We start from the raw sequence: 56835 nt of genomic DNA, 5'->3' as shown, positions 1-56835 counted from the left end.
CTCGTCGAGGCGCTGGGTCAGCGTGGCCACCTTCACGGTCTTGCCGCGCTTGACCGTGCCGGACGTGGGGGACACGGCACCGTCGACCAGCCCGAGCAGGGTGGACTTGCCGGCACCGTTCACCCCGAGGATGCCGGTGCGCTCGCCGGGCGCGATGCGCCACTCGACGTCGGAGAGCACGGGCTTCTCGCCGTACGAGACGGACACGTCGAGGATGTCGACCACGTCCTTGCCGAGCCGCGACACGGCGAGCGACTGGAGCTCGGTCTTGTCGCGGATCTCCGGCACGTCGGAGATGAGGGCGTTGGCGGCGTCGATCCGGAACTTCGGCTTCGAGGTGCGGGCCGGTGCGCCGCGGCGCAGCCACGCGAGCTCCTTGCGGGCCAGGTTCTGCCGCTTCTGCTCGATGGACGCGGCCTGCCGGTCGCGTTCCACGCGCTGCAGGATGTACGCGGCGTAGCCGCCCTCGAAGGGCTCGACGATCCGGTCGTGCACCTCCCACGTCGCGGTGCAGACCTCGTCCAGGATCCACCGGTCGTGGGTGACCATGAGCAGCCCGCCCTGCCCCGCGGGCCAGCGGTTCTTGAGGTGCCCCGCGAGCCACTGGATGGCCTCGACGTCGAGGTGGTTGGTGGGCTCGTCGAGGATCAGCACGTCGTGTTCGCCGGTGAGCAGCTGCGCGAGCTGCACGCGCCGCCGCTGCCCGCCCGAGAGCTCGCCGAGGCGCCCGTGCCAGGGGAGATCGGTGAGCAGCCCCGCGATGATGTCGCGGATCCGGGCGTCGCCCGCCCACTCGTGCTCCTCCGCGTCGCCCACCACGGAGTGGGCCACGGTGTCCTCGTCGTCGAAGAGGTCGGTCTGGGTGAGCACGCCCACCCGGACACCGCCGCGCCGGGTGACCCGGCCCGAATCGGGCTCGCGGGTGCCGGCGAGCATGCCGAGCAGGCTCGACTTGCCGTCGCCGTTGCGGCCGACGATGCCGATGCGATCCCCGTCGTTGACGCCGAGGGAGACGGAGTCGAAGACGGTTTTCGTCGGGTACTCGAGGTGCAGCGCGTCCGCGCCGAGAAGATTCGCCATCGGGACCCCAGGTTACGCGGGTACCTGGCATACTGATTTAGTTGGATATGCGAGTAAATCGGAGGAGTGGGCAGTGAGCGACATCGCGGTCGAGAACGTCGAGGCGGAGATCGTCACCACCGTGTCCGGGGGCACCGGCCACATCGAGCTGAACCGGCCGAAGGCGCTCAACGCGCTCACCACGGGCATGGTGCACGCGATCGACGCCGCGCTGCGGTCCTGGGAGTCCGACGATGCGGTGACCCGCGTCCTCATCACCTCGGCGTCGCCGAAGGCGTTCTGCGCGGGCGGCGACATCCGGGCCATCCGCGACCAGGTGGTGGCGGGCGAGGACTTCACCCCGTTCTTCCACGACGAGTACGCGATGAACCAGCGCCTCGCCGAGTTCCCCAAGCCCGTGATCGCCCTCATCGACGGCGTGAACATGGGTGGCGGCGTGGGCGTCTCGATCCACGGCTCGCACCGCGTGGTCTCCGAGAAGGCCATGATCGCCATGCCCGAGGTGGCCATCGGTTTCCTCCCCGACGTGGGCGCCACGTACATCCTGGGCCGCCTGCCGCAGGGCGTCGGCGCGCTGATGGGCATGACCGCCGCGCGGATCGGCGCGGGCGACGCGCTGGCCGTCGGCCTGGCCACGCACTTCGTCCCGGCCGACTCCATGGGCGAGCTTGAGTCCGCCCTGCTCGCGGGCGAGGAGCTCGACGGTGCGCTGTCCCGCCTCGGAGGCGACGCCCCGGCCGGCGTCCTGCCGCTCGATGAGGTGGCCGACGTGTTCGGCCGCAGCTCGGTGACGGAGATCCTCTCCGCGCTGGCCACGACGGAGGGCGCGTGGGCGGACACCGCCCGCGAACAGCTCGCCACCGCCTGCCCCACCTCGGTGGTCGTGACCTTCGACCTGGTGCAGGAGGCGGCGGACCGCACGCTGGAGCAGTGCCTCGCCGCCGAGGCCCTCGTGGGAGCCCGGCTCATCCGCCGTCCCGATTTCGTGGAGGGCATCCGCGCGGTGCTCGTCGACAAGACCCGCGATCCGGAGTTCTCGCCCGCCACCGTCGGCGAGGTCGTGGAGGCCGAGGTCGAGGCGCTCCTCGGCGACGCCCCGTAACGACACGGCCACGCTCCTCGATAAGCGGATCGCACACAGGCGTCGTTCTGCGACAGTGGACACCGAGGGAGGGTGACCGCTGACCCGCGGGCTTCGAGACGACGGAGCACGGGCGCCGCTGCGAATCGGACGACCGGTGTCGTAGGAGGAGCCGCATGCAGGTATTGGGCCCGTGGACGGACCCGGAAACACTCGGGGTGCTCGGCGGGGGGAAGAGCCACGGGCTCGCCCTCCTGGAGAGGAGCGGCCTGCGGGTGCCGGAGTGGTCCGTCGTGGGCACCGACGCCTTCGACACCCTCGCACGGGACTCCGGATTCGCCGGCCTGATCGAGGACTTCCACAGCGCGGCAGAGGAATCCGAGGCCCATGAGCACGCCGCGCGGATCCGCGCGGCGATCGCGTCGGCGGAGCTCCCGGCGCCGTTGCGCGAGCTGATCGCGGACGCCTACCGCGCCGTCGGCGAGGGCGCGATCGCCGTGCGCTCCTCCACGACGGTGGAGGACGGCGCCGAGGCCTCCTACGCCGGCCAGTTCGACACCTTCCTCAACGTCAACGGCCTCGACGACGTGACCGACCGGGTCCGCCGCTGCTGGGTGTCCGCGTTCACCGAGCGCTCCGTCGGCTACGCGTTCGCCGCCGGCCGGCGGCCTTCCGGTGGCGTCGCCGTGGTGCTGCAGCGGCTGGTGGACGCCGAGGTCAGCGGGGTCGTGTTCACCGCCAACCCGATCACCGGCGCGACCGATGAGACCGTGGTCAGCGCCGTGTACGGACTGGGCGAGGGGCTCGTATCGGGCGCCGTCGACGCCGACACGGTCACCGTGGACGCGGGCGGGGCCGCGGAGGTGGTGGTCGGCGAGAAGGCCACCAGCTTCCGGCCCAGCGGGTCCGCGGGGGCGGTGCAGCTCCCCGTCGCCGACGGTGCGCGGGGTGAGTGCGCGCTCCCGCCCGATCGCGTCCGGGAGCTCTGTTCGCTGGCGCGCGACCTGGCCGCCGCCCTGGGCGAGCCGCAGGACGTCGAGTGGGCGCACGACGGTACCGACTTCTGGTTCCTGCAGTCGCGCCCGATCACCGCCATCGCGCCCGCACTCCCGGCGGCGGCCGAACCGGATCCCGCGCTGCTGCTGCGCGGGGCGGGAGAGCCGCTGGCCGCCGGCGACGCCCGGATCTGGGACAACTCCAACATCATCGAGAGCTTCAGCGGACTCACCTCGCCGCTCACGTTCACCACCGCCGCCGACATCTACAGCCGCGTGTACCGCGGCTACGCCGCATCGCTGCGGGTGCCCGCGGCGCAGCTGCGGCAGATCGACGAGTGGACCCCGTACATGCTGGGCTGCTTCCACTCCCGCGTCTACTACAACCTGCTGCACTGGTACCGCATGGTCGGCATCGCGCCCGGGTACCCGCTCAACCGCAAGGTGCTGGAGGCGGCGCTCGGCGTCAGCGAGCCGCTCGACTCCGGCACGGCCGGCGCGCTCCGCCCGTTCACGTTCGACGGTCCGCTGCAACGCCTGCGTTCGCGGCTGGTCACCACCGCGACGTACGCGCGGCGACTGTGGACGATCGACGCGGTCGTCGCCGATTTCCTCCGCGAGTTCTACCGCGTGTACGACGATTTCGAGGCGGTGGACCTCGACGCGATGTCCGGCGCCGAGGCCTACGAGGCCTACCTCCGCGTGGAGGGCGACCTGGTGCGGCGATGGGGGCCGCTCATGGTGCTCGACGCGGTGCTGCTCACCCTGACCGGCTCGATGTACGCGCTCACCAAGGTCCTCCTGCCGAGGGCGCCGGAGTGGTTCCTCTACGCCGTGATCGGCCCCGGCGCCGATGTGGAGTCGGCGGAGCCGGCCCGCGCCATGACCGCGCTGGCGGAGCGCGCCGCGGCCGACCCCGCGCTGCGGAGCCTGATCGACACCGCGGATCCCGCCACGATCGACGCCGCGGTCCGGTCCGGCGCGCACGAGGACTTCCGCGCCGGACTCGACGACTACCTCGCCCGGTACGGCTACCGCAGCCTGGACGAGCTCAAGCTGGAGGTCCCCGACCTGCACGAGGATCCCTCCTCGGTGTACCTCATGCTGCGCAGCGGCCTCGCCCGCGCGGCGGACGCCCCGGGGGTACCGGGGGAGACCGCCCCCGTGCAGACCGCGGACGAGTACCTGGACGCGCACCTGCACGGCGTGCGCCGCCGGGTCTACGAGCGGCTGCGGGGCAAGGTCTCGCGGTGCGCCGCCCACCGGGAACGCCTGCGGTTCTGCCGGACCCGCGCCTTCGGCATGGTCAAGCGGCTGATCCGGGTGATGGGCCGCGACCTCGCGGCCCGCGGCGAGATCGACGACTTCCGCGACGTCTTCGAGCTCACCATCGACGAACTGCGGGACGCGTACCGGGCCCCGGAGGCCGGCGCCGGTCTGCGTGACCGGGTGGCCGCCCGCCGCGCCGCCCGGGAGCGCGACGCGGGGCTGGTCGCGCCCGAGCGCTTCGAGACCCGGGGCCCGGATCTCGGCGACGCCGAGCTCGCAGCCCAGGGCTGGGTGCCCGTCTCCGACGTCGCCGCCGCGGCCGACGGCGTGGTGCTGCGGGGCTCGCCGTCGGCCGGCGGGATCGTGGAGGGACGCGCCGTGGTGATGACGGAGCCCGGCGACGTGGCGGGCGGGGTGCTCGTCGCGTACCGCACGGACCCGGGCTGGGTCGCCGCGCTGCCGTCGGCGTCGGCACTGGTGATCGAACGCGGGAGCCCGCTCACCCACGTCGCGATCGTGGCCCGGGAGCTGGGTGTTCCCACCGTGGTCCAGCTGCGCGGCGCGGCGGGCGCCATCCGGACCGGAATGCGCGTGCGGGTGGACGGGACCGCCGGGACCGTCACCGTGCTCTCGGGAGGAGACGACGATGCGTAGGTACGAGGGGCTGTCCGGGGTCGACGCGGTGCGGGGCTGGCTCCACGATCCCGCCGAGGACCGCGGCGTCCACCTGGCGTCGGAGGGCTCGGGCGCAACGTTCCGCAGCTACGCCTCGATCGCCGGTTCGGTCCGCGACGTCGCCGCGGTGCTGCGGGTGGACGGAGTCGGGACCGGAGACGGCGTCTGCGTGCTCATGCCCACCGATTTCGACTGCGTCGCAGCCGTCTACGGCGTCTGGATGCGCGGCGGCACGGTCACCCCCGTGACGCCCCCGACGTTCGCCGACCTCGACGAGTACACCCGTCACGTCGCGGAGATCATCGAGCAGGCAAAGCCGGTGGTCGTCGTCACCATCGCCGGTCTCGTGGACCTGGTGCGCGCGGCGATCGGCCGCAGCGACCGGCCCGGGGTCCGGGTGATCGCGCTCGACGCAGCTCTGGCCGACGGGGCTGTCGGGGCCGGCGGCGCACCGGCCGACGAGCCCTTCGGCGCCCCCGGGCCGTACGCGCTGCTGCAGTTCACCTCCGGTTCGAGCGGCTCCCCGCGCGGTGTGCGGATCAGCTGGGACAATGTGGCCGCCAACACCGCGATGATCGCGCGCACCCTGGGCTGGAGGCCCGGCGAGGCCATGGCCTCCTGGCTGCCGCTGTATCACGACATGGGCCTGATCGGCGGCTTCCTCACCACGGTCACCGTGCAGGAGGACCTGCACCTGATGCGGCCGGACCAGTTCATCCGCGACCCCGCGCGGTGGCTGCGCGCGATGACCGTCGCGGCGCACAGCATGGCACCGTCGTTCGCCCTCGGCTACGCCGCGCACCGCGTCCGCCCCGAGGCGATCGCCGACGTCGATCTCTCGGGGTGGCGCTCGCTGGCCGTGGGGGCCGAACCGGTGGACGTGCCCGATGTGCAGGCGTTCTGCCGCCTCGTCGGCCCCCGCGGATTCGATCCCCGGGGCATCGTCGCGGCGTACGGCCTCGCGGAGAACACGCTGATGGTCACGGCATCCGGGCCGGAGCTTCCCCTCACCGTGATCCAGCCCGAGCCGTCGTCGCTGCGTTTCGGCGAGCGGATCGAGATCCGCGATCGCGCCGGATTCGAAACCGCGCACGAGTATTCGGGCGAGCGCTGGATCGTGGGACTCGGGCGGCCCGACCCCGCATCGCCGGTCCGGATCGTCGACGCCGACGGCGCGCCCCTCCCCGACGGATCACTGGGCGAGGTCGTGGTGGGCGGCGCGTCCGCGTCCGACGGATACACCGGCGACGGCGCGGGATCCACGCGCATCGCCGACGGCGAGGTGTTCACCTGCGATGCGGGATTCCTGGTGGACGGCGAGCTGTTCGTGCTGGGCCGCATGGCCACCAGCATCAAGGTGCGGGGACGCTCGGTGTTCATGGAGGACATCGAGGGCGCCGTCGCCGCCGAGTGCGGCCTGATCAAGGGCAGGCTGGCTGCGGTCGCCCTGCCCGCGGCCGGGTCACAGGGCGTGGCCCTGTTCGCGGAGGAGGCCCCCGGGCCGTGGATCTCCCGGGCCCGCACGCTGATCCGGGGCATGCTCGGACCCGCGCAGACCGTGACCGTGGTGACGGGCCCGCGCGGCACCATCGAGAAGACCTCCAGCGGCAAACCGCGCCGTCGCCGGCTGTGGGAGCGCTACGACGCCGGCCTGCTGGACGACGTGGAGACGCACGAGAGCGACGGAACTTCGGCGGCACCGCACGCGCCGACGCTGAGCGCTGAGCGGGTGTCGGAGCTGCTGGACGCCGCACTCGATTCGGTCACGATCCCCGCCGATTGCCTCGTGCTGTTCGAGGGCTCGCTCGCTGAGGGATTCGGGAACGAGGGCTCCGATGTCGACTTCCTGGTGATCGCGTCCGGCGGAGGCGAGCTGCCGACGCTGCCCTCGGTGCTGTTCGGCGACGGCCGGCGCCTCGAGGTCAGGACCCGGACCGCCGGACAGATCCGGGCGCAATTGGAGGAGGTCTCCGCCGCGGCCGCCGCCGACCGGATCCAGGACCTCTCCGAGGACGTGCTCAACCGGTGCCAGCGGTTCCTGCGGTCCACGGTCGTCCGCGACGGCGCCGCCGTCGACCTCGCGGAGCTGCGCGCGATCCTCCCCGCCCCGCGCTTCGCCCGGATCCTGGAGCGCTGGTGGACGTTCCGGGTGGAACAGGTGATGCGGCACGTCCAGGCCCTGCGCCTGCTGGGAGAGGACGAGGAGGCGCGGGGGTGGGCCCGCGACGCCCTGGTGCAGGCGGCCAAGGCCTGGTGCGCCCGGTCCGGGGAGACCTATCTCGAGACGAAATGGCTGCCACGGCAGCTGGAGCGGGCCGGGCGCGGCGGCCACGACGCGCCCGCCGCCCGCCTCCGCGAGGCCGCCGCCCGGCTGGACGGCGATCACGGCGACTGGTGGGACGAGGTCGAGCCCCTGATCGCCGAACTGGCGCACGGCGAGTGGTCGGATCCCGGCGAGGTACGGCTGGCCCGGGTGGACGGCGTCACCACGTGGGACGTCGCCGGCCGGGTGCACGTGGTGCGGGGCGGCCGCGACGTGTTCGCGCTCTCCGAGGACGCCGCGCGGGTGTGGCGCACCGTCGTGTTCCGCAGGCCCCTCGCGCAGATCGCGGCGGCGGAATCGGGGATCGGCGATCGCGATCATCGCGCCGCGCTCGCCGAGTTCCTGCGCCTCGGGTTGTTCGGGATCACGTGGGGGCGAACCGGCCCCGTCCGGCCCGCGTTCGCGATGTGCGAGCCCGCCGCGGCCGCGACGCCGTCGCCGTACACCGGCGATCCGGTGCTCTCGTTGGCGGGGATGAACCTCCCGGACGGGGCGACGGCGGCGCTCGCGCCGCTCCCCGCCGACCGGTTCGCCGCCGCGGCACTGGATCTCACGTGGGCGAATGTCGTGGCGGAGAACGCCCGGGAGGATCTGGTGGGCGCCGTCAAGAGCGGGCAGGCCGAGGTGGCCGCGGTGGCGGCGCACCGCCTGACCGCGATGTGCACGCGGATGGTGCTCGCGGCGTACGCCGTCACCCCGCTGCCCCCGGACGTGGCGCCGCTGCGCACTCTGCGGCGCATGGTCCCGGCGCGGGCGGTACACCGGGGGCGGGTGCTGGACGCCGTCGGTGCCGCCGCCTCCGTCGATTTCGCGGCCGCCGTCGCGGACGGCGACCCGTTGGACGGGCTGCGGGTGCTCGACGATCTGCTGGGCACCGTGCGCGAGGTGATCGGCGGGCTGCGCTTCCCCGCGTCGTTCGACTCCCGCGAGCAGTGGCGGCGCACGCTGGAGGTCAGCTACGACTGGGTCCGCATCGGCAACAATCTGGGGGTGAAGCCGCCCCTCGCGGAGGCCGAGGACCTGCTCGCGACCGGCGGCGCGCAACCGCATGCCGGCGCCGACCGGGGGGAGGCCCCATGACCGGCCCGCAGCGCGACGCCGACACGGTGCTCTCCGTGATCGCGATGATGGCGCCGCCGAGCGACCCCGGAGCCGCCGCACCGCAACCCGTTCCGGCCGAGTCGCTGCGCGACGGCGACCGGCTCCGAGAGGACCTGGGGTACGACTCGGTGCGGCTGATCGAGCTCACGGTGGCGCTCGAGGAGGCCTTCGGGCTGCCGCCGTTCCCGTCCGAGCGCCTCGCCGGGGTGCTCCGGGTGGGCGACGTGCTGCGGCTCATCGACGGGGCGAGGGCCGGATCATGACGGGCGGGGTGCTGCTCACCGGTGCCTCCGGTCTCGTCGGGGTCGAGGTGGCCGCCCGCCTCGAGGCGTCGGGCGTCCCCGTCACCGCGGTGCTGCACGCGGCGCGTGGTCTCGTCGGGAACGACGGTGCGCCGCGCACCGTCACCCGGCAGGTGGTGGGCGACGTGCAGTTGCCCGGGTTCGGCCTCGACGCCGCGGTCGCGGGGGAGACCTCGCTCATCGTGCATTGCGCCGCCACCACCGCGTTCGACGCCACCGACGAGGAGTACCGGCGGCTCAACGTGGCCGGCGCGGAGCACGCCGTGGAGCTGGCGCTCGCCTGGGACGTACCGCTCGTGCACGTGAGCACGGCGTACGTGTGCGGCCTCCGCGGTGGACGCGTGCTGGAGGACGAACTGGATGTGGGGCAGGAGTTCGGTAACCGCTACGAGCGCAGCAAGTTCCACGCCGAGCAGATCATCGGGGCGGCGCGCGACCGCGGGCTGCGTGCCGCGGTGGTGCGGCCGGGGATCGTGTCCGGCGCCTCCGCGGACGGCACGATCCGCGATCACAAGAACCTCTACACCGTGGTCAAGCTCATGGTCGAGGGCAAGCTGCGGACGCTGCCGGGCCGCTACGACGCGACGCTGTCGCTGGCCCCCGTCGACCACGTGGCGGACGTGATCGCCGCGGTGGCCGGGCGATTCCACGACGGCCGCGGAGCGGACGTGGAGGGCCGCACGTTCCACGCCCTCGGGGCCGACGTGCTCACGCTGCGCGAGCTGTCCGACGTGCTCGCCGAGTACCCGTCGTTCGCGGTCGCGCGGTTCGTCCCGGAGTCCAGCTTCGACGACGGTGCACTCGACCGCCTCGAACGCGAGTACTACCGGCGCGTGGGGTCGCTGTACACCAGCTACTTCGCCCGCAAGCTCGACTTCTGCACGGAGAACTCGGATGCGCTGCTCGGCCGCGCGGCGCCCCCGTCGGGCCCGGAGTACCTGCGCACACTCCTCGATCACAGCCTGGAGGTCGGCTACCTCGGTGCGCCGCTGACGAGCATCGGTGACGTCCTGGCAGCGGTGCGGGGGAGCCGATGATGCTGACCCGTTTGAACCGCTCCGCCGCCGATGTGGACACCTACGTGATCGAGTCGGTGGGACAGCTCCGTGCGCGCGGGATCGACCCCGTCGACTTCGCGGAGCGGCACACCATGCTCCTGCTCAAACCCGATGCGATCCTCGCGCGCGCCGTCGAACCCACGCTGGAGTGGCTCGCGCGCAACGGTTACCGGGTGGCGCACGCCGAGCGGATCACCGCGGACCGGCACCTCGCGCGCGCGATGTGGCGCAGCTCCTGGATCACGGCGTCCGCGGAGCGGCGGCGCCTCGCGGACCTGCTGGTCGGCGTGTGCGACGCCCTCGTGCTGGTGGTCGCGGCGGATCACGAGCAGGCGGAGCCGGTTCCGGTCCGCCTCACCCGGGAGAAGGGTGCCACCGATCCGCGCGGCCGGTCGCCGGGCGACCTCCGGCACGCGCTGGGAATCCACAGCCACCTGTTGAATCTGGTGCACACGCCGGACGATCCCTTCGACGTCCTGCGGGAGCTGGCCATCCTGTTCGACGAGACCGTGCGGGCGCGGGTCGTCGCGGCGGTCCAGGCCGCCGACCCCCGCGCGGACGGTGCGGCCCTGGCCCGGGAGCTGGCCGGGGCGCTGTACGCCGACGCCCCCGCGCGGAGCTTCGAGCGGGACGAGGCGCACCGCCGGGTCGCGGCGGACCTCGCGGCCGCGGGCGCGGCGCTCCCGGACCCGCCCGGAGGAGCGGACCGGCGCGATCAGGACGCCGCCGCCGCGGAGCTCCTGCGCCGGGTGTGGGCGGAGGGCGTCGACGCCGACCCCTGGTCCGTCGTCGTGCTCGGCTCCCACGTCCTGCCCCTCAGCGCCCCGAACCCCCTGCACGACACCACGAACAGCGATGCGGCGATCCCGCGGTCGCGGACCGGAGGCAGTCATGACGATCAGTAGCGCCCACGGCGCGGCGGGGGAGGACCGGCTCTCCTGCAGCCCGGACATCGAGCACGACCGCACCGTGCCCCGCCAGCTGGTGCATCGCTGCGCGGTCTCCGAGGTGTTCCTCACGTCGTTCGCCTCCGAGCCGCGCGTCGTGGACGGCGTTCCCGTGTACACCCTGGGAGCCCAGCTGCCCCGCGCGCACGCCTACTACGGCGATCACCGCGGGCCGCAGGCCGGACACCACGATCCGCTCGCGGTCATGGAGGTCGCGCGGCAGGCGGGGATCGCCGTGAGTCACGAGTTCTTCGGCGTGCCCATGGATCACGCGTTCCTGGTCCGGGTGTTCGACGGTGTCGCGGTCCCCGGCCCGCGGTGGGAGGCGGGCTCCGAGCCCGCCGATCTCACCGTCGACCTCCGCGTGACCCGCGAGCACGTCGCGGACGGCCGCCGCACGGGACTCGACGTGGTCATGGACATCGCGAGCGAGGGCGAACCGATGATGACGATCCTCGGGTCGCTCAGTTGGATGCCCCCGCGGGCGTGGACGGGGATGCGCCGGACCGTGCGCGAACGGATGGGCCTGGGACAGCGGCCCACCGGCGTCCACCCGGCGACCCCGGGCGGGGCCGCGGAGGTGGGGCGGGAGGCGCGCCGCAACGTGGTGATCGGCGCGGTGAGCCGCAGCGGTGCGCGGGCCGAGGCCCCGCTCGTGGTGGACACCACGCATCCGTCGCTGTTCGATCACCCGCTCGACCACGTGCCCGGCAGCCTGCTCCTGGAGGCCGCGCGGCAGTTCGCGGTCGCCACCGCGGGTTCGCCGACCCGGCGGGCCGCCACGCTGCGCAGCCGGTTCGACGCGTTCGTCGAGCTGGACGTGGCGACCACGTGCCACGCGCGGATGGCCGGCTCCCCGGTGGGTTCCGGGGTGGCAGGAGCCGAGGACGCACCGGATTCGGTGGTGGTGCGGGTCGAGCAGGCGGGCCGGACCTGCGCCGAGATCGAGGTGGAGTTCGTTCCCGTTCCGGCGGAGGGCGCGGTCCGGGAGTGAACACGACGGTGGATGCTGCCGCGGTGTCGCCGGCGCGGATCGCGCGCTTCACGGCGGTGATGTACAAGCCGCACTACGTGCTCTACGGCGTGCTGTGGGTGCTCGCCCTGGAGGGGACCGCTGCCGTCGTCACAGGCGGGGAGTGGGCCCCCGGCGCCGCGACCGCCGTCCGCGCGGCGGTGGTGGTGATCGTCCTCCTGTACCTGCGCATGGTCGACGAGCAGAAGGATCTCGACTACGACCGCGTGCACAACCCCGATAGGCCCCTCGTCACCGGGGCCGTCACGGCGGCGGACCTGCGGGCGGCGATGGCGATCATCGCCGTCGTGGCGGTGGGCGCCTCGGCGGCGCTCTCCGCGGGGTCGGCCCTCGCGATCGCGGCCGTGCTGCTGTACGGGCTGCTGCTGTGGCTGCTGGAGGCGCGATGGCCCCCGATGGGTGGGTCGGTCGTGCTCAACCTCGTGATCACCTACCCGGTGCAGCTCCTGGTGACCGCCTACGTCCTGGTGTCGGCGATGGACACCGGCGAGGTGCCGCGAGCGGCGGGCGCGGCGTGGACCGCCGCGATCTTCGCGGGCGCGTTCCTGCAGTTCGAGTTCGCGCGCAAGACGTCTCGCGGCCCGCATCCCGGCGAGGCGTACTACTCGTCCGAACTGGGGGTGCGTGCCAGCGCGATCGCCGGGCTCGGGTTCGCCGCGCTCGCGGCCGTGGCGGCGGTCCTCCTGATCCGGCCGTGGAACCTGCACGGTGCTGCGGCCGTGCTCGGCTGGAGCCCGGTCGTCCTGCTCGCCCTGCCGGTGTCCGGGGCCGTGCGATTCGCACGCTCCGGCGAGGACGAGTACCCGATCGCGCCCGCCCTGCTGTTCGTCCTCGCGCTGTACACCGCCCTGCTCGGCGTCGCGCTGACGGCGGGTCCGTAGATGCCGCAGCGTGGTTCAGGCGTACGCGCGCGGCCCCAGAACGACGGGCAGCGCCGACGGTGCCGGCACGAAGTCCGTCGTCGACGGGGACGGCGGGCCGCCGACGGGGCGCGGTTCCCGGCTGGAGTACAGCGAGGCGGTGGCGAGCAGGATGATCGTCACCGCGAAGTTGCTTCCCGGGCAGTGGCGTTCGCCCACGCCGAACGGCAGCACCGCCCGCTTGTCGATCTCGTGCGCGCGTTCGGCCGTCCAGCGGTCGGGGTCGAATCGATCCGGATCGGTGTAGTACCGCGGGTCGTGGTGCACCAGATACGGGCTGTACACGATCATGGAATCCGTTGGCAGGGTGAGGGTCGCACCGTCCGGTCCCGCGGCGTCGCCCCGCCCGAACTCGACCGACCCGTCGGCGTTCTGCGAGCTGATCCACGGCCCCCACATCCGCAGCGTCTCCTGCACCGTGCGCCGCAGGTACTCCAGCCGGGGCAGGTGCTCGGGGCCCGCCGGTCCGGCGCCGACCACCTCCGACACCTCGGCGCGCACCCGCGCGGCCACGGCCTCGTCGCTCATGATCTCGTGCCACACCCAGGCGAGGATCGACGCGGTGGACCCGACGCCGGCCGCCACCATCAGAATCAGCTCGTCGGTGACCTCGTCGTCCGACAGCGTGGCACCCGTCTCCGGGTCCACGTGCCGCACCAGGGCGGAGAGCACGTCGTTGCGCTCCTCGTCCGCCGTGCGGTACGCGGCCACCACCGCGCCGATCTCGCGGCGCAGCGCCGCCGCCTTGTCGGAGAACCGGCGGTTCGCGCGCAGCCGCAGCCGCTGCACCGACGCCGGCAGGGCGCCGCGCACGATCACCTGCGAGAGCAGCCACGGCATGTCCTGCCGGATCCGCTCCGAGGCGGCGGCACCGAAGTCCGCCGTGAACAGCGTGGACGTCACGGTGCGCAGGATCAGCCCGTGCGCCTCGATCATGAGGTCGACACGACGGTCGAAGGGCAGCGACTGCGCCCACTCGTCGGCGATCCGGGCCGTGGTGCCCGCGTACTCCGCGATCCGCCCGCTGCGCAGTGCGGGGGCGATCATCCTGCGGCGCAGATCGTGCGCCTCGCCGCACAGCACGTTGGAGGCGCCGCGCACGGCTTCGTGCATCGACTCCTGGACGTCGCGGCGGTGGAACTCGCCCGCGGTCCGGAACCCGACCTCCCGGATCAGTTCGGGCGTGGTGAGTACGTAGGCCCGCTTCGGGCCGAGGTCGATCCGCACCACCGGCCCGTCGCGGCCGAGATCCCGGATGAAGTCCAGCCCCTTCCGCAGCGCGACGGCGCTGTGTCCGAGGACCGGAAGTGCGCCCGGGGCACCGGGAACCGCGGACGGATCCGTGGGGAGGGCGGTGCGCCGCCGGGCGCGGGCGGTGATCTGGTCCAGGTAGAGCACCTCGATCTCGTCCGTCCGGGCAGACTGGCGGACGTCCGCCGAGCGGGCCGCCGCTCGGGCGGCGGCGAGCCGGTCCGGCCGGTCCCGGAGCGCCGCGAGTTCCGCGGCGATCGCCTCGGCGGAGTCGTCCCGGGTGCGGAACCCCGCCCCCTCCGGCACGTTCTCGGCGAGGTTCGGATCGGAGTACAGCAGCGGGGTGCCCGCGGCCGCCGCCTCCAGCGCGACGAGGCCCTGCGTCTCGTATCCGGACGAATTGAACAGGACCACATCGTGATCCCGCATCGCCGCGATCACCTCGGGGCGGCCCACCCGGCCGTGTATCCGTATCCGTCCGTCCCGCTCCGCGAGGTCCCGGGCCGCGTCGAGCAGCGGACCGTCGCCGAGGACGTCCAGGGTGACGCCGGGGGTGGCGAGCACGGCCTCGATCGCCTCCAGCGGGCGCTTCTCGGGCGAGATCCGTCCGCACCACACGGCCCGGAGCGGCCCGCCCGCCGGTTCGACGGGGCGCCGCTCCTCCGCGGGGAGCAGAGCGTCGTCGACGCCGCCGGAGATCACGTGCAGCGGCGTCTCCAAGCCGTGTTCGCGCAGCCGCGCCGCGAAGTGCGCGGTGGGCGCTATCACCGCGTCGGCCGCCCTGGCCTGCGCGATCATCACGCGCCACGCGTTGTGCGCGGCGGCGGACTCGTCGACCTCGGGGATGCCCTCCCGATGCGGGACGAACGCCGAGTGCAGCAGCCGCAGCGCCAGCGCGGATGCCGCGGGATTCGGCGAATTGGCCTCCAGGAAGCGGTCGTCGCGGCTGTGCATCGTCTGGACCAGCGGAATACCGTGCCGAGCGGCGTGTTTCGCGCCGATGGCTCCCACCCCGTAGGTGGTGTGCACGTGGACCACGTCGCAGCCGTGCCCGGCGAGGGCCTCGTCCACGATCCGGGTGTTGGCCCGCGAGGGAAGGACCGCGGGAAAACCGTTCACCTGCAACCCGAGTACCGGCCGGAGCTCGACGGTGCCCGGATCCTCGCCGGGGCCGGGCGGCGTGAACAGGGTGACCCGGTGGCCGCGCCGCTCGAGTTCGCGCCGCTGGTCGTTCACCGAGTTCTGGATCCCGCCGAGAGTGCCCGGGTGGAAATCGGAGAACATCGCGACGTGCAGGCCCGCTCCATCCATGACCCGACGATAGCCACATTCGACGAAAGGTGCGAGAAGTGAAGATAGCGATCCCGTTGACGGGGACCCGCGGCGACGTCCAGCCCGCCGTCGCGCTCGGCCTGGAGCTGCGGCGCCGCGGCCACGACGTGCTCGTGGGCGCGCCACCGAACCTCGTCGAGTTCACCCGGCTGGCGGGGCTCGACGCGGTGCCGTGCGGACCCGATGTGGCGCAACTGTATTCGTCGGAGGAGGGACAGCGTGCGCTCGCCGCGGGGAGCAGCCTGAAGCTGATGCGCATGGTGGGGCAGCAGATGGACGAGTACGGCGAGCGGTTCAACCGCGAGGTCATCGAGGTGTGCGGCGGCGCCGATGTGGTGGTGTCCACGCTGCTCACGGAGGACCGGGCCGCGTCGGTCACGGAGGCCACGGACACCCCGTTGGTCACCATGCACGGGTTCCCCGGAAGGGCCTGCCGCAGCTATCCGTTCCCCGGGGCGCTGCCCCCGGACAGGACCTACCCCGCCGCGGTGAACGCGCTGACGTGGGGCGTCTCCGAGAACGTCCGCCGGGTGGTGTTCCTGAAGTACCTCGCCGCGCTGCGGAAGGACCTCGGGCTGGGATTCTCGGCCGCGACCCCGTCGGAGATGCTGGCGAAACGGGGTGTTCCCGAAGTGCAGATCTACGACCCGGCGTTCGTCCCGGGGCTGGCCGAGGAGTGGGACGAGCGGCGCCCGCTCGTCGGCTTCCTGGAGCTCGGGCGCGATGCGCGGGAGAGGATCGGTGAGGGCGCCGACCGGCACGCGGAACTCCTGAGCTGGATCGACGCCGGCGATCCCCCTCTGTACTGCGGCTTCGGGAGCATGCCGATCCGGGACGTGGCGTCCACCATCGCGATGGTCGAGCGCGTGGCCGCCGCCATGGACCGTCGCGTCGTGGTCAGCGCGGGCTGGAGCGATCTCGCGGCGCGCGAGTCGACGGCGGGGGACCGGGTGCACTACACCGGCGCGGTGGCGCACGACGTGGTGTTCGACCGGTGCGCCGCGGCCGTGCACCACGGCGGGATCGGGACCACGTACGAGAGCCTCCGCGCGGGGCTTCCCACGCTGGTGTGCTCGGTGTCCTTCGATCAGCCGATGTGGGGCGGCCAGCTGACCCGGATGGGGGTCGGGGCGCACGTGCCCTTCGTGCAGCTCGACGAGGCGCGACTCACCGCAGGTCTGGAGACGGTTCTGCGGCCCGACACCGTCCGTCGCGCACAGGATCTCGGCGCCCGACTGCGGTCCCGCGGCGACGCCGTGGCGCGCACCGCGCAGATCGTGGAGGACGCCGCCCGCTGAGCGGCGGGACCGGGCGGGCGCCGAGGCCAGTCGCCCCCGACTGGCTATGGACCGGCGCGACGGCGGGCGGCAGGCTCGCCTCCATGATCGTTTCGTGGGCCGCGATGGCGGGGATGTGCGCGACGGCGCTGGCGATGGTGCTGACGCCGGGGCCGAACATGATGTACCTGGTGTCCCGGAGCATCGGCCAGGGGCGCGCCGCCGGGCTGATCTCGCTGGGCGGCACCGCCGTCGGCTTCCTCGTGTACATGACCTCGGCGAATCTCGGCCTCGCCGTGGTGTTCGTGGCGGTGCCGTGGCTGTTCGTGGGGTTCAAGGCCGCGGGCGCCGCGTACCTCGGCTATCTGGCGTGGCGGGCGCTGCGGCCCGGCGGGCGAGGGATCTTCGAGATCGGTGAGCTGCCCCGGGATTCGCGCGCGAAGCTCTTCCGGATGGGCCTGGTGACCAACCTGCTCAACCCCAAGGCGGCCATCATGTACGTGGCGCTGATCCCGCAGTTCGTCGATGCGGCGCGCGGGCACACCACGGCGCAGGGCTTCCTGCTGGGCGGCGTCCAGATCTCGGTGTCCATCGCGGTGAACGCGGGCATCGTGGTCGCCGCCGGCGCGGTGGCGGGTCTGGTCGCCCGCCGCCCGTCGTGGGCGGTGTGGCAGCGGCGGATCACCGGCACGCTGCTCGGCGCCGTCGCCGTCCTGCTCGCCCGGGAGGTACCGCAGCGCGCCCGTGTCTGAAACCGGCGCGATCCCGCATCACGCGGAAGTATTCGCATCCCGACCGGGATCGACGCCGGTTTCGGTAGGCGGTCAGCCCACCTGGTAGGTGCCGGTGGCGCTGGCCACTAGCGCGTCCGCGGTCTCGGAGTACATGTCGCAGCGCACGTGGCTGGTCTTCCGGCCGGTGGACAGGCGGTGCGCGCGCACGCGCAGCCCGTCCTCCACGAGCGGGGCGATGAAGTTGATCGAGAGCGACGCGGTCACGCCCCGGAGCTGGTCCGGCACCGGGCGCCCGGCCCACGCGGCCACCATCACGCCGATGTCCGCGGCGGCGCCGATGAGGCCGCCGTGCACCATCGTCCCGACCGTGGTGAGGTCGGGCCGGTAGGGAACGAGGAGGGTGGCCGCGCCGTCGGAGATCTCCTCCAGGCGCACGCCGAGGAGCGCGACGAACGGCGACGCGGGGAGGAACTGCTTCATGATCTCCGAGCCGTCGGCGACGTCGGGGTTCAGCTGGTCGGGCGAGACGGTCATCGCATTCTCCTAGTCGTACTATGATAACGAAGTATGACTAGGATAGTGTCATGGAATCGCTCCTGACGGAACCCTCGGACAAGCGTCGCCGGCGCACGCGCGCCGCGCTGCTGAACGCGGCGCGCACACTGTTCGCCCGGCCGCAGGGATACCGCGGCACCTCCGTGGACGAGCTCGCCTCCGCCGCCGATGTAGCGCTGACCAGCATCTATTCGAACTTCCCGGGCGGTAAGGCGGACGTCTACGCCGTCCTCGCATGCGTCGTCGGCCACGAACACGTCGACGCGATGGCCGCCGCGGTGCGGGACGCTCCGCCCGGGGCCGCGGCCGCCGAGGCGGCGTTCGAGGAGTACCTCGATTTCCACGGGCGCGAGCCCCTGGCTTTCCGACTGCTGGGGCTCACCGACGTGCACGGCGAGGACTCGGACGTGGTGCGCGCCGCCCGCGCGGAGGTGCGCGGCTGCCTCGCGCGGGCTCTCGGCGTGGTGATCGACGCCGTCGGGGAGCCCGCGGACGCGGCCCGCGCCGAGGTGATCCAGTGCTGGGCGGGGATCAACGGCCTGCTCGCCCTGGCCGCACGCGGCCTGATCGAACAGGCGGAGGCGGACCGCCTCATCGGCGAGGTCCGCGCCCGCGGCGCCGCCCGGCTCTGACGGCGCGATGCCGCTCAGTCCGCGGCGGCGACGAGGGGGGCGAGGGTGAGGGAGGGCATCTCCTTCTCGATGTACTGCAGCCGCCACTTGTCCGAGAACAGGGCCAGCAGCGCACCGTCGTTACGCTCGAAGACCTCCACCCCGCGCTGCCGGTTCAGCTCGTCCGCGCTGGCGGAATCGGTGCGGCGGGCGACCGAGTACCCGAGGTGCTCCACCTGCACGTCGACGTTGAACTCGGTCTTCATCCGCGCGACGACGACCTCGAACTGCATGGGGCCGACGGCGGCCATGACGGGCGCGGCGTCGCCGCGGACGTCGTTGCGCAGCAACTGCACCACGCCCTCGGTGCCCAGCTGTTCGATGCCCTTGCGGAACTGCTTGTACTTGCCGGCCGAGTTCGCGCGCACCACGGCGAAGTGCTCGGGTGCGAACGAGGGGATCGGCGGGAACTGGATCCTGGCACCGTCGAAGAGCGTGTCACCGGGCGCCAGCGCGTTCGCGTTCACCAGGCCCACCACGTCCCCGGGGTAGGCGGTCTCCACCGTCTCCCGGTCGCGGCCCACCACCGTCATCGCGTACTTGGTCGCGAACGGCTTGCCGGTCTGCGCGTGCGTGACAACCATGCCGCGCTCGAACTCGCCGGACACGATCCGCATGAACGCCAGGCGATCCCGGTGCGCGGAGTCCATGCCGGCCTGCACCTTGAACACCACGGCGCTGAACGGGGCGGTCACCTCGCGGACCGATTCGTCCACGCCCTCCCGGGAGCGCGGCGGCGGCGCGAGCTCGACCAGAGCCTCCAGTAGCTGCCGCACACCGAAATTCAGGATGGCCGAGGTGAAGATGACCGGCGAGGTCTGGCCCGCCAGGTACATCTCCTGATCGTGGCCCTGCCCCATCTCCAGCATGAGCTCGGTCTCCTCGACCGCCTCGGCCCACACCTCGCCCTCCCGGTCCAGCGCGGCGTCGGTCGAAAGGTGTTCCTCCGGAGCGATCTTCGCGCCGCCGGCGGTCCGGGTGAAGTGCACGTACTCGTCGTGGCGCACATCCCGCAGGCCGCGGAAGTCGCCGGCGATGCCCACCGGCCAGTACAGCGGGGTGGGGGTGAGGCCGATCCGCTCGGAGATCTCGTCCAGCAGTTCCAGCGGCGTGCGGCCCGGGCGGTCCCACTTGTTGATCACGGTGATCACCGGGATCCCGCGGTGCCGGCACACCTGGAACAGCTTGAGCGTCTGCGGCTCCAGGCCCTTCGCCGCGTCGATGAGCATCACGGCCGCGTCGACGGCGGTGAGCACGCGATAGGTGTCCTCGGAGAAATCCGCGTGACCGGGGGTGTCCACCAGGTTGATCACGGTGGGCTCCGCGTCCGCGGCGTCCCCGGCGGGGAGGTAGGAGAACTGGAGCGCGGTCGAGCTCACCGAGATGCCGCGCGCCTTCTCCATCTCCATCCAGTCGGAGACGGTCGACTTGCGGCCGGCCTTGCCGTGGATCGCGCCGGCCTCGTTGATCACCCGGGCGTGCAGGGCCAGCGCCTCCGTCATCGTCGACTTGCCCGCGTCGGGGTGGCTGATGATGGCGAACGTGCGGCGGCGGGCGACCTCGTCGGCGATGGAACTCACGATCGGCCAGTCTACCCGTTCGCGCAGGTAGACCGCGCCGCGGTCACGCGGGGCGCGGCAGCGCGTAGACCAGGTGGTCGGGCGGGTCGGCGGGGTTGTCCGCCGGGATGTCGACGTGGCCGAGGCGGGAGAACCCGGCGCGCTCCAGTGCCCGCCAGGAACGCCGGTTCCCGGCGGCCACGGCCACGATCACGCTATCGGCCCCGAGGTCGGCGAAGATCACCTCGCACATCGCAGCGATCATCGCGCTGCCGAGCCCGCGTCCCGTCGCGAAGTGCGAGCCGACGAGGTAGTCGATGCCCCAGTCCCCGGGGCCCGCGACGACCAGCGGCGCGAGGCCCGCGGCCTCCTCGGGGTAGTCGACCCACCGCTGCCGCTGGACGAGCCCGAACGGGGCGCCGTCACCGTCGAGCGCGAGCCAGTCCTCGGACGGCTCGGCCCCGTCGACGGCCCGGCCGAAGTCCAGCTCGATCGCCTCCGGCGAGACCTCGTGGTTCCACCAGCGGCGGTTGTGCGGTTCGGACAGCCAGATCGCGAGGAGCCCGAAGTCCTCGCGGGCGACGCGGCGGAAGGTGATCACCAGGCGTGCACCGTGTTCTGCGCGGACTCCAGATCGCCCGAGATCAGCAGCTCGACGGCGTCCGCGGCGTTGGCGATCAGGAGCGGGACCTCCTTGCGCTCGGCGGCGGAGAAGGCCTTGAGCACGTAGTCCGCGGGATCCTGGCGGCCCGGGGGCCGTCCGATGCCCGCGCGCACACGCAGGTACTCCTTGGTGCCCAGGTGCTGGGTCAGCGAGCGCAGGCCGTTGTGGCCGCCCTCGCCGCCGCCGCGCTTGAGCCGCACCAGACCGAAGTCGATGTCCAGCTCGTCGTGGATCGCGATCACGTCGGTGGGCTCCACCGAGTAGAACCGCGCGAGCGCCGCGGTCGGCTGCCCGGAGACGTTCATGAAGGACTGCGGCTTCGCGAGGTACACCTGACGGCCCGCGAGGCGCGCGCCCGCGACCTCCGCGCCCGACTTCTTGTGCCGGGAGAAGGAGGTGCGGGCGCGCGATGCGAGCTCGTCGGCCACGTCGAAGCCGATGTTGTGGCGGGTGCCGGCGTACTTCTCGCCCGGGTTACCCAGCCCTACGACGATCAGCGGCCGGTCGTTCACCGCTGTTACTCGGCGGACTCGGCGGCGGCCTCGGCCTCGCCCTCGTCACCCTCGTCGGCCTTCGGGGCCTCGATGATGTTGACGATCAGGGTCTCCGGATCGGACACCACGGTGACGCCCGCGGGGAGCTCGATGTCGGCGGCGGTGATCTGCGTGCCGGCCTCGAGGTTGTGGACGTTCACGGTGAGCTGCTCGGGGATGCTCAGCGCGTCGGCCTCGATGTCGATCGAGGTGGCGTCCTGGGTGACCAGGGTGCCGCCGGCGGCGATGCCCTCGATCTCGACGTGGACCTCGACGACGACCTTCTCGCCCTTCTTGATCACGAGGAGGTCGGCGTGCTCGATGTAGTTGCGGAGCGGGTGCACCACGACCTGCTTGGTCAGGGCGAGCTGCTGCTTGCCGTCGATGTCCAGGTCGAGCACGGCGTTGGTGCCGTCCTTGCGCAGGATCGCGGCGAAGTCGAGCGCCTTGACGGTGAGGTGCTGGGGCTCGGTGCCGTGGCCGTACAGGACGGCGGGGACGAGGCCGTCGCGACGGGTGCGGCGGGCGGCACCCTTGCCGAACTCGGTGCGGACGGCGGCGGCGATCTTGTTGGTCTCGGACATGGTGCTCCTACGTGCGGTAACGGGCCTCGGCGCATCGAGGCGGCCGCACGGGGCGCGCGGGAAGTCCCGCGGGCAGGGCGTTCGCGTCGATAACGGCGGCCCGGAGCCGCCCTCGCCGAGAAGGTCGCCGATCAGTCTACCGAACGCCCACCTCAGGCGCGAAATCGAAGCTTCTCCAACGCGTCACGTCCAGTTCGCGCGGGCGCCACGCACCGCACGGAACATCGACCCGTGAACAACTCCCCGCTGTGGTCTCCGCAGGACGTCGCCGAACGGTTCGTCGACGCCCTCGGCAGCGGCGACTACGAGATCGCCGAGCAGTTGCTCGCGAAGGACGTGGTGTACACCCGCACGTCGTGGCGCACGCTGCGGGGCCGCCGTGCCGTGGCGCGGCATTTCCGCAGGTACGAGCGGTCACGCGTGGAGCTGCAGTCGGTGCTCCTGTCCGCGGTGGGCGCCGACGGGATCGCGCTCACCGAGCGGGTCACCGCACTCGTCTACGGCCCGCTGCGGGTGCAGTTCTGGGTGTGCGCGCGGTTCGAGGTGCGGGGCGGCCGGATCGTGGCCTGGCGGGACTACTTCGACTTCGTCGACGTGGCCAAGGCGGTCGCGCGGGCGATGGCGGGCGCCGTCTACGCCCCCGCCCGCCCGCACCTCCCGCGGACCGCGGTCTGAGGGAAGCATCGGCGCCGTCGCGGGGTTGCACGGGGCATGAGTGTTCTGGGAGATCTCGGTATCTGGCGGGCGTCCACCCTGGTCGACGGTGCTTTCGCGCGCCGCGCGGAGGAGCTGGGCTACGGCGCGATCTGGCTGGGCGGGTCACCCGGCGGCGATCTCGCGGTCGTGGACCCGCTGCTGGAGGCCACGTCGAACCTGACCGTCGCGACGGGGATCCTCAACATCTGGCAGGACGACGCGCGCTCGGCCGCCGCGGCCTTCCACCGGATCGAGGCCCTGCACCCGGGCAGGTTCCTGCTGGGGATCGGCGCGGGCCATCGCGAGGCGAGCGCCGACTACCGCACGCCCTATCAGGCCCTCGTCGAATACCTCGACGTGCTGCAGGCCGAGGGCGTGCCCGCCGCGCGGACTGTGCTCGCCGCGCTCGGCCCCAAGGTGCTGCGCCTGGCCGCGGACCGCACCGCGGGCGCGCATCCGTACCTCACCACCCCCGAGCACACCCGGCGGGCGCGGGAGATCCTGGGCGACGGGGTGCTGCTCGCGCCGGAGCAGAAGGTGGTGCTCGACGACGATCCCGCGCGCGGCCGGGAGACCGGCCGGCGGACCGTCGACTTCTACCTCGGCCTGCAGAACTACGTCGCCAACCTGCGGCGACTCGGGTTCGACGATGACGACGTCGCGAAGCCCGGCAGCGACCGCCTGATCGACGTGCTCGCCGTGCACGGCGACGGCGACGCCCTCGCCGCGGGGGTGCGGGCCCACCTCGACGCGGGTGCGGATCAGGTCACCGTTCAGGCCCTCGGCGAGGACCCCTGGCCCGCCCTGGAGGCGATCGCGCAGCGCCTCGGGTGACCGTGGGGCACGATGGTGCCCGTGGACGTGAGAGCCGTAGCTGCAGCAGAGATCGCCGACTTCGCCGTGGAGCCCTTCACCGCGGAGGGCACGACGCACGACGTGTACCGCAAGGGTGAGGGGCCGGCCGTCGTCGTCATGGCGGAGATCCCCGGCATCACCCCCAAGGTGCTCGCCTTCGCCCGCCGCCTGGTGGACGCGGGTTTCACCGCCGTCGTGCCGCACCTGTTCGGGGTGCCCGGCCTGGACGCGGGGAACCCGAAGAAGGTCGGCGTGCGCGGCATGGCGCTGGCCGGGGCCTCGCTGGCGCCGCTGTGCGTGAGCAAGGAGTTCACCACTCTCGCGGTGGGGAAGTCCTCGCCCGTGGTCACCTGGCTTCGCGCGCTGGCCCGGCAGGAGCACGAGCGCTGCGGCGGCAAGGGCGTGGGAGCCGTGGGCATGTGCTTCACCGGGGGTTTCGCGCTCGGCATGGCGGTGGACAACGTGCTGCTGGCGCCGGTGCTCAGCCAGCCGTCGATGCCGCTGGGCGTCACGGCGAGCCGCCGCCGGAACATCGACATCTCGCCGCAGGACCTCGAGACGGTCAAGGTGCGCTGCGCCAAACAGGGCCTGAAGGTCATGGGCCTGCGCTTCAAGGGCGACAAGATGGTGCCCGACGAGCGGTTCGCGTTCCTCCGCGAGCAACTCGGCGACGCCTTCATCGCGGTCGAGCTCGACGACGACGACGCGAACCCCGACGCCCTCATCGCGCCGCACTCGGTGCTCACCGAGCACCTCATCGACGAGCCCGGCCAGCCCACCCGGGACGCGCTGGATCGGGTGGTCGCGCTCATGCGCGACACCCTGCTCTAGCGGCCCCGGGCCTGCGGGCCACGGCGGGCTGCAGAGCGGCTACGCCCCGCCGACGGGTGCGCCCTCGTCCTCGTCGTCACCGTCGGGCGACGCGGGCGGACCTCCCTCGGAGACCGATCCGCCGGCGTGCTCCCGCACCACCGACAGCTGCAGGCCGTCGTCGTCGGCGTCCACCCGCACGGTGTCGCCCTCCCGCACGTCGCCCCGGAGCAGCATCGACGAGAGCCGGTTGTCGAGCTCCTTCTGCACCGTCCGGCGTAGCGGTCGCGCACCGAACTGCGGCTGGAACCCCTCCTCGGCCAGCCAGTCCTCGGCCTTCTCCGTGACGTCCAGCTCCACGTCCTGCGCGCGCAGCAGCCGCCGCGTGTTGTCCAGGATCAGGTCCACGATGCTGCGGATCTGCGCCCGGTCGAGCCGGTGGAAGATCACCGTGTCGTCGATGCGGTTGAGGAACTCCGGCCGGAAGTGGCCGTTGAGCCGCTCCTTGACCTGCGCGATCACGTCGTCGGTGAGGTCGCCCTCGGGCGCGTTGAGGATGATGTCCGAGCCGATGTTGCTGGTGAGGATCACGATCGTGTTCTTGAAGTCGACGGTCCGCCCCTGGGCGTCGGTCACGTGCCCGTCGTCGAGCAGCTGCAGCAGGATGTTGAAGACGTCCGGGTGCGCCTTCTCGATCTCGTCGAACAGGACCACCGAATAGGGCTGGCGCCGCACCTTGTCGGTGAGCTGCCCGGCCTCCTCGTAGCCCACGTAGCCGGGAGGCGCGCCGACCAGCCGGGACACCGTGTGCTTCTCCTGGAACTCGCTCATGTCGAACCGGATCATCCGGTCCTCGTCGCCGAACACGGAGGCGGCCAACGCCTTCGCCAGCTCTGTCTTGCCGACGCCGGTGGGGCCGAGGAACAGGAACGAGCCGATCGGCCGGCCCGGATCCTTGAGGCCCGCGCGGGCGCGCCGCACCGCCTCGGAGACCGCGAGCACCGCCTCGTCCTGGCCCACCACCCGCTGGTGCAGGTCGTCCTCCAGGCGCAGCAGCTTCTCCTTCTCCTCGGAGGTCAGATCGGCGACGGGGATACCGGTGCGGCGCGAGATCACCTCGGCCACGTCGGTCACGGTGACGCTCGGCTCGCCGCCCTCGGGGCCGGCCGCGGCCAGCCGGTGCTCGGCGTCGGCGATCTGCTTCTTGAGGTCGTCCGCGGCCTTGTAGTCCTCCTTCGCGACGGCGCTCTCCTTCTCCCGGTTCAGCCGTGCCACCTCGTCCTCGATGGACCGGGTGTCACCGTCGGAGGTCTTGGTGCGCAGCCGGACCCGGGCCCCGGCCTGGTCCACGACGTCGATCGCCTTGTCCGGCATGAACCGGTCGGTGATGTACCGGTCCGAGAGCTCCGCCGCAGCGACGAGTGCCGCGTCCTCGTAGTGCACCTGGTGGTGCTCCTCGTACACGTCGATCAGGCCGCGGAGGATCTCGATGGTGTCGTCCACGCTCGGCTCGCTCACCATCACCGGCTGGAACCGCCGCTCCAGCGCCGCGTCCTTCTCGATGTACTTGCGGTACTCGTCGATGGTGGTGGCGCCGATCGCGTGCAGTTCGCCGCGGGCCAGCGCGGGCTTGAGCATGTTGCCGGCGTCCATGGAGCCCTCGCCGCCGCCACCCGCGCCGATGATGGTGTGCAGCTCGTCGATGAACACCACCAGCTCGCCGGAGTTCTCCCGGACCTCGTCGAGCACCTTGGTGAGGCGCTCCTCGAACTCGCCGCGGTACTTGCTGCCCGCCACCATGGAGCTCACATCCAGGGCGATCACCCTGCGCCCCGCAAGGGTTTTCGGGACGTCGTCGTTGACGATGCGCTGAGCGAGGCCCTCGACGATGGCCGTCTTGCCCACGCCGGGGTCGCCGATCAGGACGGGGTTGTTCTTGCGGCGCCGGGAGAGGATCTCGATGGTCTGCTCGATCTCCTCGGCGCGGCCCACCACCGGGTCCACCTTGCCCGCGCGGGCCTCCGCGGTGAGATCGCGGCCGTACTCGTCGAGGGTGGGCGTGGCGCTGTCCTGCTGTGCCCCCTGCGGCACGCCGGCCCTCCCGGGCTTGGCAGGCCCGCCGGGTGCGGCCCCGCCCGGGGACGAGATCCCGCCGCCCGAAAGGGCCTGCGCGGCCACGGTGTCGGGGTTTCCCGCGATCCCGAGCAGGAGGTGCTCGGCCCCCACGTAGGACTGCCCGCTCTGGGCCGCCTGCTGTTGGGCCAGCCGCAGCGCCCGCCGCGACGCCGGGCTGAGCGACGGTGCGCCGTCGGCCCCGTCCGGGGTCGCGCCCGCCTGCGCGGCGGACTTCATCGTGGCGGCCAGCTTGTCGGGGTCGAGGCCCACCTTCGAGATCACCTCGCGGGTGGGCTCGTTCAGCGCTGCGGCGTACAGCAGGTGCTCGGGCGTGATCTCGCTGTTGCCCCAGTCGGCCGCCGCGATCTGGGCCTCGCTGAGCAGTTCCTTGGCCTGGTCGTTGAGCAGCCGGTTGAGGTCGACGCGCTGCACGGAGGGCCGCCGCGCCATCGAATCGCCGAAGAACCGCTGAAAGATGTCGTCGAAGACGCCGTCGATGTCGCTCATGTCTGTCCTCTGTTCTGCTGGTCGATGAGGCCGGCGCCGGGGGCGGCCGGGAGGGGGTGAGGTGGGTCAGCGCCGGGCGGCGAGCGGAACGGCCGCCTCGGGCGTGTACGCGAGGAACGTGAACGTCTCCTGCAGGTACAGCTCGACGGTGTCGGCGTCGTGGCCGAGATAGCCGATCTCCACGTCGGTGCCGAGCCGGAGATCGAAATCGCCTCCGCGGGTGGTGAGCACGAACGCGCCGTCGATCGCCGGGGCCCAGATGATCTCGCCGTCCACGAGCCGGTTGAGGTGCTCGCGGATCGGGTAGCCGTGATCGGAGGTCTCGCTCACCTCGGTGTACACGTCGGCGGACAGCAGCACGGAGTAGGGCCCGTCGACGCCGGCCAGCCGCAGGTCGCTGAGGGCCTGGGAGACCGCGTCCGGGATGTCCGTGGGGTCGTCCGGCAGGGTGATGCTTCCGCCCGACGCCGTCGCGCGGATCCCGGGGATGGACGCGGCGGGGTAGCCCTCGAACACCGCGCGGTCCTCGGCGAACGCGAGCTTCTGCGCGGCGTCCTTGACGGGATCCCAGTCGGCGTCCTGCGCACCGCGCTCCACGGAGTCGATGGCCTTGCGGCTCAGGCTGAACGGGACGCGGAGGCGCACCAGCGGGCGACTGTCGCGCAGGTGCGCCTGGACGCCCTCGTCGGGGCCCGCGACACCCACCAGGTGCCCGGTGCCCACGGCGGATGCGGTGGGACCGGCGGGCTCGCTGACATCGACGACGCGGCGGCCGGCGATGTTCCGCTGGAAGGTGCGGCTCGCCTCGGTCTCGATCTCGTCCCACGCCTCCGAGGTGACGGGCGCGAGGTCGCGGTAGAGGTTGTTCATCACTGCTGTCCTTTCAGGCTGCCGATGTGGAGGGATCCGTGTGCCGGGGCCGGGGCCGGACCGGTCGGGGCGGGCTCCTCCTCGCCGGCCGCGGCGGGGAGGTCCGGCGGTGCGTCGAGCCAGTCCGCCGACGGGGTGAAGAACAGGCACCCGGTGTGCGCGGTGGAGAAGTCCAGGATGCGGTCCGTGTTCCCGGGCGGATCGCCGAGGAACATGTTGCGCAGCATGTGTTCGGTGACCTCGGGGTCCCGCGAGTAGCCGATGAAGTAGGTGCCGAACTCGGCGCTGCCGAGCGATCCGAACGGCATGTTCTGCCGCACGATCTGCAGCTGGTCGCCGTTCTCGTCCTCGATCACGGTGAGCGCGATGTGAGCGTCCTTCGGCTTCACCTCGTCGGCCATCTCGATGTCCTCGAGCTTGCTGCGGCCGATCACCCGCTCCTGCTCCTCGACCGACTGCGCGCGCCACGCGGCCATGTCGTGCAGGTACTTCTGCACGTGTACGTAGCTGCCGCCCGCGAAGTCCGGGTCCTCGTCGCCCACGGCGGTCGCGGCCACCGCAGCGGCGCCCGCGGGATTCTCCGTGCCGTCCACGAAACCCAGCAGGTCCCGGTCGTCGAAGAACCGGAAGCCGTGCACCTCGTCGACCACGGTCACGGCGTCGCCGAAGGATTCGAGCACTCGCCACGCCAGCTCGAAACACATGTCGAGCGTGCTGGCCTTGACGTGCAGCAGGACGTCGCCGGGCGTCGACGGTGCGCGATGCCGCGGACCGTCGAGCTCGACGAACGGGTGCAGGGATGCGGGCCGCGGCCCGGAGAACAGGCGGTCCCAGGCGTCCGAGCCGAACGAGGTGACGAGCGTGAGATGTTTGTCCGGATATCGGAATCCCACGGACCGGGTGAGCCCGGAGAGGTTGTCGAGCGCATCGTGGACGTCGGCCTCCCGGCCCTCCTCGATGGTGGCCACGACGAACATCGCGGCCTGCGTCAACGGGGTCAGAACGGCTTGATTCGGGACCACGATTTTCACACTAACTCCGCCCGTCGGTTCGCGCCGGAGAAGCACCGCGGCGTCTCGGCGTGCGCGGAATCCGGCCCGTGCGATGATGGTCCGCGCACGGACCGTCGCGTCGCCGCGGAGATGCGCGCGCGGCGAATCGACCGGAGGGAGCCGAGATGACGTGGATCGCAGTGGTGGTGTTGGGCGTCGTGGCGCTCGCCGGGCTGGTGTTCGCCTGCCAGGTGTCCGCGCCCCGCCGGCCGGCGTCGGACGCCACCTACACCGCGAACGCATTGACCGCCGCGGGCGCCGTCACGGTGTCCGCCGTGTGCGCGGTCGTCGCGACGCTCCTGATCGCAACGTCCTGATCCGGCCCTGATCTCGCTCCGGATCCCGCCGTCGTACCGACCGGACCTCAGCGACGGCGGACACGCCCTCCGGGTCGCCCTGGCACTGCTCGTGCCGGGTGTGCTCCTGATCATCGCGGGCCTTCCTGAGTTGATCGTGTACGCCGAGTTCGGCGCGTTCGCGGGGATGTACGGGCGGGGCGAGACCGGCCGCCCGCGGATCGTCCACCAGCTGCAGGCGGGTGGGCTGCTCACCGCCGGCGAGGCCCTGGGCATCGCGCTCGCACGCTTCGAGGGCTCGCACTGGTTGCTGGTGGCGGTGGGCGTGGCATTCGCCGCCATCGGGTCCGTGCTGGCCGACGCGGTGCGGCTGCGGCCGCCCGGACCGTTCTTCTTCCTGTTCGCGTTCGGCGCCACCGCGACGCTGCCCGCCGGCCTCGCCCCGGCCGGCCAGGCGCTCGGGATCTGCGTGGCGACGGTGCTGTTCGCGGTCGCCGTGGGGACCGTGGGCCGGCCGCATCCGCTTCGGGGCCGCCCGTGGTGGGACGGCATCGCGCTGGTGTTCCGCCGCCCCGCGCCGGGGGTGGGGATCCACGCCCTGCGCTACGCCCTCGCCGTCGGTCTGGCGGGCTGCGCCGGCGTGCTCGTGGGTGTGGACCACGCCAACTGGGCGATGGCCGCGGCGGCGGTGCCGCTCGCCGTGATCGACGCCGGGCGGCCGTCCGATGCGGAGACGGGCCTGGTGCTCACCCGGGCCGCGCACCGCACCGTCGGGACGTTCGTGGGGTTGCTGGTCACCGCCGGCCTGCTGGCGCTCGGGCTGGGGCCCGCGGCGCTCGCGCTCATCGCGATCGCGCTGCTGTTCCCGACGGAGCTCTACATGGCCCGGCACTACGCGGTCGCGATCGGCTTCTTCACCCCGCTGATCATGCTTCTGACCGAGCTGGCCGATCCGACGGACCCGATGCGGATGCTGCTCTACCGCGGCGTCGACACGCTGATCGGCGTGGTCGTGGGTGTCGCGGTGGCGCTGCTGGTGCGCAGCCCGGCCGAGCGTCCCCGCTGAGGCCGGGCCGCGCACCGTCGGGGATCAGGCCTGCGCGCCGGGGCTGGCCGAGCCGTCGGCGGTGTACGAGCTCGCGCCGACGCCGGCCAGCGCGCCGCCGTCCACGATGAGGTACTCGTCGCGGATGGGGACCCGGCGAAGAAGTCCTCGAGGATCTCGCGGGTGCCGGCGGCGTACCGGGCCTGCGCGGAGAGCGTGGTGCCCGAGACGTGCGGCGTCATCGCGTGGTTCGGCATGGTGCGCCACGGGTGGTCCACGGCCGGCGGCTGCGGGAACCAGACGTCGCCGGCGTAGCCCGCCAGCTGCCCCGACTCGAGGGCCGCCACCACGTCGTCGCGGACCACGATCTCGGCGCGCGCAGTGTTCACGATGTAGCTGCCGCGGCGCATCGTCGAGAGCAGCTTCGCATCGAACATGTGGTAGGTCTTCGGATGCAGCGGGGCGTGGATGTCCACCACGTCCACCGAGCTCACCAGCGATTCGACCGAGTCGTGGTAGGTCAGGTTCAGCTCCTGCTCCAGGTCGAGCGGCAGGCGGCGGGTGTCGAAGTAGTGCAGCCGCACGTCGAACGGCGCGAGGCGGCGCATCACGGCCTGCCCGATGCGGCCCGCGGCGATGATGCCGACGTCCATGCCCTCGAGGTCGTACGCGCGCTCCACGCAATCGGCGATGTTCCAGCCGCCCTCGATGACCCACTTGTACGACGGCACGAAGTTCCGCACCAGCGTGAGGATCTGCATCACCGCGTGCTCGGCGACGCTGATCGAGTTGCTGTAGGTGACCTCGGCGACGGTGATTCCCGCCTTGATCGCGGCGTCCAGATCGACGTGGTCCGAACCGATCCCGGCGGTGAGCGCCAGCTTCAGGTCGGGCGCCTTCGCGATCCGCTCCGCGGACAGGTACGCCGGCCAGAACGGCTGGGAGATCACCACTTCCGCCTCGGTGAGGTGCCGCTCGAACTCCTCGCCGTCCTTATCGGAGGTGACGATCAGCTCGTGCCCCGCGGCCTCCAGGTACTTCCGCAGGCCCAGCTCGCCGGAAACGCAGCCGAGCAGTTCGCCGGGCGTGAAGTCGATGTCCGCGGGGGAGGGGATCGTCTGGCCGCCGGGGTAGGCCTCGATCAGCGGGATGGAGTCCCGGGCGTACTCGGGCGGGTATCCGGTGACGGGGTCCGGGTACAGCACACACAGGATCTTTGCCATGATGACTCCTCGAATCGGCGAGTGGGAGAACTGATTTCGTCCCTATGCATCTACTCTCGCCGTGTTCCGGCCCGGCGTCCAATACCGGTCTCCGGTCGGCCGATAGGCGGCGCCGATCACCGCAGGCAGGGCCTCAGTCGGCGCCGGCCGCACTCTCCGCCAGCGCCCGCGCGAGCACCGACTCCGGTTCGCCGGCACTGCGGACGAGCGCCACGGAGGTGGCGAGGTCGCCCGCGCCCTCCAGCTCGACGGCCCGGGTCCCCGACGGTGCGCGGTACGTCGCGATCCAGGCGCGCGGCACGATCGACGCCCACCGCCCGGCGCCGGCCATCGCGAGGAGCGTCGCGACGGAGTCGGCCTCCAACCGCGGCGACAGCCGCACCCCGTGCGCCCGCGCCGCCGCGTCGACCAGGTCCCGCCCGTGCATGCCCTCGTGCAGCAGGCACATCGGCAGCTGCGCGGCGTCGGCCCACGCGAGAGGACCGTCACCGTCGGGCAGGAGGTCCTCGCGCGCCACGAGCGCGAGCCGGTCCGTGTAGAGCGGCGTCACCGACAACCCGTCGACGTCGACGCCCCCGGCGTAGACGATGCCCGCGTCCAGCTCGAACCGGCGGATGCGCTCGACCACGTCCGCGGAGCGCAGGCCGGCCCACACCCGGACCCGGACCAGCGGGTGCGCGGTGCAGAACGGGTCGGTGAGGAACGCCGCCGAGGTGGCGGCCGCGGGGATCACGCCGAGGCTCAGCTCCCCGCTGAGGCCGGTGCGCAGGGCCGTGACCTCGTGCTCCAGGGCGTCGCGGTCGGCGAGGATGCGGCGCGCCCAGGGCACGAGCCGCTCGCCCTCGGGGGTCAGGCCCTCGAAGGCGGAGCCGCGCAGCACGAGCGGAACGTCGAGCTCGTGCTCGAGCTTGCGGATCGCCTCGGACAACGCCGGCTGCGAGACGTAGCAGGCGCTCGCCGCGCGCGCGAAGTGCCGCTCGCGCGCGAGGGCGACGAAGTACTCGAGCTGCCGGAAGAGCATCGCCCTCCGCTACAGGATCTCGTCGACGGCCTCGGTGGGGCGGGCCATCCGGGTGCCCTTGGCCGTCACCACGAAGGGCCGCTCGATGAGCTTGGGGTGCGCCACCATCGCGTCGAGGAGTGCATCGTCGGTCGCGTCGGCGAGGCCGAGGTCCTTGTACTCCGCCTCGCGGGTGCGCACGGCCTGGCGGACGGTGAGCCCGGCATCGTCGATCAGCTGCTTCAGCTCGGCCTTCGACGGGATCTGGTCGAGGTACTTGACCACCGTCACCGTCGCCCCCGCCTCCTCCAGCCGGGCCAGCGCCTGGCGGGACTTGGTGCAGCGGGGGTTGTGATAGATCGTCGCGTCCATACGGGTCAATCTAGCCCGTGACGGCGAGCCGCACGTGGACGGTGTCCCCGGCATCGACGCCCTCGGCGGTGCGCACGGCCTTGTTCACCGGAAGCACGTAGGTGCCGCGCGCGGCGTCGGGGAAGACCGACGTCGCCCACGTGGTGCCGCCGAGCGTCACGGAGACGCGAACGCTCCCGAACCCCGGCCTGGAGGGATCGACCGCGTCGGCGATCTCGTCGGCCAGGTGGTTCGGGAGCGAGACGAAGCGACAGGCGGCGAAGACCTCCGAGAGCCAGATCTCGGCGCGGAAGTCGCCCCGCACGCCCGTCACGATGCGGTCAGGCGTTGCCGTTGAACAGGCTCGTCACCGAGCCGTTCTCGAAGACCTCGCGGATGGTGCGGGCCAGCAGCGGCGCGATCGACAGCACGGTGAGGTTCTCGAACCGCTTCTCGGCCGGGATCGGCAGCGTGTTGGTGGCGATCACCTCGCGGGCGCCGCAGCTGGCGAGGCGCTCGGTGGCCGGGTCGGAGAGCACGCCGTGCGTGGTCGCGATGATCACGTCCTTGGCGCCCGCCTCCTTGAGCACGCCGACGGCGCCGGCGATGGTGCCGCCGGTGTCGATCATGTCGTCGATCAGGACGCAGGTGCGGCCGGCCACGTCGCCCACGACGCGGTTGCTCTTGACCTGGTTGGGCACGTTGGGGTCGCGGGTCTTGTGCACGAATGCCAGCGGCGCACCGTCGAGCGCGTCGGCCCACTTCTCGCCCACCTTGACGCGGCCGGCGTCGGGGGAGACGACCACCATGTTGGCGGTGCCGTAGTGCTCACGGACGTAGTCGGCCAGCATCGTCTGGGCGTGCATGTGGTCGACGGGGCCGTCGAAGAAGCCCTGGATCTGATCGGTGTGCAGGTCGACCGTGATGATCCGGTCGGCGCCCGCGGTCTTGAGCAGGTCCGCGACGAGGCGGGCGGAGATGGGCTCGCGGCCGCGGTGCTTCTTGTCCTGCCGGGCGTACGGGTAGAACGGCAGGATCGCGGTGATCCGTTTGGCCGAACCTCGCTTGAGCGCGTCGATCATGATCAGCTGCTCCATGAGCCACTGATTGACCGGGTACGGGTCGCTCTGCAGCACGAACGCGTCGCTGCCGCGCACCGACTCCTCGAACCGGACGAAGATCTCGCCGTTGGCGAAGTCCCGGGCGGTCTGGGGCGTGACCTCGATCCCGAGCTCGTCGGCGACCTGCTGCGCCAACTCGGGGTGGGCACGACCCGAGAAGAGCATCAGGTTCTTCTTGTTATCGATCCAGTCGTTCACTGCTCGTCAATCCTCGCGATAGCCTGCTGGGCTGCCTCGGCTGAGCTCGTGCCCGGACGCCGGCGCAGTACCCAATCGTCGATGTTTCGCTGATCCGCGGCGGACACCGCCAGAGCTCCGGGCGGCACGTCGCGCTTGATCACGGTACCCGCTCCGGTGTACGCCCCGTCGCCCACCTCGACCGGGGCGACCAACATCGTGTCGGATCCGATCCTCACGTGGTCGCCGATCACCGTTCGATGCTTGTTCACCCCGTCGTAATTCACGGTCACCGTCGCGCACCCGATGTTGGTGCCCACCCCGACGGTCGCGTCGCCCAGGTAGCTCAGGTGCGGGAGCTTGCTGCCCTCGCCGATCCGGGCGTTCTTGGTCTCCGCGAACGCGCCGATCTTGCCCTTGGCGCCCAGGTCGGTGTTCGGGCGCAGGTAGCTGAACGGGCCGACGGTGGCGTCCTCGCGGATCGTGGCCGAGTGCACCTCGCTGCGGAGCACCGTGGCGCCGGCGCCCACCGTCGTGTCGACGAGGGTCGTGTCGGGCCCGATCACGGCGTCCTCGCCGATCCTGGTGGTGCCGCGCAGGTGCGTGCCCGGCTCGATCCGCACGTCGGCGGCGATCGACACGTCGACGTCGATGTAGGTGTTCGAGGGGTCGACCACCGTGACGCCGCCCAGCTGGTGCCGGGCGACGATGCGCCGGTTCAGCTCGCGGCCCAGCGCCGACAGCTGGACCCTGTCGTTGCAGCCGGCCACCAGCATCTCGTCGTCCACGTGGTCGCCGCGCACCAGCAGGCCGGCCGAGCGCGCGATGCCGATGACGTCGGTGAGGTACAGCTCGCCCTGCGAGTTGTCCGGCCGCAGCTGCGCCAGTGCGGCGACGAGCTGCGCGTGGTCGAAGGCGTACACGCCGGAGTTGATCTCCGTGATCGCCAGCTGCTCGGCGGTCGCGTCCTTCTGCTCCACGATCTGGGTCACCTGGCCGTCCTGCGTGCGCAGCACGCGGCCGTAGCCGGTGGGGTCCTCGACCGCGGTGGTGAGCACGGTGACGGCGGCCCCGTCGCCGTCGGTGTGCGTGCCGAGGAGGTCGGTGAGGGTGGCGGAGTCCAGGAGCGGCACGTCGGCCGCCGTCACGACGACGGTGCCGGTGAAGTCGGCGGGGAGGGCCTCGAGGCCGGCCTGCACCGCGTCGCCGGTGCCGCGCTGCTCCTCCTGCACGGCGACCAGGATCTCGTGGTCGAGTTCGCCGGCCGTCCCGAGCGCGGCCTCGGCCACCCGGTCCCGATCGTGGCCGACGACCACGACGAGGTGGTCCGGGCGGGTGCCCGATGCGGCGTGCAGGGCGTGTCCCAGGAGCGTGCGCCCCACGATGCGGTGCAGCACCTTCGGCGTCTTGGACCGCATCCGCGTGCCCGCGCCCGCGGCGAGGATCACCACCGCCGTTCCGTTCGTCATCGCCTGGTTTCCTCCGCTGTCGTGGTGGTCTGCTGCGCGTCGATGGTCGGCGCAATCCTACGAGAACCGCCTGAGCGCAGCGTCCGTGGCACAATGCTTGGCGGCGGTTCCCGCAGGCGCGGGGCCCGTTCTCCCGTGGTGTAATCGGCAACACTTCTGATTTTGGTTCAGACATTTCAGGTTCGAGTCCTGGCGGGAGAGCTGTCGTCGTTCCGACCGCGGCCGATGTCCGGGCTCACGCCCACCAGCGACGGAGGGCGGGATCTGCCGGATTCGTCAGTCGTCGCGGTCCGGCCGGGCGCGCTCCCACGGCGCGACGGGGCCGGGGACGGCGCGGAAGCTCCGGTGCGTGTCCGGCCGCTCCACGGCGCGCCAGCGCTCCGCGACCTCGGGGCTGCGCGCCTCCAGCTTCGCGGTCAGGTGCGCCCACTCGAGGTCCAGCTGGCCCGTGGTCACGTCGATCGCCGGCGCGACGGCCGCGGGGTCGTCGATCCGGGTGCGGTCGAAGGCGTAGCCGCGGGCGTCGGCCTCCTCGGCGACGGCGGCCAGGTACACGCACACCGCCGCGAGCGGATCTGCGGCCTCCCGGAAGCGCTCCAGCTGGGGGTGCCGCGTGTAGCCGCGGGTGCGGCCGGCCAGCACGCCCTGCGCCAGCAGCGTCTCGCGCCAGCAGGCGAGCAGGCCCTGCCGGTCCAGATACCGCGGGTGCAACGACCAGATGCGCATGCGCCCACGCTATCCGCGGGCAAGCGGCGGGCAAGCACCGCATAAGGGCTGCGGGGCTCAATGACTCCCATGACCGAGCAGAACCCGCCGCAGCCGGCACCGCAGAACCCGTATCCCGTCCCGCCACACCAGTACCCGGCCCAGCAGTATTCGCCGCAGCAGTACCCGCCCCAGGCGCCGCTCTTCCATGCGAAGTTCAGGAAGCACACGGGCCTGCTGATCCTGGCGCTGTCCAGCGACGTGCACGTCGCCGGCAGCTACGAGGACGTCAAGCGGGCGTACCGCGGCGCGCAGCTGCACAACGCCTGCCTCGGCTGGTGGGGCGTGATCTCCCTGCTCGCCTACAACTGGATCGCGCTCATCGGGAACCTCTCCGCGATGAGCGACGTGAAGCATCAGGCGAGGGCCGCAGGACTCGACGTCTAGCGGCCCCCGCCTCCGCGCGGCTCTCGCCGTGGTCTGTGACTCGTCGCGAATATGCACTGGAGCAGGCAGACGCGGCCATAGTGGTCGCGTCCAGTCCGCCGAGCGAAGTTTCGCGGAGGGTTCCGGGGCACGTCTCCCACGGTGCGCGGAGAACCTGCTCGCCCCCGTACACCCCGCTGAGAATCAGGGCTGCACGTTCACCGAGTACGAGGCCGCGGCGTCGCGCACGTCCAGGACGTACTTGCGGGACTGGTTGTAGACCATCACGGCCTTCTCCCAGCCCTCCGCGGTGGTGAGGTCCTTGCCCGAGACGCACAGGTACCGGGCGGCCGTCATCGCCGCGTCGTCGATGTTGTCGGGATCGGCCCTGCCATCGCCGTTGGCGTCCACCCCGAACCGCTGCCACGTCTCCGGGATGAACTGGAACGGGCCCATCGCGGCGTCGAACTTGGCGTTGGGGCGGTGCGGGTCGGTTCCGGTGGCCCGGATCTCCTGGTTACCGTTCGTCCCGTCCAGCGGCACGCCGCGGATGGGTGGCGACACCTTGCCGTCCGGCGCGATCGTCGCGCCGTGATAGGTGCCGTGCTTGCTCTCGATGAACCCGATGCCCGCCAGCGTCGTCCACGTGATCCCGCACTCGGGGGTGCGCTGGCGCAGCGCCTCCGCGGCGTTGCCGTACGCCTGCAGCGAGATCACCGGGATGCCGGTGGCCACGCTGATCGGCGTCGCCCAGTCCCGCAACAGGTCCGACGTGCGGCCGGGGCCGTTGACGTCGATGTAGGGGATCGGGGCGCCGGGCCCGGGCGGGATGCCCTGCGGGATGTCGACGCGCTCGCCGAAGGTGCCGCACGCCGCGGTCGCGAGCACCGCGGACGCCGCCGCGACTGCGGCGGCCGCGCGGATACGGGCAGTGACCATGGCGGTGGGACTCTCTCCTGCGAGGGGGTTCGGGCTCATCGGACTAACGTCCGGTGTCGCCTGCCGGGTTCCCGACGTGACCGTCGTCCCAGGCTGCGGCCCACGAGTCTACCCCGCCCGCGGCCATCGCCGCCTCCGCCTTCCGCACCCCGTCCATGAAGGTCAGGAGCGTGCGGCGGTAGTCCAGTTCGAAGGACGCGTCCTCCAGGGCGGGGTCGACGGTGACGGTGCGCACGTCCGCGGGCACCAGCTCGGGTGGGAAGCCCGCCGCGCGCAGCCGCTCGAACACCTTCCCGGCCAGCGCCAGCGCGGGCTGGCCCAGCGAGATGGAGTCCAGCACGGAGCCGCGTTCGCCGCGCTCGAGCCGCTTCTGCCGCTCCCAGTTCTCCGCCTGCGTCGCCACGTCGACCTCGGCGCCGTCGGCCAGGTGCGGCGTGCGCCTGCGCACCTTGTCCGACAGGGTCCGGGCCACGTCGTCGATGTCGAACGGCTCCGGGCCCTCCTGCGCGATCCGGGCGTGGAACACCACCTGGAGCAGCAGGTCGCCCAGCTCGCTGCGCAGCTCGGCGCGCTCGTCCGGGCCGGCGCCGGGGGCGTCGAGCGCGGCCACCGCGTCGGCCACCTCGTACGTCTCCTCCACGAGGTAGCGCAGCAGGCTCGCGTGGGTCTGCTCCGACTCCCAAGGGCCGGTGGTGCGCAGGTGATCGATGAGGGCGACGGTGTCCAGTACTCCCAGCCCGGCGGGCGGAGCGGGCGCGATCACCCGTGCGCCCCGCGCCCGGAGCGCGGTCACCGCCGGGTGCCGGGCGTCGGAGGAGAGCACCGTCGCTCCCGCCGGGACCTCCGCGCCGAGCGCCGGGCGCCCGTCGGGCAGGTTCCACGCGATCCGTACGGGCAGCTCCTCCGTGTAGAACACGGGCCCGGTCAGCGCGCCGAGGGCTTCCACGGGGACGAGTGCGGGCAGCGCGGGATCGACGAGGACGACGGTGCCCGGCGCGCTGCCGGTCGCCTCGGTCACGCCGTCGCCTCCGGCCGCGCCGCGACGGGCGGCTGATCGAGGCGCCAGTAGCCGGCGCCCTTGCCGTCCATGGCGGCGAGGAAGTCGGCGACCACCTGCAGCAGCTCGATGTCGCGCACCCGGTCGCTGCCCACCCCGCCCCCGCCGGTGCGGGGGAGCGGGAAGGTGACCGTGCGCGTGGTCGCCCGGTAGGAGCCGCCGGGGTACAGCCGTTTGAGGCGCAGCTGCTGCGAATCGCGCAGCTCCATCGGCGAGACCCGCAGAGTGGTTCCGGTGACGGTGATCTCGGTGACGCCGGCCGCGCGGGCCAGCGACCGCAGCCGGGCGATCGCGGCGAGCCGCTCCACTTCGACGGGCGGCGGCCCGTACCGGTCGGTGAGCTCGGTGAGCACCTCGGCGACGGCCGCATCGTCGTGCGCCGCAGCCAGTTTGCGGTACGCCTCCAGGCGCAGCCGGTCCGAGGTCACGTAGTCCGGCGGGATGTGCGCGTCCACCGGCAGGTCGATGCGCACCTCCTTCTGCTCCTCCTCGATGGTGATCGGTTTGCCGTCGGCCGCGGCGCGGAAGGCCTCGACGGCCTCGCCCACGAGGCGCACGTACAGATCGAATCCGACGCCCGCGACGTGGCCGGACTGCTCCGCGCCCAACACGTTTCCGGCGCCGCGCAGTTCGAGGTCCTTCATCGCGACCGCCATGCCGGCGCCGAGCTCGTTGTTCTGCGCGATCGTCGAGAGACGGTCGTAGGCGGTCTCGGTGAGCGGTTTCTCCGACGGGTACAGGAAGTACGCGTAGCCGCGCTCCCGGGAACGGCCCACGCGGCCGCGGAGCTGGTGCAGCTGGGAGAGGCCGAGGTTCTCCGCGCGCTCCACTATGAGCGTGTTGGCGTTGGAGATGTCCAGTCCGGTCTCGACGATCGTGGTGCACACGAGGACGTCGAACTCGCGGTTCCAGAAACCCTGCACGGTGCGCTCCAGCGCCTCCTCGCCCATCTGACCGTGCGCCACCACCACGCGGGCCTCGGGAACCATGTCGCGGATCTGCTTGGCGGCCTTATCGATCGAGCTGACCCGGTTGTGCACGTAGAACACCTGGCCGTCGCGCAACAGCTCGCGGCGGATGGCGGCGGCCACCTGCTTGCCGTCGTAGGCGCCCACATAGGTGAGCACCGGGTGCCGCTCCTCCGGCGGGGTGAGGATCGTGGACATCTCGCGGATGCCCGCCATCGACATCTCCAGGGTGCGGGGGATGGGCGTGGCGCTCATGGTGAGCACGTCGACGTTGGTGCGCAGCGCCTTGATGTGTTCCTTGTGCTCCACGCCGAAGCGCTGCTCCTCGTCCACGATCACGAGCCCGAGGTCCTTCCACCGGACACCGATCTGCAGCAGGCGGTGCGTGCCGACCACGACGTCGACGCTCCCGTCGGCCAGGCCCTCGAGGACCTGCTCCGTCTCGAACCTGTCCGTGAACCGGGACAGGCCCTTCACGGTGACGGGGAAGCCCTGCATCCGGTCGGTGAAGGTCTGCAGGTGTTGTTGCGCCAGAAGCGTGGTGGGCACCAGGACCGCCACCTGCTTGCCGTCCTGCACGGCCTTGAAGGCCGCGCGTACGGCGATCTCCGTCTTGCCGTAGCCCACGTCGCCGATCACCACGCGGTCCATCGGGACGGCCTTCTCCATGTCGGCCTTCACGTCGCCGATCACCGTCATCTGGTCGACGGTCTCGGTGAACGGGAACGCGTCCTCCATCTCACGCTGCCACGGGGTGTCGCCGGCGAAGGCGTGCCCGGGCGCGGCGTTACGGGCGGCGTAGAGCTGCACCAGCTCGCCCGCGATCTCGCGGACCGCCTTGCGCGCCTTGCGTTTGGTGTTCTGCCAGTCGCTGCCGCCCATCCGCGACAGCGCGGGCATCTCGCCGCCCACGTACCGCGACAACTGATCCAGCGACTCCATCGGCACGAACAGTTTGTCGCCGGGCTGGCCGCGCTTACTGGGCGCGTACTCGATCACGAGGTACTCGCGGCGGGCCCCCGCCACGGTGCGCTCGATCATCTCCACGAACTTGCCGATGCCGTGCTCGTCGTGCACCACCAGGTCGCCCGCGCTGAGCGCGAGCGGGTCGACTTGGTTGCGGCGCTTGGCCGGGAGTCTGCGGCCGTCGCCGACCCCGGCGACGCGGTTGCCGGTCAGGTCGGGCTCGGCGAGCAGCACCAGGCTGAGCGCGGGCACCGTGAGGCCGGTCTGCAGGCTGCCGCGCAGCACGCCGACGGTGCCGGGTCGCGGCTCCTCGCCCGCCGCCAGCTCGGCCGCCGGGACCTCCGCGTCGCGCAGCCGTTCCAGGATGCGGGCGCGGGTTCCCTGGCCCGCCACCACGATCACGCCGCTGCCGCCGGACGCGGCGTGGGCGCGCAGCGTGGCGAACAGCTTCTCCGCCTCGGTCTCCGAGCCGCGCGGCGCGGGCGCGTGCTCGGCGTGCACCGTGAGGTGGGTGTCGTCGTCGGTGTCCGGCCCGGCGGCGAGCGGCGACACCGTCCACCACGGGCGTCCCTGCGCCGACACGGATTCGTGCACCTCGTCGAGGGCGCGGTAGGCGCTGGCGCCCAGGTTCATCCCGCTCGGGTCGAGCGGCGCCGACGAACCGAGGGCGGCCGCCGTCCAGGACGCCTCCAGGAACTCCTGCCCGGTGCGGGCGAGGTCCGCGGCGCGGGTGCGGATCTTCTCGGGATCGAGCAGCAGGGTGTGCGCCCCCGCGGGCAGGACGTCGGTGAGCAGCTGCAGGTCGCCCGGGAGCAGCGCCGGGATGAGCGCCTCCATGCCCTCCACCGGGATGCCCTGTGCCAGCTTCTCCAGCATCTCCACCAGCGCGGCGTCGTTCTCGTGCTCCGCCTTGAGTGCCGCCGCGCGTTCGCGGACATCCGCGGTGAGGAGCAGCTCGCGGCACGGGTACACGTGCACGGTGCCCACCTCGACCTCGGGCTGCGACCGCTGATCGGCTACCGAGAAGGCGCGCAGGTCCGTGATCTCGTCGCCCCAGAACTCCACGCGTACAGGGAGATCCGTGGTGGTGGGGAACACGTCCAGGATGCCGCCGCGCACGGCGAACTCGCCGCGCTTGCCCACCATGTCCACCCGCGTGTACGCGAGCTCGACGAGGGTCTCGATGAGCTCCTCGAAGTCGTGCTCCACGCCTTCGCGCAGCGTGATCGACGGGGCGTCACCGAGCCCGGGCGCCATGGGCTGGACCAGGGAGCGGACCGTCGCGACCACGGCCCGCAGGGGTTCGCCGTACTGCTCGTCGCCGGGGTGCGCCAGCCGGCGCAGCACCTGCAGCCGTCGGCCGACGGTGTCCGCGCCGGGGGAGAGGCGCTCGTGCGGAAGGGTCTCCCAGCTCGGGAACTGCGCCACGGCGCCGTCGCCCAGCGTCTCCCGCAGCTCGGAGCTGAGGTCGTCGGCTTCGCGACCGGTCGCGGTCACCACGAGCACGGGGGCACGACGCGCGAGGGCGGTGACGAGGAAGGGCCGCGCACCGTCGACCGCCGTGACGGTGAGGTCGGGCTTGCCCGCGGCGTCGGCGAAGGCGGCGATATCGGGATCTGCGGCGACCGCCCTGGTCAGTCCGGAGAGCGAGGGGAGTGTCGAGGGGGCGGCGTCAGGCACCGATCCAGTGTATTGGCGCGGGCCGACACGTGCCGACGGGCCCGGCGCCCGGTCAGCCGCGGGTGTCCGAGGGTGCGTACCGGGCGAGGAAGGTCGCCACGGCCTCCTCGGCGACCGCATCCGATTCCTGCTGCGTACAGCCCCTCCGGCCGCCTGTGAGAGTGAGCCGGTTGAGCGGCGCGGCGAGCGCCAGCCAGGTGAACTGCTCGGCCGCGGCGGCCGGATCGTCGATGTGGAGCAGGCCCCGGGTGGCGAGGTGCGCGAGCGCCTCGGCGAGGAGGGCCTGGTTGCGATCCCAGCTCCGGCGCACGTAATCGTCGGCCACGTCGGGGAAGCGCTGTGCCTCGGCGGCGACCAGAGTGCGCATGCGCAGGACGGGGCTGCTGAGGACCCCGGCCTGGAGCGTGCGGGCGAGCGCGCGCAAGCCCTGCGCAGCGTCCTCGGTCGCCATGAGGGCGTCCAGGTGCGGGCGCATCGCATCGCGCCCGCGGTCGACCCAGTCGCGGACGACCGCGGCGTAGAGGTCGTCCTTCGACGGGTACTGGCGGTAGAGGGTCTGCTTCGAGATCCGCGCGCCCGCGGCGACGGCGTCCATCGTGGTGCCGCCGAACCCCCGGTCGAGGAACAGGCCGCGGGCGATGGCGAGCAGGTCCGCGCCGCTGCTGCCGCCGGGCCGGCCGCGGAGCCGGGGTGCGTCGGGTGCGGTGTCCATGCCGAAATAGTACTGGACAGTACTGGGATCGTGGGCGTAGAGTACTCATTAGTACTAAAGGAGGACGTCATGATCGTCGCAGGTATCGCAGTCGCCGCCCTCGTGGCGTTCGTTCTCAGCTCCGTCTACTACGTGCTCCTCGCGCCGGTGGAACAGCGGGCGCTCGGGGGCCGCGCGCTCGACCGGGGGAGGCTCGGGCCGGCCAAGGTCGCCGCGGAGGTGCTCCGCACCGTCGTCGTCGCGGCCGGGTTCGCCTGGATCGCCGACCGGTCCGGCCTGCTCTCGCTCCCCGGCTCCCTGGCGCTCGCGCTCGTGCTGTGGGTGACCTTCCCCGCCGTGCTGCTCACCGGCTCGATCATCTGGGGAACGGGTCCCGTGGCAGACCGCCGCGATCCACGCCGGTGACTGGCTCCTCAAGCTCCTTCTCATCGCCGTCGCGGTGGGACTGCTCCACTGACCCGAAGGGAAACGCCATGTCCGCCACCACAGGTCCGCTCGACACGACCTTCACCGCCGTCCTGCGGCGCAGCGATGCGAAGGGCGGGTGGACGTACGTGAAGCTCGACGGGTCCGCCGAGTACTTCGGCACGCGAGGGCTCGTGAAGGTGTCCGGAACGATGGACGGGATCCCGTTCACCAGTTCCTTCATGGCGCTGGGCGACGGGACGCACAAGCTCCCCGTCGCCGCGAAGATCCGTCGCGAACTCGGGAAGCAGGAGGGCGATTCGATCACCGTGCACCTGCAGCAGCGCCTGAACTGACCGGTCCCGCGGCCGGGCGTTGACAGGTGACGCGAGTCACCATAGGTTCGGTCCGTGGCGAAACTGACACACGGGTTCCGTAAATTCGTTCGACGGGGTGCGGTGCTCGTCGTCGCCACGGTGGTCGCCTCCGCGGGAGTGGTGATCGCCCCCGCGAACGCCGTTCCGCCGATCGTCGAGCCGGCCCCGCCGGCTGACTCCTTCTACGACGCCCCGGCGGATCTCGCCGATATGAAGCCCGGCGAGATCGTCCGCAGCCGGCCCACGAGCGTCCGTTCCCTGCAGGTCATGCCGGTCAACGTCGACGCCTGGCAGCTGGCCTACCGCACCACCGGTATGGACGGCGTGCCCGACATGACCGTGACCACGGTGATGGTGCCCCGCGGGAAGAAGCCCACGAAGCTGCTGTCCTACCAGGCCGCGTCCGATTCGACGTTGCGCGTCTGCCAGGCGTCCTACTCCCTGACCAAGGGCGGCCCCGTCGAACTGGGCAACCCGTCCGGCCCGCTGACCTTCGGGATGCCCGCGGCGGAGATGCTGTTCGCCTCGGCCGGCCTCAACGAGGGCTGGGCCGTCGCGATGCCCGACCACGGCGGCGGGGACGACCGCTTCCTCACGCCCCGCCAGCCGGGCTGGGCCGTGCTCGACGGCATCCGCGCGGTCGAGAACTTCTCGCGCCTCGGGCTGAACGAGAAGACCCCCGTGGGCCTCATGGGCTACTCCGGCGGCGCCATCGCGAGCAGCTGGACCATCGAGGAGCAGCCCGAGTACGCGCCCGAGCTGAACATCCGCGGGGCGGCGTTCGGCGCACCGGAGCGCGACCTGGAGGCGTCGCTGCGCAGCGTCAACACCTCGCTGCTGGCGGGCCTGATCCCGTTGGCGCTCTCCGCGATCGGTAAGGATTCCGAGCCATTCCGGAAGGCGCTCGACGGCGCGCTCACCCGGGGCGGGCGTGACCGGGTCAACGAGACCCGGCGGCACTGCATGCCGCAGAACGTCGTCTCGAACCTGTGGTTCGACTACCGGGTGAACCTCTCCAAGCCGATCGACGACGTGCTGAAGATCCCGGCGATCCGGAAGGCCATCGACGAACGCGGTGTGAGCGGCCGGATTCCGAAGGTCCCCGCCTACGTCTACAACGGCATCACCGAGGAGGTCGCGCCGATCACCGGCACGGACAAGCTGGTGAACTCCTACTGCCGCGGCGGTGCGTCCGTCACCTACCGGCGCGAGGAGCTGCCGCCGAACCCGGTGCCGCAGTTGATGACCACGCACGGCACAGTGGTGATCACGGGAGCCGGCGGCGCGATCGACTGGATCAAGCAGCGGATGAACTCCACCGGGCCCGCGCCGAAGGGCTGCGACATCCGCGACGTGCTCAGCAGCGGCCTCGAACCCGCGGCGCTGCAGACCTTCGGGCAGTCCATCGGCGCGATCATCGCCACCCTCGTGAACGCACCCATCGGCGCGGGTCCGCGCCCCTGACACTCCCTCCCGCTGCGACCGCGGACGGCGGACCGTCGCGACCCGCGTCCCTGCCCCGTTGCCGTGCGTGGGCCGCTGCAGCGGGGGTTCCGTCTCCCAGCCGGGAGATGGTCTCCCCATGGTTTTTCGACGTCCCCTCGACAGCTTCCATGGGGACGCCGGATCGGATGGGGGCTGCCTTCTCCCGGCTGGGAGCCGGAAACCCCGCGACGCGAGCCGGAAACCCCGCGACGCGAGCCGGAGACCCCGCGACGCGAGCCGGAGACCCCGCGACGCGAGCCGGAGACCCCGCGACGCGAGCCGGAGACCCCGCGACGCGAGCCGGAGACCCCGCGACGCGAGCCGGGTACCCGCGACGCGAGCCGGGTACCCACGACGGGAGGCGGGGTGATCGCGGACGGAGGCGGGTTGTGCCGGGCGGGGGAGTCAGTGGACGCCGAGGGCGCGGAGGGCCGCGGCGGTGCCGCCCGCGGCGAGGATCACGAGGGGGAGCGGGCAGCGTCGCCACGCGAGCACGCCCGCCACGCCGACGCCGGCGATCCGCGCGTAGCCGGCGGCCTCCTGCCCGTCCGCGACGGCGGCCGTGACCATCACGCCGGCGAGTAGGGCGAGGGCGCACAGGTCGACGGTGCGCCGCACGCCCGGGCCGAGCTCGAGCCTGCCCGCCACCGCCGGTCCCGCCGCGCGGAACGCGAACGTCACGGCCGCGAGCGCGGCGCCCGCGCACAGCACTGCGATCACGGCCAGGCCCCCGAGGTCACTCGGAGCAGCGGAAGCGCGAGGAGCGCGACCGCCGGCGCCAGCCCGGGCGGCGCGTACGGCACGGCGGCCAGGGCGAGCAGTGCGGCGAGCGCGAGCGGATTGCGATTCCTCTTCTCCCGCAGGGCCGGGACGAGCAGGGCGAGCAGGACCGCGGGGAACACGGCGTCCAGGCCGAGCGCCTCGGGGGAGATCACGGAGCCGATTCCCGCGCCGGCGGCGGCGGAGAGAGGCCAGGCGATGAGGATGCCGGCGCCCGCGTAGGTGAGGCCGCGTCGGCCGGCCTCGGGATCGCGCTGCGACAGGGCGAGCGCGATCGACTCGTCGTTGATGAGGTGGATCCGGGCGAGGCGGGCGGCGCCGCTGCCCAGGTACGGTGCCGCGGCGAGGCCGTACGGCAGGTGTCGGACGTTGACCAGGGCGCCCGAGGCCAGCGCGAGCAGCGGCGAGCCGCCGGTGGCGACGAGCCCGACGAACAGCATCTCCGCCGAACCGGCGAGCACCAGGACGCCGAGCGCCGGCGCGAACCACCAGGGCAGGCCCGCGGCCACGGTCTGCGCCCCGTACGCGAGGCCGATGCACCCGACCGCGGCGGACAGTAGCGCCGCCGACCGGGCGAGGGGGTCCTTCCGAATCGTTCGCTGTTCCGTACGCACGTCCATTACGATGGACCTAGAGCCAACTGTTCGTCAAGTCGAACGATGGGAGTTTCTGCCGAACATGTCGAGTGTGCCCATTCTCGCGATCGCCGCCGGCATCCAGCGCGAGCGCGCCCGCGTCGGCTGGACCATGGCTGAGCTCGCCCGCCGCGCCGGCGTGGCCAAGTCGACGTTGTCGCAGCTCGAAGCCGGTACCGGCAATCCCAGTATCGAGACCCTGTGGGCGCTCGCCAACGCCCTCGAGGTGCCGTTCGCGCAGCTGCTCGGCGGCGGCACGATGGAGGTGAAGATCGTCCGAGCGGGCGAAGGCGCCACCGTCCCATCCGATTCCGCCGACTACGCGGCGACGCTGCTCACCGCCTCACCGCCCGGCGTGCGGCGCGATGTGTACCGCATCGACGCCGCGCCCGGATCGCGGCGCGAGTCCACGGCGCACGCCTCGGGCACCGTCGAACACCTGCTCCTGTGCAGCGGATCCGCCCTGGTCGGGCCCGCCGACGCGCCCGTCACGCTGTCGCCGGGCGACTTCATCAGCTATGCGGGCGACGCGCCGCACGTGTTCGAGGCGCTGGAGCCCGGCACCCGGGCGGTGCAGATCAGCGAGCAGCACTGACCTGGTCGGACGGCAGCGCGCTCGGCTCGATCGCGACGGGGTTGTCCTTGAGCCCCGTCAGGCCGTACCAGGACAGGTTCACGATGTGCGCCGCCACCACCTCCTTCGGCGGGGTGCGCACCTCCAGCCACCACTGCGCCGTCATGGCGACCATTCCCACCAGCGCCTGCGCGTACAGCGGGGCGAGCTCGGGGTCGAGCAGCTTCTGCTCGAACTCGCCCTCCAGGTGGTTCTCCACCTGCCCGACGAGGTCGTTGAGCAGCGTCGAGTAGCCGCCGGAATGCTCGACCGAGCTGTTGCGGGTGAGGATCCGGAAGCCGTCGGAGCGTTCCTCGACGTAGGTGAGCAGCGCGAGCGCGATCTGCTCGATCCGCGTCTTGGACCGGTCCTCGAGCATGGCGCGGGAGAACACCTCGAGGACCATTTCCATCTCGCGGTCCACCACCACGGCGTAGAGGCCCTCCTTGCCGCCGAAGTGCTCGTACACCACGGGTTTCGAGACTCCGGCGTTCGCCGCGATCTCCTCGATGGTGGCCGCCTCGTAGCCGCGGTCGGCGAATACCGAGCGCGCGGTGTCGACGAGTTGATTGCGCCGCTCGGCGGCGGTCATCCGCTTCCGTGGCTTGGCGGTGGTCACTGCGGGTCCGGCTCCGACGACGGCGCGGGCTTCGGCGATGTCACCGGGCTCGGCGACTCCTGCCCGTCCCGGGCCTTCGACTCCTGCCCGTCCCGGGCCTTCTGCTCCTGCGCCGCCTGCACCTGCGCGGCGACCTGAGCCCTGTACGCCGCCTCGGCCCTGTCGTGCTGGCGCTTGATCAGCCTGCTGGCGAAGATGAGCCCGACGAAGAAGAGGATCTCGAACACGATGGCCGCGACGTACAGCAGGCGCGCGGTGGTGGTGGTCGCGTCGGTGAGGCGCCACACGAGCACGCCCAGTACCAGCAGCAGCACTGCCCCCATCGGCTTCAACTGCAGCCCGTTGCTGAACGGAAGCGGCTTCTCACTCATGATGGTCGATTCTACTTACCGCCCGATGAGCACCGTGAGGTCGGCGAACAGGTCGAGCAGCGGCTGCGGGAACAGGCCCAGCGCCACCACCGACGCGGCGCCCAGCCCGATGGCGAATCCGGTGAGCGGGTCCACCGCCGGCGGCGCGGGGGCGAACTCGTGCGGCGGCGCGAAGTACAGGGTGACGATCACCCGCAGGTAGAACACCGCCGCCACGGCGGAGGCGAGGACGCCGACCACCACCAGCCAGGCGCCGCCACGATCCGCGGCGGCGGCGAACACCGCGAACTTCCCGATGAACCCGCTGGTCAGCGGAATCCCGGCGAACGCGAGCAGGAACAGGGCCATGGCGCCGCCGAGCACAGGATTCGTGCGGCCCAGCCCCGCCCAGCGGTCCAACTCGCCCACCTCCTCGGGCGTCCCGTCGGCGCCCGACTCGCGGACGGCGCCCGCGACGGCGAACGCGCCGACGGTGCTCAGCGCGTACACGGTGAGGTAGAACGTCACGGCGCCCATGCCGCGTTCGGTACCCGCGAACACACCCACCAACAGGAAACCCGTGTGCGCGATGGCCGAGTACGCCAGCAGCCGCTTGACATCGGTCTGGGTCACGGCGGCGACGGTGCCGACCACCAGAGTGGCCACGGCCACCACCGCGATCACCGGCCGCCACGGCACATCGGCGAAGCCGACCAGCGTCAGCCGCACCAGGGCCCCGAACGCCGCGACCTTGGTGGCGGACGCCATGAACGCCGTCACCGGGGTGGGCGCGCCCTGGTAGACGTCGGGCACCCAGGAGTGGAACGGTACGGCGCCCACCTTGAACAGCAGGCCGACGCCGATGAGCGCGGCCCCCGCGACCCCGAGCACCGCGTCCTGCGGTGCCGCGTCGAGCGCGGTGTCGCCCGTCGCCGCGAACCGCAGGGCCACGCCGAACAGGAGGATCGCGGAGCTGAACGCGCCCAGCAGGAAGTACTTCAGGGCCGCCTCCAGCGGCAGCAGCCTGCGGTGCCGGGCGAGCGCGCACATCAGGTACAGCGGCAGCGAGAACACCTCGAGCGAGACGAACAGCGTGAGCAGGTCGTCCGCCGCGACGAAGGCCATCATGCCGCCCAGCGCGAACAGCATCAGGGGGACGGATTCGGTGTGCGTCAGCGGGTTCCGGCGCGCCACCATCATCGCCAGCGCCGGTAGCGCGGAGACCAGCAGGATCCCCTGCATCGCGAGCGCGAGCCCGTCCACGGCCACCGCGCCCAGGAGTGCGGCGCGGGGCGGCGCACCGTCGGCGGCCAGGACGCACACGGAGACGAGCGCGGCGACCACGGCGCATCCCGCCAGCGCGCCGTGCACGACGGTGCGCGACCGCGACGGTGCGAACGCCTCCACCAGCACGCCCACGACGGCCGCGCCGAACACGATGATCATCGGCAGGATCTGCGCGTACTCGATCGACGGGTTCATCGGGCCACCGCCGCCACCGTGGGCGCCACACCGGGGTTCACCGCGTCCAGGGCCGGCGCCGGGAACAGGCCGAGCGCGAACAGCGCGACCACCAGGGGCACGAGCACGAGCAGTTCGGCCGGCCGGGCGTCGTCGACGGTGCGCGTCACCTCGTCGGGCGCGGAACCGGTGAACATCCGCTGGTAGGTCCACAGCACGTAGAGCGCGGACAGGACCAGCGCGGACACCGCGACGACGGCGGCCGCAGCCCAGCGCGGGTAGGTGCCGACCACCACGAGGAGCTCGGAGACGAACGGGCCGAGTCCGGGGAGCGACAGCGTGGCCAGGCCCGCTATGAGGAAGACCGCCCCCAGCCTCGGCGCCCGCGACCACGCGCCGCCGAAGTCGGCGATCCGCCGGCTTCCGCGCCGCGCCACCAGGATCCCCGCCGTGAGGAACAGTGCCGCCGTGGCCATGCCGTGGTTCACCATGTACAGCACCGAGCCCGCCTGCGCGTCCCCGGTCCGGGCGAACACACCGAGGATGATGAACCCGAAGTGGGAGATGGACGTGTAGGCGATGAGAGCCATCACGTCGGTCTGCGCGATCGCCAGCATCGCGCCGTAGACGATGCCGATCACCGCGAGCACCGCCACCCAGGGCGCGAACTTCGCCGCGGCGTCGGGGAACAGGGTGAGGCAGTAGCGGAGCATGCCGAAGGTGCCCACCTTGTCGACCACCGCCATCATGAGCACCGCGGTCGGGGGAGTGGATTGCACTGCGGCGCCGGGCAGCCAGGTGTGCAGCGGCCACAGCGGCGCCTTCACCGCGAACGCGAACAGGAAGCCGAGGAACATGAGGTCCTGCGCGAGGCCCGGGCCGGGACGGGCACCGTCGGCCAGCGCCCGCAGGTCGAAGGTGCCGGACGCGGCGTAGAGGCCCACCACCGCGGCGAGCATGATCAGCCCGCCGGCCAGGTTGTAGAGCAGGAACTTCACCGCGGCGCGGGAGCGGACCGCGGGATCGCTTCCGGTGCCGCCGTATCCGCCGATGAGGAAGTACAGCGGGATCAGCATGGCCTCGAAGACGAGGTAGAAGAGCAGCACGTCGGTGGTCACGAAGCTCATGAGGACCCCGGCCTCCACCGCCAGCGTCAGCGCGACGTACGCGCCCGCGCGGCGCCCCCCGCCGGACGCCTCCCGCCACCCGGCCAGCAGCAGGATCGGGACCAGTGCGGCGGTGAGCAGCACGAGCACGAGCCCCACCCCGTCGAGCGCGAGCCGGTACCCGGCGCCGAACGACGGTATCCAGCGGTGCGATTCGGCGAACTGGAAACCGCCCGCGGTGTCGAACACCGCGGCCAACCCGACCCCGATCCCCAACGCGGCGAGCGCGGACACGAGGCCGATCCAGCGCGCGGCGCGGGGCAGGGCGGCGGCCGCCACGGCCCCGATCGCCGGGGCCGCCCACAACAGCGTCAACCACGGAACGTTCATGAGACCCACACCGCCGCAGCGCCGATGAGGAGCGCCGTCCCCGCCAGCATGGTGAGCGCGTAGCTGCGCGCGAAGCCCGTCTGCCACCGGCGCAGCCCGCCCGATGCGGCGCGCACGCCCCCGGGCAGGAGGCCGACGGCACCGTCGACGCCGCGGTGCTCCAGCGTGGCGAGCCCGGCCGTCGCGGCCCGGCCGGGCCGCATGAACACGGTCTCGTTGACGGCGTCGCCGTACAGGTCACGACGGGCCGCCCGGGTCACCGCGCTCACGCCCGACGGTGCCTCGAGCGGCACCGCGCGGGTGGTGCGCACCGCCACGGCGACACCGACCGCCACCGATCCGAGCACGATCGCGGTGACCGCCCAGGCGGGGACCGCGTGATGCGCCTCCGGCGCCGAACCCACTGCGGGGGCCAGGAAGTCGGTGAGCCGGCCGCCGATGACGAACAGGCCGCCCGCCGCGATGCTGCCGACCGCGAGCACCACCATCGGTGCGGTCATCACGCTCGGCGACTCGTGCGGGTGTGTGCCGTCGCGCCAGCGCGGGGCGCCGAAGAAGGTCAGGATCATCACCCGTGTCATGTAGAAGCCGGTGATCGCCGCGCCCAGGATCGCGGCGCCGCCCAGGAGGAATCCGGCGAAGCCGCCGTGGCCCAGGGCGGCCTCGATGATCGAGTCCTTGGTGTAGAAGCCGGAGAGCGGCGGGATACCGATGATCGCGAGGTAGCCGAGGCCGAACGTGACGGCCGTGACCGGCATGACCTTCGCCAGGCCGCCGTACCGGCGCATGTCGGTCTCGTCGTCCATCCCGTGCATCACCGAACCTGCGCCGAGGAACAACCCCGCCTTGAAGCAGCCGTGCGCCAGCAGGTGTGCGATCGCCAGGGCGTAGCCCGCGGGCCCCAGCCCGGCGGCCAGCACCATGTAGCCGATCTGGCTCATGGTCGACGCGGCGAGCGCCTTCTTGATGTCGTCCTTCGCGCAACCGATCACGGCGCCGAAGAGCAGCGTCACCGCGCCGACCGCGAGCACGAAGCCCTGCGCGACGGGCGCCGCCTCGAAGACGGGGCCGCATCGCACGATGAGGTACACGCCGGCGGTCACCATGGTGGCCGCGTGGATCAGCGCGGATACCGGCGTGGGTCCCTCCATGGCGTCGCCCAGCCAGCTCTGCAGCGGCACCTGTGCGGATTTGGCGCACGCGGCCAGCAGGAGCAGCAGGCCCAGCCAGGTGACCGTGCCCTCCTCCGCGGCCGCCGCGGCGGGGAGGAACTCGCCGAACCCGGTGCTGCCGAACGTCGCCAGCGTCACGGCGACGGCGAGGGCGAGGCCCATATCGCCGACGCGGTTGACCACGAAGGCCTTCTTGGCGGCGGTCGCGGCCGACGGCTTGTGCTGCCAGAAGCCGATCAGCAGGTACGAGGCGAGACCCACCCCCTCCCAGCCGAGGTAGAGCACCACCAGGTCGTCGGCGAGGACTAGGACGAGCATCGCGCCGAGGAACAGGTTGAGGTAGCCGAAGAAGCGGCGTCGTCCAGGATCGGACGCCATGTAGCCGATCGAGTAGACGTGGATCAGCGTGCCCACGCCGGTGATCAGGAGCGCGAAGCACACCGACAGTTGATCGAGCCGCAGTGCGAGGTCCACCGACAGGGAGCCTCCGGAGAACCAGTGGTAGAGCACGGTTCCCACGGAGCGGTCGGCCGCGGGCCGGGCCAGCAACTGCGCGAACGCGACGGCGGCCACGACGAAGGACGCGGCCGCGACCACGGTGCCCAGCAGGTGCCCCCAGGCGTCGGTGCGGCGGCCGCCCAACAGCAGCACCAGTGCCCCGGCGAGGGGGATCAGCGGCAGAGCCGCGAGGAGTCCGGTCATGTCACCGCCTCAGCAGGTGCGGTTCGTCGACGGAGACCGACCGCCGGGCTCGGAAGATCGCGATGATGATGGCGAGGCCGACCACCACCTCGGAGGCGGCGACGACCATGGTGAAGAAGGCAAGCACCTGGCCCTGCGGCACCGCGTGCAGGCGTCCCGCCGTGACGAGCGCCAGATTGGCCGCGTTGAGCATCAGCTCGACGCACATGAACACCACGATGGCGTTGCGCCGCAGCAGCACCCCGGCCGCGCCGATGGCGAACAGCAGGGCAGCGAGGTACAGGTACAGGTGCGGGTTCACGGCGACACCTCCTCGTCGAGGCGGCGGGCGGCCGACGGCGGCTCGTCGTCGAGCGTCGGTGCGCCGGGAAGCGCGGGGCGGTCGCCGGGCCGGCGAGGCGTGAGCGTGTGGTTGACCGAGTCGGGGGAGGGCGAACCGTCGGGCAGCAGCCCGGGGAGGTCGACGGCGTTGCCCCGCGCGTACACCCCCGGGTTCGGGAGGGGCGTGGCGCGGCGGCCCTCACGGAACCGCCGCACCGACAGCTCCCGCTGGGAGAGGGCGGTCGCGATGCGCTCGCGGTGCGCGAGGATCATCGCGCCCAGCGTCGCGGTGATGAGCAGCGCCGCCGTGAGCTCGAACGCCCACACGTACCGCACGAACACCGTGTCCGCCAGGGCCTCCACGGAATTCGGCTCCAGCCCGCCGCCCGCGGGGGACGCCTCGCGCAGCGTGGCGCGGGCGATCAGGGTGACCAGCAGGATCCCGAACCCGAGGCCGGCGACCGCGGCGGCCACCCGGTGCCCGCGCAGCGTCTCCACCAGGGAGTCCGAGGAGTCGACGCCCACCAGCATCACCACGAACAGGAACAGCATCATCACGGCGCCGGTGTAGACGACCACCTGCACCACACCGAGGAAGATCGCGCCCTGCGACACGTACGCCACCGCGAGCAGGATCATGGTGGCCGCGAGGCACAACGCCGAGTACACCGCCTTGGAGGCGAGCACGACGCCGAGCGCGAACAGCACCGCCGGGATCGCCACCACCCAGAACGCGATCTCCTCGCCCGTCACTCGTCCACCTCGCCCCGGTAGTAGTCGGCGGACGTGGTGCCCGGGCGCATCGCGTGCGGCGGGGCCTCCTCGCCCGGCTGCAGCGGCGCCAGCAGCCGGTCCTTGTCGTAGATGAGCTCGGTGCGGTCGCCGTCGGCCATCTCGTAGTCGTTGGTCATCGTGAGTGCCCGGGTGGGGCAGGCCTCCACGCACAGCCCGCACCCGATGCACCGCAGGTAGTTGATCTGGTAGACGCTGCCGTAGCGCTCGCCGGGGGAGTACCGCTCCTCCTCGGTGTTGTCCGCGCCCTCCACGTAGATCGCGTCCGCGGGGCAGGACCACGCGCACAGCTCGCAGCCGATGCACTTCTCGAGTCCGTCGGCGTACCGGTTGAGTTGGTGCCGGCCGTGGAACCGGCCCGCGGTGGGCTCCTTCTGCTCGGGATAGTTCTCGGTGACGGGTTTCGAGAACATGGTGCGCAGGGTCACGCCGAATCCGGCGAGGCCGAGGGGATCAGCCATGGGAGGCCTCCTTTTCTGGCTTCTCGTTCAGCTCGCGGCGGGTGGGCTCGGGGAGGTACTGGCCGGGCATCGGCGGCACCGGGAAGCCACCGGCCATCGGATCGAAGGGCACCGACAGGTCGGCCGCGCCGGGCGGTGGCGGCGTCTCCTGCTGCCGGCGGTGCCGCCACGCCAGGAAGCCGACCACGGCCAGCGTGAACAGGACCGAGACGGCAGGCGCGAGGACGGTGGCGTCGTGGCCGGCGAGCGCCCACGCCTGGACACCGGCGGCCACCAGGATCCACACCAGCGCCGTGGGGATGAGCAACTGCCAGCCGAACCGCATGAACTGGTCGTAGCGCAGGCGCGGCAGGGTGGTGCGCAGCCAGATGAACGCGAACAGGAACACCCACACCTTGCCGACGAACCACAGCACCGGCCACCAGCCGGAGTTCGCGCCGTCCCACATGTTCAGCGGCCAGGGCGCGTGCCAGCCGCCCAGGAACAGGGTGGTGGCGAGCGCGGAGACCGTGGTCATGTTCACGTACTCGGCGAGCATGAACATCGCGAACTTCAGGGAGCTGTACTCGGTGTGGAAGCCGCCCACCAGTTCGCCCTCGGCCTCGGGCAGGTCGAACGGCGCGCGGTTGGTCTCACCCACCATGGACACCACGTACACGGCGAACGAGGGCAACAGGAGGAACACGTACCAGACCCGGTCCTGCGCGGCGATGATGCCCGACGTGGACATCGTTCCCGCGTACAGGAACACCGCGGCGAAGGAGAGGCCCATCGCCACCTCGTAGCTGATCACCTGCGCAGTGGAGCGCAGGCCGCCGAGCAGCGGGTAGGTCGACCCGGAGGACCAGCCCGCCAGCACGATCCCGTACACGCCGATGCTGGTGATCGCGAGCACGTACAGCACCGCGACGGGAAGATCGGTGAGCTGCAACGGGGTCCGGGTACCGAAGACCGAGACCACCGGGCCGAAGGGGATCACCGCGAACGCGAGGAACGCGGGGACCGTGGCGATGATCGGTGCCAGCAGGTACACAGGCTTGTCCACGCCGGCCGGCGTGATGCCCTCCTTGAGCGCCAACTTGATGCCGTCGGCCAAGGACTGCAGGAGGCCGAAGGGGCCCACCCGGTTCGGCCCGACGCGGTGCTGCATGCGTGCCATCACCTTGCGCTCGATGAGGATCGCGGCGAGCACGGTGACCACGAGGAAGGCGAAGACGCCCACCGCCTTCGCCAGGATCAGCCACCACGGGTCCCGGCCGAACGCCGAGAGGTCGACGGGGGCGTGCGGCCCGAGGACTGAGGGAGGGCGGTTCATCGCTCCACCCCGATCCGCACCACGGCGCCCGTGCCCGAGCCGAGCGTCGTGGCGACGGTCGAACCCGGCGAATTCCGGGGCAGCCACACCACCCGGTCCGGCATCGCCGTGACCGCCAGCGGCAGCGTGACCGTTCCCCGCTCGGTGGAGACCGACACGGGCTCGCCGTCGGCGGCGCCGATCTCCGCGGCCGTCGCGGCGGAGAGCCGCGCCACCGGGGGCCTCGCCGTCGCGGCCAGGTTCGGCTCGCCGTCCTGCGCGCGCCCCAGGTCCAGCAACTGCCGCCACGTGGCGAGCAGCGCCTCCCCGGGGCCCGGCTCCGGGAGGTTCACGGGTACAGGGGCGTCGACGGTGCGCCGCGCCCCGTCGACGGTGCCCAGCCTCCGCAGTGCGGTGCGCGCGCCGTCGGAGTCGGTGAACCCGAGGTCCGCGTGCATGGCGGCGGCGAGGACGGCGAGGACGCGGGCGTCGGGGAGTGCGCTCGGGGTCGGGAGCGCCGCCGCGAACGAGCGGCCACGGCCCTCCCAGTCGACGAACGTGCCGGCGCGCTGCGTCATCGCGGCCACGGGCAGCACCACGTCCGCGCGGGCGGTGACCTCGGATTCCCGCTGCTCCAGGCTGATCACGAAGGCCGCGTCGAGCGCGCGGCGCGCGGCCTCGGGATCGGGGAGGTCGGCCACCTCGACCGCGCCGCACACCAGGGCGGCCAGCTCGCCGGCCTCCGCGGCGGCGAGGATCCCCGTGGTGTCCCGGCCGGGGACCTCCGGTACCGGTGCGTCCCAGGCCTTCCCGATCTCGGCGCGGTGCGCGGCGTCGTCCACGGAGCGGCCGCCGGGCAGGAGCCCCGCGAGGGCGCCCGCGGCCACG

At 72.2% G+C, this 56835-nt stretch carries 53 protein-coding genes, 1 tRNA gene and 2 pseudogenes (1 of these 56 running past the window's edge); 22 read left to right on the top strand and 34 right to left on the bottom strand.

Annotated elements, in window-relative coordinates; all coding sequences use genetic code 11:
- Nucleotides 1-1080: the 5' portion of an ABC-F family ATP-binding cassette domain-containing protein gene (locus BN39_RS01765; RefSeq protein ID WP_019200633.1), read on the bottom strand. The gene continues 747 nt to the left of window position 1, outside the view; only the first 1080 of its 1827 coding nucleotides appear in the window; its start codon is at nt 1078-1080; the stop codon falls past the left edge of the window.
- A 73-nt stretch (nt 1081-1153) separates the two neighbouring features.
- Between BN39_RS01765 and BN39_RS01760 the strand changes: the two genes are divergently transcribed.
- The 8 genes from BN39_RS01760 (at nt 1154) to BN39_RS01725 (ending at nt 12745) form a co-directional block, all read left to right on the top strand.
- Nucleotides 1154-2182: an enoyl-CoA hydratase/isomerase family protein gene (locus tag BN39_RS01760; protein ID WP_019200632.1), complete on the top strand. Its 1029-nt coding sequence runs from the start codon at nt 1154-1156 to the stop codon at nt 2180-2182.
- A gap of 155 nt (nt 2183-2337) precedes the next feature.
- A complete protein-coding gene (locus BN39_RS01755) occupies nt 2338-5079 on the top strand; it encodes a phosphoenolpyruvate synthase (protein WP_040765741.1) in 2742 nt (913 codons plus the stop codon).
- Complete coding sequence (locus BN39_RS01750; RefSeq protein ID WP_019200630.1) at nt 5072-8503, top strand: AMP-binding protein; 3432 nt, start codon at nt 5072-5074, stop codon at nt 8501-8503. Before BN39_RS01755 ends, BN39_RS01750 begins: the two co-directional genes overlap by 8 nt.
- Complete coding sequence (locus BN39_RS01745) at nt 8500-8787, top strand: acyl carrier protein (protein ID WP_019200629.1); 288 nt, start codon at nt 8500-8502, stop codon at nt 8785-8787. The genes BN39_RS01750 and BN39_RS01745 overlap by 4 nt, the downstream gene beginning before the upstream one ends.
- Nucleotides 8784-9863: an SDR family oxidoreductase gene (locus BN39_RS01740; RefSeq protein WP_019200628.1), complete on the top strand. Its 1080-nt coding sequence runs from the start codon at nt 8784-8786 to the stop codon at nt 9861-9863. The genes BN39_RS01745 and BN39_RS01740 overlap by 4 nt, the downstream gene beginning before the upstream one ends.
- A complete protein-coding gene (locus BN39_RS01735; protein WP_019200627.1) occupies nt 9863-10789 on the top strand; it encodes a nucleoside-diphosphate kinase in 927 nt (308 codons plus the stop codon). Before BN39_RS01740 ends, BN39_RS01735 begins: the two co-directional genes overlap by 1 nt.
- Nucleotides 10776-11825 (top strand): ScbA/BarX family gamma-butyrolactone biosynthesis protein, encoded by a 1050-nt coding sequence (locus tag BN39_RS01730; protein ID WP_019200626.1) that lies wholly within the window; start codon nt 10776-10778, stop codon nt 11823-11825. Before BN39_RS01735 ends, BN39_RS01730 begins: the two co-directional genes overlap by 14 nt.
- Nucleotides 11822-12745, top strand: a complete 924-nt coding sequence (locus tag BN39_RS01725) for a hypothetical protein (RefSeq protein WP_019200625.1) — start codon at nt 11822-11824, stop codon at nt 12743-12745. The genes BN39_RS01730 and BN39_RS01725 overlap by 4 nt, the downstream gene beginning before the upstream one ends.
- A 15-nt stretch (nt 12746-12760) precedes the next feature.
- On the opposite strand, the gene BN39_RS21985 is transcribed toward BN39_RS01725, so the two are convergent.
- Complete coding sequence (locus BN39_RS21985) at nt 12761-15346, bottom strand: cytochrome P450 (protein ID WP_019200624.1); 2586 nt, start codon at nt 15344-15346, stop codon at nt 12761-12763.
- 38 nt (nt 15347-15384) lie between these two features.
- On the opposite strand from BN39_RS21985, the gene BN39_RS01715 reads away from it, so the two are divergent.
- Entirely contained in the window at nt 15385-16665 is a 1281-nt protein-coding gene (locus BN39_RS01715; RefSeq protein ID WP_019200623.1) for a glycosyltransferase, read from the top strand.
- A gap of 86 nt (nt 16666-16751) precedes the next feature.
- On the top strand, nt 16752-17396 hold the full coding sequence (locus tag BN39_RS01710; protein ID WP_202803290.1) for a LysE family translocator: 645 nt from the start codon (nt 16752-16754) through the stop codon (nt 17394-17396).
- Between the two features lie 72 nt (nt 17397-17468).
- Here the strand turns inward: BN39_RS01710 and BN39_RS01705 are convergent, their stop codons facing one another.
- Complete coding sequence (locus BN39_RS01705) at nt 17469-17912, bottom strand: PaaI family thioesterase (protein WP_019200621.1); 444 nt, start codon at nt 17910-17912, stop codon at nt 17469-17471.
- Nucleotides 17913-17962: 50 nt separating this feature from the next.
- Between BN39_RS01705 and BN39_RS01700 the strand changes: the two genes are divergently transcribed.
- Entirely contained in the window at nt 17963-18565 is a 603-nt protein-coding gene (locus BN39_RS01700; protein WP_019200620.1) for a TetR/AcrR family transcriptional regulator, read from the top strand.
- 14 nt (nt 18566-18579) lie between these two features.
- Here the strand turns inward: BN39_RS01700 and BN39_RS01695 are convergent, their stop codons facing one another.
- From BN39_RS01695 to BN39_RS01680, 4 genes are read right to left on the bottom strand one after another with little or no spacing between them, the layout of a single operon-like run.
- Nucleotides 18580-20187 (bottom strand): peptide chain release factor 3, encoded by a 1608-nt coding sequence (locus tag BN39_RS01695; RefSeq protein ID WP_040765740.1) that lies wholly within the window; start codon nt 20185-20187, stop codon nt 18580-18582.
- A 40-nt stretch (nt 20188-20227) separates the two neighbouring features.
- The gene (locus BN39_RS01690; protein ID WP_019200618.1) at nt 20228-20764 is read right to left on the bottom strand and encodes a GNAT family N-acetyltransferase; all 537 of its coding nucleotides are present in this window, start codon (nt 20762-20764) and stop codon (nt 20228-20230) included.
- A complete protein-coding gene (pth, locus tag BN39_RS01685) occupies nt 20761-21339 on the bottom strand; it encodes an aminoacyl-tRNA hydrolase (protein WP_019200617.1) in 579 nt (192 codons plus the stop codon). The genes BN39_RS01690 and pth overlap by 4 nt, the downstream gene beginning before the upstream one ends.
- A gap of 5 nt (nt 21340-21344) precedes the next feature.
- On the bottom strand, nt 21345-21944 hold the full coding sequence (locus tag BN39_RS01680) for a 50S ribosomal protein L25/general stress protein Ctc (RefSeq protein ID WP_019200616.1): 600 nt from the start codon (nt 21942-21944) through the stop codon (nt 21345-21347).
- Nucleotides 21945-22175: 231 nt separating this feature from the next.
- Between BN39_RS01680 and BN39_RS01675 the strand changes: the two genes are divergently transcribed.
- Genes BN39_RS01675 through BN39_RS01665 form a run of 3 tightly spaced genes read left to right on the top strand, consistent with a single transcriptional unit; the run spans nt 22176 to nt 24326 of the window.
- Nucleotides 22176-22619, top strand: coding sequence for a limonene-1,2-epoxide hydrolase family protein (locus BN39_RS01675; RefSeq protein ID WP_019200615.1), 444 nt, complete (start codon nt 22176-22178; stop codon nt 22617-22619).
- Nucleotides 22620-22655: 36 nt separating this feature from the next.
- On the top strand, nt 22656-23474 hold the full coding sequence (locus BN39_RS01670) for an LLM class F420-dependent oxidoreductase (protein WP_019200614.1): 819 nt from the start codon (nt 22656-22658) through the stop codon (nt 23472-23474).
- A gap of 12 nt (nt 23475-23486) precedes the next feature.
- Nucleotides 23487-24326 (top strand): dienelactone hydrolase family protein, encoded by an 840-nt coding sequence (locus BN39_RS01665; RefSeq protein WP_019200613.1) that lies wholly within the window; start codon nt 23487-23489, stop codon nt 24324-24326.
- Between the two features lie 39 nt (nt 24327-24365).
- Here the strand turns inward: BN39_RS01665 and BN39_RS01660 are convergent, their stop codons facing one another.
- The 3 genes from BN39_RS01660 to BN39_RS01650 all read right to left on the bottom strand — a co-directional run bounded on the left by BN39_RS01660 (nt 24366) and on the right by BN39_RS01650 (nt 28819).
- The gene (locus tag BN39_RS01660) at nt 24366-26927 is read right to left on the bottom strand and encodes an ATP-dependent Clp protease ATP-binding subunit (RefSeq protein ID WP_019200612.1); all 2562 of its coding nucleotides are present in this window, start codon (nt 26925-26927) and stop codon (nt 24366-24368) included.
- Nucleotides 26928-26993: 66 nt separating this feature from the next.
- The gene (locus BN39_RS01655) at nt 26994-27797 is read right to left on the bottom strand and encodes a family 1 encapsulin nanocompartment shell protein (RefSeq protein WP_019200611.1); all 804 of its coding nucleotides are present in this window, start codon (nt 27795-27797) and stop codon (nt 26994-26996) included.
- Complete coding sequence (locus BN39_RS01650) at nt 27797-28819, bottom strand: Dyp-type peroxidase (protein WP_371190603.1); 1023 nt, start codon at nt 28817-28819, stop codon at nt 27797-27799. The genes BN39_RS01655 and BN39_RS01650 overlap by 1 nt, the downstream gene beginning before the upstream one ends.
- A 155-nt stretch (nt 28820-28974) precedes the next feature.
- On the opposite strand from BN39_RS01650, the gene BN39_RS23775 reads away from it, so the two are divergent.
- On the top strand, nt 28975-29166 hold the full coding sequence (locus BN39_RS23775) for a hypothetical protein (RefSeq protein WP_019200609.1): 192 nt from the start codon (nt 28975-28977) through the stop codon (nt 29164-29166).
- Between the two features lie 22 nt (nt 29167-29188).
- Entirely contained in the window at nt 29189-30211 is a 1023-nt protein-coding gene (locus BN39_RS01640) for an FUSC family protein (RefSeq protein ID WP_051158794.1), read from the top strand.
- Nucleotides 30212-30235: 24 nt separating this feature from the next.
- On the opposite strand, the pseudogene BN39_RS01635 reads toward BN39_RS01640, so the two are convergent.
- From BN39_RS01635 to glmU, 6 genes and pseudogenes are all read right to left on the bottom strand, one after another.
- Nucleotides 30236-31413, bottom strand: a pseudogene (locus BN39_RS01635) (NAD-dependent formate dehydrogenase).
- 133 nt (nt 31414-31546) lie between these two features.
- A complete protein-coding gene (locus tag BN39_RS01630; RefSeq protein WP_019200607.1) occupies nt 31547-32434 on the bottom strand; it encodes a LysR family transcriptional regulator in 888 nt (295 codons plus the stop codon).
- A gap of 9 nt (nt 32435-32443) precedes the next feature.
- Entirely contained in the window at nt 32444-32785 is a 342-nt protein-coding gene (gene arsC, locus BN39_RS01625) for an arsenate reductase (glutaredoxin) (protein ID WP_019200606.1), read from the bottom strand.
- A 10-nt stretch (nt 32786-32795) separates the two neighbouring features.
- Nucleotides 32796-33089 carry a DUF1905 domain-containing protein gene (locus tag BN39_RS01620; RefSeq protein WP_051158915.1) on the bottom strand — a complete coding sequence of 98 codons (294 nt, stop codon included), beginning with the start codon at nt 33087-33089 and terminating at the stop codon, nt 32796-32798.
- A 16-nt stretch (nt 33090-33105) separates the two neighbouring features.
- A complete protein-coding gene (locus BN39_RS01615) occupies nt 33106-34083 on the bottom strand; it encodes a ribose-phosphate diphosphokinase (protein WP_019200604.1) in 978 nt (325 codons plus the stop codon).
- Complete coding sequence (gene glmU, locus BN39_RS01610; protein WP_019200603.1) at nt 34080-35531, bottom strand: bifunctional UDP-N-acetylglucosamine diphosphorylase/glucosamine-1-phosphate N-acetyltransferase GlmU; 1452 nt, start codon at nt 35529-35531, stop codon at nt 34080-34082. The genes BN39_RS01615 and glmU overlap by 4 nt, the downstream gene beginning before the upstream one ends.
- A 129-nt stretch (nt 35532-35660) precedes the next feature.
- Here glmU and BN39_RS01605 point away from each other — a divergent pair.
- Nucleotides 35661-35732, top strand: a tRNA-Gln gene (locus BN39_RS01605).
- 75 nt (nt 35733-35807) lie between these two features.
- On the opposite strand, the gene BN39_RS01600 is transcribed toward BN39_RS01605, so the two are convergent.
- Nucleotides 35808-36257 (bottom strand): pyrimidine dimer DNA glycosylase/endonuclease V, encoded by a 450-nt coding sequence (locus BN39_RS01600; RefSeq protein WP_019200602.1) that lies wholly within the window; start codon nt 36255-36257, stop codon nt 35808-35810.
- 69 nt (nt 36258-36326) lie between these two features.
- On the opposite strand from BN39_RS01600, the gene BN39_RS01595 reads away from it, so the two are divergent.
- Entirely contained in the window at nt 36327-36683 is a 357-nt protein-coding gene (locus tag BN39_RS01595; protein ID WP_019200601.1) for a hypothetical protein, read from the top strand.
- Nucleotides 36684-36866: 183 nt separating this feature from the next.
- Here BN39_RS01595 and BN39_RS01590 read toward each other — a convergent pair whose 3' ends face one another.
- Genes BN39_RS01590 through BN39_RS01575 form a run of 4 tightly spaced genes read right to left on the bottom strand, consistent with a single transcriptional unit; the run spans nt 36867 to nt 42984 of the window.
- On the bottom strand, nt 36867-37601 hold the full coding sequence (locus BN39_RS01590; protein ID WP_019200600.1) for a lytic transglycosylase domain-containing protein: 735 nt from the start codon (nt 37599-37601) through the stop codon (nt 36867-36869).
- 43 nt (nt 37602-37644) lie between these two features.
- Complete coding sequence (locus BN39_RS01585) at nt 37645-38619, bottom strand: MazG family protein (RefSeq protein ID WP_019200599.1); 975 nt, start codon at nt 38617-38619, stop codon at nt 37645-37647.
- Entirely contained in the window at nt 38616-42272 is a 3657-nt protein-coding gene (gene mfd / locus BN39_RS01580) for a transcription-repair coupling factor (protein ID WP_019200598.1), read from the bottom strand. Before mfd ends, BN39_RS01585 begins: the two co-directional genes overlap by 4 nt.
- Nucleotides 42273-42324: 52 nt before the next feature.
- The gene (locus BN39_RS01575) at nt 42325-42984 is read right to left on the bottom strand and encodes a TetR/AcrR family transcriptional regulator (protein WP_019200597.1); all 660 of its coding nucleotides are present in this window, start codon (nt 42982-42984) and stop codon (nt 42325-42327) included.
- 69 nt (nt 42985-43053) lie between these two features.
- Between BN39_RS01575 and BN39_RS01570 the strand changes: the two genes are divergently transcribed.
- The 3 genes from BN39_RS01570 to BN39_RS01560 all read left to right on the top strand — a co-directional run bounded on the left by BN39_RS01570 (nt 43054) and on the right by BN39_RS01560 (nt 45230).
- Nucleotides 43054-43389 (top strand): DUF1761 domain-containing protein, encoded by a 336-nt coding sequence (locus BN39_RS01570; protein ID WP_019200596.1) that lies wholly within the window; start codon nt 43054-43056, stop codon nt 43387-43389.
- A 68-nt stretch (nt 43390-43457) separates the two neighbouring features.
- On the top strand, nt 43458-43745 hold the full coding sequence (locus BN39_RS01565) for a DUF1905 domain-containing protein (RefSeq protein WP_019200595.1): 288 nt from the start codon (nt 43458-43460) through the stop codon (nt 43743-43745).
- A gap of 54 nt (nt 43746-43799) precedes the next feature.
- Nucleotides 43800-45230, top strand: a complete 1431-nt coding sequence (locus BN39_RS01560) for a lipase family protein (protein ID WP_237741609.1) — start codon at nt 43800-43802, stop codon at nt 45228-45230.
- 200 nt (nt 45231-45430) lie between these two features.
- Here BN39_RS01560 and BN39_RS24035 read toward each other — a convergent pair.
- The 3 genes and pseudogenes from BN39_RS24035 to BN39_RS01545 form a co-directional block, all read right to left on the bottom strand.
- Nucleotides 45431-45604, bottom strand: a pseudogene (locus BN39_RS24035) (hypothetical protein); the annotation flags it as partial.
- 52 nt (nt 45605-45656) lie between these two features.
- The gene (locus BN39_RS01550; RefSeq protein WP_019200593.1) at nt 45657-45971 is read right to left on the bottom strand and encodes an AzlD domain-containing protein; all 315 of its coding nucleotides are present in this window, start codon (nt 45969-45971) and stop codon (nt 45657-45659) included.
- Nucleotides 45968-46651: an AzlC family ABC transporter permease gene (locus BN39_RS01545; RefSeq protein ID WP_019200592.1), complete on the bottom strand. Its 684-nt coding sequence runs from the start codon at nt 46649-46651 to the stop codon at nt 45968-45970. Before BN39_RS01545 ends, BN39_RS01550 begins: the two co-directional genes overlap by 4 nt.
- A gap of 58 nt (nt 46652-46709) precedes the next feature.
- On the opposite strand from BN39_RS01545, the gene BN39_RS01540 reads away from it, so the two are divergent.
- The gene (locus tag BN39_RS01540) at nt 46710-47261 is read left to right on the top strand and encodes a helix-turn-helix domain-containing protein (protein ID WP_019200591.1); all 552 of its coding nucleotides are present in this window, start codon (nt 46710-46712) and stop codon (nt 47259-47261) included.
- On the opposite strand, the gene BN39_RS01535 is transcribed toward BN39_RS01540, so the two are convergent.
- The 10 genes from BN39_RS01535 to BN39_RS01490 all read right to left on the bottom strand — a co-directional run.
- Nucleotides 47245-47871, bottom strand: a complete 627-nt coding sequence (locus BN39_RS01535; protein ID WP_051158911.1) for a TetR/AcrR family transcriptional regulator — start codon at nt 47869-47871, stop codon at nt 47245-47247. The two genes, BN39_RS01540 and BN39_RS01535, sit on opposite strands and share 17 nt — an antisense overlap.
- Nucleotides 47872-47894: 23 nt before the next feature.
- Nucleotides 47895-48269, bottom strand: coding sequence for a hypothetical protein (locus tag BN39_RS23360; protein WP_019200589.1), 375 nt, complete (start codon nt 48267-48269; stop codon nt 47895-47897).
- Between the two features lie 15 nt (nt 48270-48284).
- The gene (gene nuoN / locus BN39_RS01525; RefSeq protein ID WP_019200588.1) at nt 48285-49730 is read right to left on the bottom strand and encodes an NADH-quinone oxidoreductase subunit NuoN; all 1446 of its coding nucleotides are present in this window, start codon (nt 49728-49730) and stop codon (nt 48285-48287) included.
- Nucleotides 49727-51205 (bottom strand): NADH-quinone oxidoreductase subunit M, encoded by a 1479-nt coding sequence (locus BN39_RS01520; protein ID WP_019200587.1) that lies wholly within the window; start codon nt 51203-51205, stop codon nt 49727-49729. The genes nuoN and BN39_RS01520 overlap by 4 nt, the downstream gene beginning before the upstream one ends.
- Nucleotides 51202-53079, bottom strand: a complete 1878-nt coding sequence (gene nuoL / locus BN39_RS01515; protein ID WP_019200586.1) for an NADH-quinone oxidoreductase subunit L — start codon at nt 53077-53079, stop codon at nt 51202-51204. Before nuoL ends, BN39_RS01520 begins: the two co-directional genes overlap by 4 nt.
- Before the next feature lies 1 nt (nt 53080).
- Entirely contained in the window at nt 53081-53380 is a 300-nt protein-coding gene (gene nuoK / locus BN39_RS01510) for an NADH-quinone oxidoreductase subunit NuoK (protein WP_019200585.1), read from the bottom strand.
- Nucleotides 53377-54153 carry an NADH-quinone oxidoreductase subunit J gene (locus tag BN39_RS01505; protein ID WP_019200584.1) on the bottom strand — a complete coding sequence of 259 codons (777 nt, stop codon included), beginning with the start codon at nt 54151-54153 and terminating at the stop codon, nt 53377-53379. The genes nuoK and BN39_RS01505 overlap by 4 nt, the downstream gene beginning before the upstream one ends.
- A complete protein-coding gene (gene nuoI / locus BN39_RS01500; protein WP_019200583.1) occupies nt 54150-54653 on the bottom strand; it encodes an NADH-quinone oxidoreductase subunit NuoI in 504 nt (167 codons plus the stop codon). The genes BN39_RS01505 and nuoI overlap by 4 nt, the downstream gene beginning before the upstream one ends.
- Nucleotides 54646-55968 (bottom strand): NADH-quinone oxidoreductase subunit NuoH, encoded by a 1323-nt coding sequence (nuoH, locus tag BN39_RS01495; protein ID WP_019200582.1) that lies wholly within the window; start codon nt 55966-55968, stop codon nt 54646-54648. The genes nuoI and nuoH overlap by 8 nt, the downstream gene beginning before the upstream one ends.
- Nucleotides 55965-56835: molybdopterin dinucleotide binding domain-containing protein (locus BN39_RS01490; protein WP_040765737.1), on the bottom strand; the 871-nt coding region annotated here is incomplete at its 5' end. The genes nuoH and BN39_RS01490, both read right to left, overlap by 4 nt.

The organism is Tsukamurella sp. 1534, assembly GCF_000312385.1.
GTDB lineage: Bacteria > Actinomycetota > Actinomycetes > Mycobacteriales > Mycobacteriaceae > Tsukamurella.
Note: the sequence above shows the minus strand (reverse complement) of the source record. Positions and strands in the feature narration are given on the sequence as shown.

Excerpts from the sequence above, each read along its gene's own strand:
- BN39_RS01565 (WP_019200595.1), top strand. The coding sequence starts at position 43,458 with ATGTCCGCCACCACAGGTCCGCTCGACACGACCTTCACCGCCGTCCTG.
- BN39_RS01745 (WP_019200629.1), top strand. The coding sequence starts at position 8,500 with ATGACCGGCCCGCAGCGCGACGCCGACACGGTGCTCTCCGTGATCGCG.
- BN39_RS01665 (WP_019200613.1), top strand. The coding sequence starts at position 23,487 with ATGGTGCCCGTGGACGTGAGAGCCGTAGCTGCAGCAGAGATCGCCGAC.
- BN39_RS01670 (WP_019200614.1), top strand. The coding sequence starts at position 22,656 with ATGAGTGTTCTGGGAGATCTCGGTATCTGGCGGGCGTCCACCCTGGTC.
- BN39_RS23775 (WP_019200609.1), top strand. The coding sequence starts at position 28,975 with ATGACGTGGATCGCAGTGGTGGTGTTGGGCGTCGTGGCGCTCGCCGGG.
- BN39_RS01735 (WP_019200627.1), top strand. The coding sequence starts at position 9,863 with ATGCTGACCCGTTTGAACCGCTCCGCCGCCGATGTGGACACCTACGTG.
- BN39_RS01600 (WP_019200602.1), bottom strand. The coding sequence starts at position 36,257 with ATGCGCATCTGGTCGTTGCACCCGCGGTATCTGGACCGGCAGGGCCTG.
- BN39_RS01595 (WP_019200601.1), top strand. The coding sequence starts at position 36,327 with ATGACCGAGCAGAACCCGCCGCAGCCGGCACCGCAGAACCCGTATCCC.
- BN39_RS01545 (WP_019200592.1), bottom strand. The coding sequence starts at position 46,651 with ATGGACGTGCGTACGGAACAGCGAACGATTCGGAAGGACCCCCTCGCC.
- arsC (WP_019200606.1), bottom strand. The coding sequence starts at position 32,785 with ATGGACGCGACGATCTATCACAACCCCCGCTGCACCAAGTCCCGCCAG.
- BN39_RS01535 (WP_051158911.1), bottom strand. The coding sequence starts at position 47,871 with ATGACCGCCGCCGAGCGGCGCAATCAACTCGTCGACACCGCGCGCTCG.
- BN39_RS01540 (WP_019200591.1), top strand. The coding sequence starts at position 46,710 with ATGTCGAGTGTGCCCATTCTCGCGATCGCCGCCGGCATCCAGCGCGAG.
- nuoI (WP_019200583.1), bottom strand. The coding sequence starts at position 54,653 with ATGGCTGATCCCCTCGGCCTCGCCGGATTCGGCGTGACCCTGCGCACC.
- BN39_RS01700 (WP_019200620.1), top strand. The coding sequence starts at position 17,963 with ATGGAATCGCTCCTGACGGAACCCTCGGACAAGCGTCGCCGGCGCACG.
- BN39_RS01730 (WP_019200626.1), top strand. The coding sequence starts at position 10,776 with ATGACGATCAGTAGCGCCCACGGCGCGGCGGGGGAGGACCGGCTCTCC.
- BN39_RS01655 (WP_019200611.1), bottom strand. The coding sequence starts at position 27,797 with ATGAACAACCTCTACCGCGACCTCGCGCCCGTCACCTCGGAGGCGTGG.
- nuoH (WP_019200582.1), bottom strand. The coding sequence starts at position 55,968 with ATGAACCGCCCTCCCTCAGTCCTCGGGCCGCACGCCCCCGTCGACCTC.
- BN39_RS01570 (WP_019200596.1), top strand. The coding sequence starts at position 43,054 with ATGATCGTCGCAGGTATCGCAGTCGCCGCCCTCGTGGCGTTCGTTCTC.
- BN39_RS01705 (WP_019200621.1), bottom strand. The coding sequence starts at position 17,912 with ATGACCGTCTCGCCCGACCAGCTGAACCCCGACGTCGCCGACGGCTCG.
- BN39_RS01520 (WP_019200587.1), bottom strand. The coding sequence starts at position 51,205 with ATGAACGTTCCGTGGTTGACGCTGTTGTGGGCGGCCCCGGCGATCGGG.
- BN39_RS01590 (WP_019200600.1), bottom strand. The coding sequence starts at position 37,601 with ATGGTCACTGCCCGTATCCGCGCGGCCGCCGCAGTCGCGGCGGCGTCC.
- BN39_RS01630 (WP_019200607.1), bottom strand. The coding sequence starts at position 32,434 with ATGCTCTTCCGGCAGCTCGAGTACTTCGTCGCCCTCGCGCGCGAGCGG.
- BN39_RS01660 (WP_019200612.1), bottom strand. The coding sequence starts at position 26,927 with ATGAGCGACATCGACGGCGTCTTCGACGACATCTTTCAGCGGTTCTTC.
- BN39_RS23360 (WP_019200589.1), bottom strand. The coding sequence starts at position 48,269 with ATGAGTGAGAAGCCGCTTCCGTTCAGCAACGGGCTGCAGTTGAAGCCG.
- nuoL (WP_019200586.1), bottom strand. The coding sequence starts at position 53,079 with ATGACCGGACTCCTCGCGGCTCTGCCGCTGATCCCCCTCGCCGGGGCA.
- BN39_RS01575 (WP_019200597.1), bottom strand. The coding sequence starts at position 42,984 with ATGGACACCGCACCCGACGCACCCCGGCTCCGCGGCCGGCCCGGCGGC.
- BN39_RS21985 (WP_019200624.1), bottom strand. The coding sequence starts at position 15,346 with ATGGATGGAGCGGGCCTGCACGTCGCGATGTTCTCCGATTTCCACCCG.
- BN39_RS01755 (WP_040765741.1), top strand. The coding sequence starts at position 2,338 with ATGCAGGTATTGGGCCCGTGGACGGACCCGGAAACACTCGGGGTGCTC.
- nuoN (WP_019200588.1), bottom strand. The coding sequence starts at position 49,730 with ATGAACCCGTCGATCGAGTACGCGCAGATCCTGCCGATGATCATCGTG.
- glmU (WP_019200603.1), bottom strand. The coding sequence starts at position 35,531 with ATGACGAACGGAACGGCGGTGGTGATCCTCGCCGCGGGCGCGGGCACG.
- BN39_RS01740 (WP_019200628.1), top strand. The coding sequence starts at position 8,784 with ATGACGGGCGGGGTGCTGCTCACCGGTGCCTCCGGTCTCGTCGGGGTC.
- BN39_RS01680 (WP_019200616.1), bottom strand. The coding sequence starts at position 21,944 with ATGTCCGAGACCAACAAGATCGCCGCCGCCGTCCGCACCGAGTTCGGC.
- BN39_RS01750 (WP_019200630.1), top strand. The coding sequence starts at position 5,072 with ATGCGTAGGTACGAGGGGCTGTCCGGGGTCGACGCGGTGCGGGGCTGG.